Raw genomic sequence first — 57,313 nt, forward strand, 5'->3', positions numbered from 1 at the left:
CCCATCAAACCCCGGGACCAAACACCTAGAAATTTTTATTATGACCAAGGACAAGCATACAATGAATTATGCAGATATTCTCCCGGGGGTCCCCTATATTGACTCGCCGTTTTTTGATGAAATTACTGTCGAAAAAAATTTCGATGCACAAACCAGGGAAATCGCTTCCTCATTAAGAGAAAATGGCTACGCCATCATAGATTTTCCTGACGCGGATTTTGCGCAAAAAGCAAACAGAATTAGGAATGATCTGTCCGAAAGTTTCGATTTCGGATACTGGCGCGACAACCTATGGAAAAAAATCAGGGTCTGAGAATTCAGGATGCCTGGGTTTCGAATGAAGACGTAAAATCCATAGCTGCAAATCAGACGATCCTAGACATTCTCTCGAGAGTTTATGGAAAAAAGGCCTTCCCTTTCCAGAGCCTGAATTTTCCGGTTGGAACCCAGCAGCACATGCATTCCGACCATGCCCATTTCTCTTCTGTTCCCGAACGGTTTATGTGCGGTGTCTGGGTCGCCCTGGAAGATGTTGATGAAGACAACGGAACTCTGGAATACTGGCCCAAGAGCCATAAAATTCCCTCTTATATCAATGAGAATCTCGGAGAATTATCTATCACCAACAATTCTCCAATCGAGCACTACAAGAACTATGAGTCTTTGTGGAAAATACTCATGGACAAGCTCGACATCAAAAGAGAAATTCTGACAATAAAAAAGGACAGGCCCTCATCTGGGCATCCAATTTGATACATGGCGGGACGTTACACAAGGATCCCAACAGGACGAGATGGAGTCAGGTTACACATTATTTTTTTGATGAATGCGTTTATTATACACCTATGCTGTCTGACCCGATTTTTGGATCAATTCATTACAGGGAACCAATGGACATCGGTACAGGCGAAGTAAAAGAAAACAAATATTCAAAACACTTTGTATCAAAAGATATTATGTCCAGAGAAAAGCAGATGGAAAGAATTCTTCCTTCCGATTTCAATGGCAATGATTACCTGAGCAAAAACCCGGACGTGCACAGAGCCGGAATTAATCCGATCAAGCATTACCTGATGCATGGTATCAAAGAGGGACGAGAATGGTGATCTAATTCTCATAACTCACACCAGTTGATCTCTCGCGATAAGTCATCGTTTTTATGTTCTTTCCTCTCGCCCCCATGAGGAAAGAAGAGGCTATGGGTTGATTTTCTGCGCTGGCATGACCGCGTTTTGGAATACCTGCCAGAATGCGTCCAGGATCTGACCGAATATCAACTCATAGCCACGTTGCAGAGGCTACGGAAACAGCCAAGCAACTTCCATAATTCTACATTACAAAAAAGGCGCGGACCGAAGCCCGCGCCTTTCCTTCAGGACAGAAAGTCCCAGCCGCAGATTACGGCAGGATTTCTGTCTCGGCGAAGAAGAAGGAGATCTCGTTCTTCGCGTTCTCAAGGCTGTCCGAACCATGCACGGAGTTGGCTTCGATGCTCTCGGCGAACAGCTTGCGGACGGTGCCTTCAGCAGCGTCGGCCGGGTTCGTCGCACCCATGACTTCGCGGTTCTTCGCAACGGCGTTCTCGCCCTGAAGAACCTGAACGACAACCGGCTCGGCAATCATGGAGGACACGAGGCTGCCGTAGAACGGACGCTCCTTGTGAACCGCATAGAAAGCGCCAGCCTGCTTCTCGGTCAGCTGGATGCGCTTCTGGGCAACGATACGCAGGCCAGCGCCTTCGAACACGGCATTGATCTTGCCGGTCAGGTTACGCTTGGTTGCGTCGGGCTTGATGATGGAAAGCGTGCGCTCGAGAGCCATCTTTCTTCTCCTGGTTAGGACCGGTCCCTTCCGGGACCAGCGGGTAAATACCGCCGTTCCACTAGAGCAAATTCATCGTTCCTGATAGGTCTGTCGCAGTATTTTAACGTCCCCTGTTTCTTTTCTTCCGACTGATCGAGGCGCCCGTGAGCCTGCTCACCATCACCGACCTGACCCTCCGCATCGCGGGCCGCACCCTGCTAGACAATGCGTCCCTCAGCGTGGATCCGGGACGCAAGATCGGTCTGATCGGCAAGAACGGCGCTGGAAAATCTACCCTTCTGGCCGCAATCGCCGGTGATTTCGCCCCCGATGGCGGCACCATCACCCTCGCCGCCCGCGCCACGATGGGCCGCGTCAAACAGGAAACGCCCTCAGGCAGCACCTCCATCCTCGATACGGTCCTCGAAGGCGATCTCGAACGCACGCGCCTGCTTGCGGAAGCCGAAACCGCGACCGATCCGGTCCGCATCGCCGACGTCCACGAACGCCTCATCGCCATCGACGCCTATACGGCCCCCGCTCGCGCGGGTGCCATCCTCTCCGGCCTCGGCTTCGATCAGGACGCCCAGAACCGCGCCGTCTCGGACTTCTCGGGCGGCTGGCGGATGCGCGTGTCGCTTGCCACGGCGCTGTTCCTGAACCCCGATCTGCTGCTGCTCGACGAACCGACCAACCATCTCGACATCGAAGCCACGCTCTGGCTGGAATCCTGGCTCGCGAAGTTCTCCGGTGCCGCGATCATCGTCAGCCATGACCGCTCCCTGCTCGACAACACAGTCGACGCCATTGCCCATCTCGATCACCAAAAAATCAGCGTCACACCCGGCGGTTACGACAATTTCGTCCGCATCCGCACGGAACAGGCCCTCCAGCAGAACCGCGCCGCCGAACGCATCGCCGCCCAGCGCGCCCATATGCAGTCCTTCGTGGACCGCTTCCGCGCCAAGGCCACGAAAGCCAAGCAGGCTCAGGCCCGCCTGAAAGCCCTCGAACGCCTGCCCCAGATCGACAGCGTCGTGGAAGACACTCCCACCCGCTTCTCCTTCCCCGAGCCGCAGCCCCTGCCCCCGCCAATGCTGAGCCTGAACAATGTCAGTCTCGGCTATGACGGGCGCGTCGTGCTCAAGGGCCTGAACCAGCGTCTGGACATGGAAGACCGGATTGCCCTGCTCGGACAGAACGGCCGCGGCAAATCCACCTTCGCCAAGCTGCTGGCCGGTCGGCTGGAGCCCATGTCGGGCACCTACATCCATTCTCCCAAGCTGAAGATCGGCTATTTCGCCCAGCACCAGAGCGACGAACTCGTCCTGACCGATACGCCTATCGACCATATGAGCCGCGCCATGCCGGACGCGCTTCCCGCCGCTGTCCGAGCCCAGCTCGCCCGGTTCGGCCTCGATGAAAATCGCGCGGAAACCAAGGTCGGAGAACTTTCAGGCGGCGAAAAGGCCCGTCTGCTTCTCGCCCTGTCCACCCGCGAAGCCCCGCACCTGCTGATCCTCGATGAGCCAACCAACCATCTAGATCTCGATGCACGTGACGCCCTGATCCGCGCCCTGTCAGAGTTCGAGGGCGCGGTCGTCCTCATCAGTCATGACAGCCATCTCGTGGAATCGGTCGCCGACCGCTTCTGGCTGGTCGAAGACGGCACGATCGCTCCCTTCGAGGGTGACATGGCCGAATACCGCGCCTGGCTCCTCGAACGCGCCCGCAAAGCCCGTGCTGAAATGGCCGAACGCAACAAGGCCGCCACGACATCAGAAAACAGCGGCTCCTCGTCGGCCCAGAAGCGGATCGACCGCAAGGAACAGACCCGCGCCCTCGCGCCCCTGCGCCGCAAAATCCGCGACGCGGAGAGCAAAATGGCCCAGCTCACCGGCGAGAAGACGAAAATCGAGGCCAGACTCGCCAATCCGGCCCTCTATCAGTCCGGCGATGCCGCGGAAGTGACGTCCCTGAACGTCCATCTCGCCGCGCTCAACGCCACCCTGGAAACCGTTGAGGAAAGCTGGCTCGAGGCCCAGGCAGAGCTTGAAAATGCCACCGGCTGAGGCCCTGAGATTTCCTTGACAGGAAACTCTTAACAAAAATGATTTGTTATTTGTTAACTACTATGGGAGATATAGGGTCTCCAGGGGGTTAACATCCTGTTTCGGTCCTGACCGGCAACAGCTGCAGGGTGTTCCTGACCTGTCACTACAATCAGGCACTCTTTCCAATCCGACATGCGGGTCTCGGAATGGAAGGAACCTCCAGCTCTAAAAACCTGCCGTTATACAGGAACTCAGCACATGACCCGCGAATATCACGCTCCATCCGACTGCTATTACGGCCGTCCCTTCCATTCTCCCTCCTACGACGCGAACGGCTGCTCCTACAGTCCGCATCACGCCCAGTCTGCTTCCGGCCTGACGGTCAGCGGCTGTGGCCGGGTTCTGTATGTCCTCAATGGCGATTCCATCACGAAGACATCCATTGTGAATGGCGGCACCGTCGTTGTCGGATATGGCGGGTCATCCAGCTACGCCACGATCAGCCGTGACAGCCTTCAGGCCATCATTTCGGGCGGCACGTCCTCCGACACGACGGTCGGAAGCGGCGGCATCGAAGCCGTTTACACCAACGGCAGCACGACGCAGACCGTCCTCAACGGCGGCGATCAGGTCGTGTTCGGCGGCACCGCCACCAACACGACAGTCGGCAAGGGCAGCACGCAGTACGTGCTGACAGGCCAGGCAAACGGCACGACCATCGGCGCCGGCGGCACGCTTGCCGTCTCGAGCTGGGGCACCGTCAGCAACGCCTCGGTTCTGAACGGTGGCACGCTGGTCGTGAATTTCGGCTCCGTCGTCCAGAACACGAAGCTCTACACGGGCAGCACGCTCGACCTGAACTTCCTGCGCTACAACAGCAGCACGACGGCCACGATCAGCAACGACTATCTGGTCATCACCAGCGATCACGGGAAGATTTCCTTCAAGCTGGCTGACAATTACAGCGGCTACGCAGGGCAGACCGTGACCCTGTCGCGCGACAGCGACGGCAGCACGCTCGTCCATCTCCAGGAAGTCTGCTTCCTGCCGGGCACCCTGATCGCCACACCCGATGGCGAGCGCGCCGTCGAGACGTTCGAGATCGGCGACAGCGTCGTCACCCCGGACGGCCAGACCCGCACCCTGACCTGGGTTGGCCGCGCCCATGCCCGCGTCCGCGCCGGTCTCCCCGACGACCAGGCCGGCTATCCAGTCCGCATCCGCGCCAATGCGATCGCCGATGGTGTTCCGCATACCGACCTTCTGGTCACCGGCGAGCACTGCCTGTTCCTCGATGGCGGCTTCATTCCAGCCCGCATGCTGGTCAACGGTGCTTCCATCGTCTGGGATTACGCCATCACGGCCTACGACTACCTGCATGTCGAGACGGACGGCCATTCCGTCATTCTCGCCAACGGCCTGGCAACGGAATCGTATCTCGACACCGGCAACCGTCGCAGCTTCACGCAGACCGGCCGCGTCGTTGCCTTCGGTGGCGCCCCCGCAAGCTGGGAACACGATGCCGCTGCAGAACTGGTGACCGATCGCGCCCGCGTCGAGCCGGTCTGGACGGCCATCGCAGCCCGCAGCAACGTGACCGCCGCTCCCGCAGCGACGACCACGGATGCCGAACTACGCCTGCAGTTGCCCTGCGGAACGCTGCTCGCCCCGAGCCGCATCGCCAATGACCGTGCCGTCTTCAGCCTGCCGGACGGTGTCAGCGATGTCCGCATCCTGTCCCGCACCAGCCGTCCCTGTGACGTGGTCGGACCGTTCCTCGACGACCGCCGCGACCTCGGCGTTCTGATCGGTGACGTGACGCTGTTCGAAAGCGCCTCCACCCGTCAGGTCACCACGCACCTCACGACGGACGCGGATGGATGGCATGGCCGTGAAGCCGCCCCCATGCGCTGGACGGCCGACAACGCCACGCTGAGCCTCGACACCATGACAGCAGCGGTCCTGACCCTGCAGATCGTGGCAGCCGGCCCCTACACCGTCGAAGACACCACCGCTCCGGTCGCCCGGCTCGCCTGAGACCAGACAGGGACCAGCCCGGGTCCCGGACAGTCCGTCCGGGCCCGGCAATGTCGGCGCACAGCCGGCAAAAGAAGGGGGACCATTGACCCCCCTTCCCTCTGCCCATAAGCCAGTCGGCAACGACTGACCAAGGACAGACCTTCCCCATGCCCATCTCCTTTTCCGATCCGGCAGAACGTAGCGAGACGGAACCTCGCGCGCGGGAACTGTCCAGAATCGCCGGTCTGCTGCGCATCGCACTGACCCTCACACTGGGCCTGCTGGCGATCTGGCTGATCGGCGACGTCCTGGCCGTAATCTTCGCCTCAGCCCTCGTGGCGATCGTCCTGCATGGACTTGCGCGCATGCTCCGGCGTCATGTTTCCGTCATCCCGTATCAGGGAGCGGTCGCCCTGGTCACTGTCGTGATCCTCGTGGCCCTGTTCGGTCTGGGCTGGTACAGCGGCCCGGCCATCAGCGACCAGTTCATCCGCCTCAAACAGGCCCTCATCACCCAGTCCGGTGAACTGCGCACCCATCTCTCCGGCTCAACGCTCGGCCAGATGGTCCTCGATCACCTGCCCTCGTCGCTGGGCGGCAATGCTGCGAGCACCGCGAGCCTCGGCTCACTGGGCTCAGGCCTCGCAGGCTCGGTCACGGGACTGCTCAGCTCCGTGTTCGGCATCCTCGGAACCCTTCTGGTGGTCCTGATCGCGGGGCTGTATTTCGCACTGAGCCCGGCCGTCTATATCGATGGCATGCTGCGCCTCGTCCCCACGCAGCACCGTCCTGCCGCCCGGGAACTGATGCTGACCGCCGGCTCCACCCTCCGGGCCTGGACCGCCGGACAGGCGCTGGACATGCTGGTGGTTGGAATGCTGTCGGGGATCGGCCTCTCGCTGATCGGGATCCCGCTGGCCCTGGCGCTCGGCGTCGTGGCGGGCCTGTGCAACTTCATTCCCTATATCGGAGCCATTCTCGGCGCAGTCCCCGCCGTCCTGCTGGGCCTGTCCCTCGGCACCCACGAAGCCCTGTTTGTCGGCATCCTGTACTGCGTGATCCAGTTCTTCGAGGGCAATGTCCTCGCCCCGCTGATCCAGCGCCGCGCGGTTCACATGCCCCCCGCCCTCGCCATCCTCTCGCAGACGGTCTTCGGCTCCATCCTCGGCGCGCCCGGCCTGATCCTGGCGTCCCCCATCACGGCCGCCCTGCTGGCCATGGGCGACAAGGCCACGGCCCCGCTTGAAGACGAAAACCAGACCCGCCGCGCCGTCGGCGAAGTCACGGAACAGGAAGAAAAACAGCAGAAGTAAGTCCTCTCCATAAGGACAAAAAAAGACCGGCACTCCCAAAGGAGGCCGGTCTTTTTCATGCCTGAACCGTTCTCGGCTTCTTACTTCGCAGGCTGCTGCGCACCATCCGGCTGAAGCGCCATGACCTGCGCATCCGGAAAGGCATTCATCCGGTACGGGCCGTTCTTTTCAAGCTGAACACCGATAATGTCGTCCTGCTTCTTGTGCTTCCAGATGGACACGATGACCGGCTGCCCCTGCGCCGTAGTCATTTCCAGAATGACCTGACCCGGTGCAGGCGGACGCTCACCCGACGGTCCCCATGCCGTCTCATGCGACTGCAGCCACAGATTGACCTTCTGAACCTCATCCGCCGTGAGTTCACGACTGACGGGCGCGCTCAGCTGCCCCGCCGTCACTTCCGGAAATTTCCAGGGATGCAGCAGCGGCCAGGTCACGAACCAGATGATGCCCACCGGAATGAGAACAAGGGCCGCAAAAACCAGCAGAAGTTTCTGTTCACGTCTCACGCCTGTTCTCCTGCCCAGCGGTTAAGGGCTGCAATGATGTAGCTGACGTCATCGTCCGTCAGTTCGGGATGAATGGGAAGGGCCAGAACCCGCGCACCGAGCCCTTCGGCCACCGGCAGCGAGGCACCATCATGATGCGGCGCATAGGCCGGCTGACGATGAAGCGGCTTGGGATAATAAATGGCCGTCGGAACACCCGCATCTTTCAGGAACGCCTGAAGCGAATCCCGCTTGCCCGCATCCGACAACAGGATCGTATAAATCGCCCAGGCACTCTCGCTGTTGGCAACGCGCACAGGCGGAACAATGCCTTCCGGCATGGCAGCATCATAGGCCGAAGCAATCGCATCCCGACGCTTCAGCTCGTCCCCGAACACATCGAGCTTCGCCAGAAGCACCGCAGCCTGAAGCGTATCCAGACGCCCGTTGATGCCGATCCGCTCGACTTCATAACGTGTGCGGCCTTCCCCATGCGTGCGCAGGGAATGATACAGCGCCGCCAGGTCGTCATCATCCGTCAGGATCGCACCGCCATCCCCGTAACCGCCCAGCGGCTTCGACGGGAAGAAGGACAGCGTCGTTGCCGTCGCCTCATGCCCCAGACGGCGGCCATGATAGGTCGCACCAAAAGACTGCGCGCAATCGGCCACCAGTGTCAGATCTTGCTGCGCCGTCCAGGCTTTCAGTTCGTCCCAGGGCGCGGGCTGACCAAACAGATCCACCCCGATCACGACCCGCGGCTCCAGCTCCCCGGCCTGACGCACGGCCTCAAGCCGCTCCTTCAGCGACTCAAGACTGATCTGAAAGGTCTGCGGATCTACATCCACAAAAACCGGCGTGCCGCCCAGAAGCAGTACGACTTCCGCCGTTGCCGTATAGGTGAAGGCCGGCAGGAACACTGCGTCTCCCGGACCGATTTCCTCACCCATCAGCACCATCAGCAGCGCATCCGTCCCGGACGACACGCCGATTGCATGTTTCGCACCGCCGAACTCCGCCAGACGCTGCTCCAGTTCCTGCACTTCAGGACCAAGCACGAAACGGCAATGCGCCATGACGGCGTCCACACGTTTCTGGATGCTGCCCTTCAGCCGCGCCTGCTGGGCGGGAAGGTCGAGAAAAGCAATCTGCCTTGTCATGGCGTTATCATCTCCGGATCGGGATGGGACATTGCAACCGGCATTCCGCCGTCGCGGTTATGAAGGAATTCGGGCACCAGCCTGTACAGGATGCTCATGATGGCGCCCAGATCACTCGCGTGACAGGCCGCCTCCAGCTCATCCATCGCAGCACGCGCCACCTTGAAATCGACCGTGCGCGGAGACGCCATCCGCAGGCCCGGCGCATCGGTCGGAACCGGCGCCTCACGGCCGTGAAACAGCTCTTCAAACAGCTTTTCGCCCGGCCGCAGCCCGGTAAAGCGGATCTCGATATCGGTCTCCGGCCGCAAGCCGGCCAGACGGATCATCTGAAACGCCAGATCCATGATCCGCACCGGATCACCCATATCGAGCACGAAAATACCACCCTGCCTGAGCCGCTGGTCCGTCGCATCGTTCTGCGCGCGCTCATGCGTCCCACGCACAGCCGCCTGCAACACCAGCCCCACGGCCTCGGGCACTGTCATGAAATAGCGCGTCATGTCCGGATGCGTGACCGTCAGCGGCCCACCATGCTCAAGCTGCCGCCGGAACAGCGGCACGACCGATCCCGTGGAACCCAGCACGTTGCCAAACCGCACGGTCACGCAGCGCATACCGCCCTGCCCGGCCCGCGCCCGCATATCAAGCGCCTGCCCGTACACTTCGGCACAGCGTTTGCTCGCCCCCATCAGACTGGACGGATTGACCGCCTTGTCCGTGGAAATCATGACCATCGCCTGCGCCCCGGCCCGCTCGGCCTCATCCGCGACGATCCGCGTGCCGATCACATTGGTCAGCACACCCTCAACCGGATTGTCCTCCACGATCGGGACATGCTTGAGCGCGGCTGCATGAAAAACGAGATGCGGCCGGTACAGTCCGAACACTTCAGCAATACGCCGCCGGTCACGCACATCCGCAATGATCTGCTGGCGCTTTACGTCTGCAAAACGCTCGGAAATATCCAGATTGATCTGCCACAGCGCATATTCGCTGCTCTCGATCAGCAGCAGCATGGCCGGCTGGAAAGACGCAATCTGCCGCGCCAGTTCGGAGCCAATGCTCCCCCCGGCCCCCGTCACGGCAATGACGCGCCCACAGATCAGCCGCGCCATCCCCTGCGAATCGAGCGCCACAGGCGGCCGGTTCAGCAGATCCTCGATCGCGATCGGCCGCAGCTCCACCCGGTCCGCCGGCTGCAATGCCGTGAGCGACGGCGTGCGCTGCACATCGATATCATAAGCCCGCGCGGCTTCAAGGATCTGGGCCAGCTCCCGGCCTTTGATTTCCCCCGCCGTAATGACAAGTGCATCCGGCAGTTTCCCGGCTGCGAAAAGCCGCTCCAGAATGGCAGGCGTCTCACTGATCGTCCCCAGGATCGGGCAGTCATGAATTCGCCGTCCGGCCTGCTGCGCGCCCCCGGTCAGCAGCCCCACCACACGACGGTTATTCCCGCTGTCCCGCTCCATCGCCCGGATGAACAGATCGGCTTCATGATCCGCTCCGAGCAGCAGAATGCGCTCGCCATCCAGAGCCAGACTTCTGCGCCGCGCCGCCAGACGCCACATCATGCGGATGGCTCCCAGAAACACGAGCAGGACCAGCGCATGAATGATTGGGAAAGTCGGCGTCGGCAGCGGATAGCCCGCCACATGCAGCAGTTCCGCAAACAGCAGCGCACTCAGAACCGACGCACAGGCGATATTGAACAGGTCCGCCACACCCGAAAACCGCCAGTACTGCTGCGGAATACGGAACGGCAGCCCCCCCACCAGCAGCGTGATCCCGCCCCCGGCAATGAACCACAGCGGATGAAGCCACCCCCCTGCCGGATCAGCCAGCCAGCGCGCCACCGGCGCCGCAGCCGCGGACACGACTCCATCCAGCACCACATTGAGAGCGATGCGCCGCGCCGGCATCGAAGAGCGCGGGGCCGGACCTGAAGGGGGCATTGAGGCCTGGGATGTGGGCCCTGTAGGATGAACGGATGTCACGCGCCCCTTATAGCGCCAAAAGCCTCCCTCCCATAAAGTCGTCCCATGCCCTTTTCTTTCCAGAACCTGACCAGCGGCGTCACGCTCGCCTGCATCGCCGCCGTTGTCCTGTGCAATCTCCTGATCCTGCTCATGATCCGCGCGGGCGTTCTGGACCATCCCGTCGCCCGCAGTTCCCATACGCGCCCGACGCCCAAAGGCGGCGGGATCGGCATCGTCGGCGCCTTCATCCTGTGCCTGTCCCCCGCCCTGTACGAGGCCCACGCGTCAATGCGCATCGTCCCTGCCATCACGGGGCTGCTGGTCGGCATGATCCTGCTCGGCACGGTCTCATGGCTCGATGACGTCCGCCCTTTCCCCGCGCGCTACAAACTCGCGGCCCAGTTCGTGGCGGCAATCGCCGCGGCCATCGGAACAGGCGCAACCCTGCCCGAACTGATCCCCTTCGTGCTGGCTGCCGTCTTCATCACGAACGCCCTCAATTTCATCGATGGCATCAACGGACTGGCTTCGGGCGTCATGGCCATTTCCGCCCTGGTTCTCGCCAGCACGGGCCTCATGCCCGTCGCCTTCGTCCTGCTCGCCGTCTGCCTGCTGAGCTTCCTGCCCTATAATTTCCCGAAAGCGCGGATTTTCATGGGTGATGTCGGCAGCCAGCCAATTGGCCTCGCCATCGCCTGGGGCGGCATGACCGGCTTTGGCACAGGCAGCGACGTGCTCGTCATCGCCCTGCTCTCGGGCGTGCTGTGGGATGTGACCTTCACGCTCGTACGCCGGGCACGCGCCGGTGACAGGCTCGCCCAGGCCCATCGCGGCCATCTCTATCAACTGGCCGTCCGCTCAGGACTGCCCGTCCCGCTCGTCACATGTCTCTATTGGGGATTTGCCCTCTGGGGCGCTGCGGCTTTCGCCACAGGTCAGATCATCACGATGGTTCTGATGATCGTCCTGCCACAGCTTGCGTGGACAGGATATGTCTGCACGCGGGCCAGAACCCGCGTGCAGGACCGCTGGTAACCCAGCGGCTTAAATCAGCCAGCGCGACGGCTGCTCAGACGCTCGACAGAAGCCGAAGCGCGTTCCGTGCGCGTGGAGCGCGTGCCGGAAGCTTCCGCCATGACGGCGCGCATTTCACGCAGGAAGGTGGAGCCCTTCAGCGTGCGCTGCACCAGCACCGAACGGCGATCCAGCGGATCGACCTTGCGGCGTGCCAGATCCAGCTCGCCCAGACGGTCGAGCGCGCGGGTGATGGCCGGCTTGGACACCTTGAGTTCCAGCGCCAGGCCACGAACCGTGTGAGCCCCGTCCCGCAGGTAGCAGGTCAGGAAGACGGCAAGCTGGCGGGCCGAAAGGTCGGGTCCGTCACGGCGGACCATGGAAACGATGGTGTCGCACAGAAGGTTGAGCATCTGATCATTGGTAGCCTGGGGCATGATCTCTCTCCTAAGCAGTCCCTCCCTCATCTGTTGTCCGATCCCATAACAGGAGCCGACGGGATGAGGGTCGACGTGAAATTGTCTCTGCCTCTCCATGTCCGGAGAGACCGTAGTGGCATTCAAGTGGTGATTCGAAACGCATACGCAAGCATACGGGTTCCAAAACAATCCAGTGGACGATGACTCTGCATCGAAACGATAAAAGGGCGTATGCCTGATTGAAGCGCGTTTGACACCCTAATCTTTCAACACTCCGTCGCTCGGCCACACTGTTCGCCGAGTGAAACGCTTTATGGAAGCTCAGGAATTATTATGAATTCGTGACAAACTCTCCAGAATTGCCCGAAGACCAAGCACTTCTCCGCCCTCGGGACGGCCCGGCCGGGCACCGTCATTCCACGCATAAGTGTCGATATGCGCCCATTTCTGGCCGTCCGGAACGAATTTCTGAAGATAGAGCGCGGCCGTAATCGCCCCCGCCATCGGCTTTGAGGTCACATTTCCGAAATCAGCCACTTTACTATCCAGCCATGCATCATAGCCATGCCAGAGCGGCATTCTCCACATTACATCGGCGGTCGTTTTTCCCGATTCGAGAATGAGTGATGCCAGTTCATCGTCATTGCTGAACAGTGCCGGCACATCCGGACCGAGTGCAACGCGCGCGGCACCCGTCAAAGTTGCAGCATCCAGAATGGCATCCGGACGGCTCTCAGACGCTTCCGTTATCAGATCACACAACACCAGACGCCCTTCCGCATCCGTATTGCCGATTTCGACCGTCTTGCCACTCCGCGTCCGCAGCACATCCCCCGGCCGCATGGCATGACCCGAAACACTGTTCTCGACGCAGCCCAGACGCAGTTCCAGATCCACATCCAGCCCCAGATCGATCGCAGCACACATGACGGCCAGCATCAGCGCCGCGCCACCCATGTCCTTCTTCATGCGCAACATGCCCGCAGCGCTCTTAAGATCGTACCCGCCCGTATCGAAACACACGCCCTTGCCGATCAGCGAAATCCGCGGTGCACCCTCACGGGCCTTCCACCGCGCCACGACCACAACCGGCTTGCGCTCCGACCCCTCGCCCACTTCCGCCAGACACGGATACGCACTCCGCAGATCATCACCTTCGACAATGCTGACAGTAGCCCCGCGATGCACCAGCGCCGCCCCGGCCATATCTGCCAGTTCACGCGGCCCCAGCAGATTGGCGGGCATGTTGATAAGGTCACGCCCGAACCAGACCGCCTTCGACAGCGCCACCAGCCGCTTCGCATCATCCGGCACGACCATCCGCGTCTTCAGAGGCTTGGTCTCACCAAGGCTGAACCGGTACGTTCCCATGCAGAACCCGAGCAGCGCACTCTCCAGCGCCGCTTCCCCGAGCCCGTGCAAGACAACCGTCCAGTCCCCGTCCGGCAGAGCGGCTCCGAGCGTTCCAAAAGCGGCCGGATCATTCACCCGCGCGGATGCCACACACAGAATCGCAGCGCCAACGCCGTCCTCACCCGGCAGCAGCGTGAAGGCGCCGTCTTTCGCGGAAAAACCCTGCCCTTCAAGAAAAGCCGCATGATCGCCCAGCAGCCCGGCAATCGCAGCACTGTCCTCACAGGCCACGAGATGCACCAGACGGGCCGACGGCGCTTCGGCAGAGGTCACGAACGGAAGCTGGGGATGCGGATTCATATGACTTTCTTCCTCAAATACCGGCCCGACCCGATAAAGATCACCCGGATGGGCTTCAGATGCTTGCTTTTGCCCCGCAGGCACCCGACCATTCAGACATGAAGGGTGCATTCCACGGAACCTCGTCCAGCTATCATACCATGCCAGCCAGCATCCGTGCTGCCCTCGGCCCCACCAATACCGGCAAGACCCATTATGCCTTAACGCGCATGATGGCCCATGCGTCCGGCATCATCGGCTTCCCCCTGCGCCTGCTGGCCCGGGAGAACTACGAGCGCCTGGTGAAGATCAAGGGCGAGCGCAGCGTCGCCCTTATCACGGGCGAGGAAAAGATCGTCCCGCCCGGAGCCCGCTGGTTCTCCTGCACCGTCGAAGCCATGCCGCTGGACCGCAAGGCCGAGTTCGTCGCCATCGACGAAATCCAGCTCGCCTCGGATCCGGATCGTGGGCACATCTTCACGGACCGCCTGCTTCACGCGAGAGGCACGGTCGAAACGCTTTTCCTCGGCGCCGAAACCATCCGCCCCCTGCTCCAGAAACTCGTCCCGGGCATCGAGATCGACATTCGCACCCGCCTCTCCAGCCTCGCCAGCACAGGACACACCAAGCTCTCCCGCCTGCCGCCCCGTTCGGCCATCGTCGCCTTCTCCATGAGCGAGGTTTACGCACTGGCCGAAGTCATCCGCAGACGTCGCGGCGGCTGTGCGGTCATCATGGGTCAGCTCAGCCCCCGCACCCGCAATGCCCAGGTCGAGCTCTACCAGAACCGCGAAGTCGATTATCTCGTCGCCACCGACGCCATCGGCATGGGCCTGAACATGGACGTCGATCACGTCGCCCTGGCCCAGCTCAGCAAGTTCGACGGCACGGTCCCCCGCCCCCTGTTCCCGCAGGAAATCGCCCAGATCGCCGGACGCGCCGGACGCGGCATGAAAGACGGCACCTTCGGCACCACAGCCGACTGCCCGCCCATGTCCAGCGCCCTCGTCGAAGCCGTTGAGCAGCACCGCTTCGACCCGATCCAGCGCCTTTACTGGCGCAACCACGAACTGGACTTCACCAACCCCGCAAACCTGCTCAAAAGCCTGACCCGGCCGCCCCCGCTGCGTGGCCTGACCGCAGGCCGCGTGGCCTCGGACGTCACCACACTCGAATCCCTGATGCTCGATCCGGACATCCGCGAGAGCGCCCGCGGAAAACGCGCCACCGCTTTGCTCTGGGACGTCTGCCAGATCCCCGATTTCCGAAAACTCGGCGACGACAGCCACACCCGCCTCTGCGCGCGTCTTTACATGCATCTGCTCAAGGAAGGCGCTGTCCCCGCCAACTGGATGGAAGGCCATATCCGTGGCCTGGCCAAAACCGAAGGCGATATCGACACGCTGATGCACCGCCTCACCGGCGTGCGCGTCTGCTCCTACGTCGCCGCTCGCACCGAATGGAGCCGCCACTCCACGATGTGGCAGGAACGGGCCCGCGAAGTCGAAGACCTGCTCTCCGACGCCCTGCACGAACGCCTCACCGCCCGCTTCGTGGACCGCCGCGCCACAACGCTCCTTCGCCGCCTCGACAGTGACAGCGACCGCAGCCTGCTTTCCGCCGTCAAACCGGACGGAGAAGTCCTCGTCGAAGGCCACAGTATCGGCCGCATCCGTGGCTTTACACTGGAAACGGATGTCGCCGCAGGCCCCGACCGCCAGATCATCCTGCGCGCCGGCCGCAAGGCCCTGCTGCACGAAATCCCGCGTCGTATCCGCCTGCTGCAGGACGCACCCGACACATCCCTCAGACTGGACGCCACGAACGGCGAACTCTTCTGGGAAGACACGCGCCTCGGCCGCCTCGCTGCAGGCCCCTCCCTGCTCCGCCCCGCCATCCAGCTTTTCCCGGCCGAGTTCACCGACACCGTCCAGAAAACCCATGTCGAAACGCGCCTGCTGGACTTTGTGGCACAGCTCATCCAGCGGGATCTCAAGCCTCTCTACCGCAGTCAGGCCCTCGCCGAACGCGAACCCCAGCTCCGCGCGATCCTGCACCGCCTCATGGAAGACGGTGGCATCACCGAAACCCTCCCCGAAGACCACGCACTTTCCTCGGCCCTGAAAAGCAGACTGCGCAAGGGAGGCGTCGAGGTCGGACGTTTCTCGATCTACTGTCCCGCCCTCTTCCGGACCCGTCCGCTCGCGCTTCTGGGCCTTCTCCATGCCCTGCACAACAAGACCCCGATCCGCCCGACCGCTCCCGGCCGCGTTTCGCTGCCCTGGAGCGAGATCCACGGTCAATTCGGCTGGATCCGCGCAGGCGACACCGGCCTGCGCCTCGATATCGCGGAACGCTGTATCGCGGAAATGCACCAGCTCGCCGTCCGCCACGACCACGCCGCCCCAGTCAGCCTGGCCTCCAGACTGGGCGTGAAAGCCGACATGCTCCCCTCCATTCTCAAAGGCCTCGGCATCGCACACCAGCCGGCCGAAGCCCCCTCATCCGCCCATGCAGGGCCGCCCCGTCCGCTCATGATCCTGAACGACCGCAAGACCCGGGCATCACGTCGGCGCAGATCCGCACCGCACCACGCGCCGCCCAGACGTCCGGCCCCTCCCCGAACCGACAGCCCCTTCGCAGCCCTCGCAGCTCTCAGGGAAAAAATCCGTCCATGAGCGAAGACTACCAGCGGCTGGACCAGTGGCTGTATTACGCCCGCGTCGCCAAGACGCGCCCCCTCTGCGCCGCCATCGTCAGCAAAGGCCGCATCCGCATCAACCGCCAGCCGACCAGCAAGCCCCATGCCAAACTTCACGTTGGCGACATATTGACTTTTCCGGCCGTTTCTGGCGGAGAAGTGCGCGTGTGGCGCGTCTTGGATCTTGGTGAACGCCGCGGTCCGGCAAAAGAAGCCGCACTTCTTTATGAAGCCATCACAGAAGACGGCTGACGATGCTTGCGTCTGAGGCCAAACCTTCGCATATCATCCCGCTCGGATGAAACCGGCCGGATGCCGGACCAGCAAGACGATCGGAGACGTCAATGACCTATGTGGTCACCGAAAACTGCATTCGCTGCAAGTTCACGGATTGCGTGGAAGTCTGCCCCGTAGACTGCTTCTACGCCGGTGAGAATTTCCTCGTCATCAATCCTGACGAATGCATCGACTGCGGCGTGTGTGAGCCGGAATGCCCGGCAGAGGCCATCTTCCCGGACAGCGACAACCGCGCCGCTCCGTGGATCGAGATCAACGCGAAATATTCGACTCAGTGGCCGAACATGACCCGCAAGATCGACGCCATGCCGGACGCCGAAGAATGGAAAGACAAGCCGGGCAAGGCCGCCATGCTGTCCGAGGCGCCCCACAAGGACTGACCCCGCTTTTCTTTGGCGGCATCTTTCACCCGGTCTCCCAGGAGACCGGGTTTTTTTTATGCCCGATCGCCAGCTCAGCGCCCTTAGCGGACTGAAGCACAAAGGAAAGCGGGCACAAAAAAAGGGCTGGCAGGATTTCTCCCGCCAGCCCTTCCCTCAGGTTTCGAAAGAAACCTTAGCGGGACATCATGTTGATGGCCGTGTCGTGCATGATGAAGATCGTACCGCCGATGATGACGATCACCGATGCCGCAGCAAAGATGAAGCACATCAGGTTCCAGCTCTGCTCGGTGCTGGTGTTCATGTGGAGGAAGAACACCAGGTGGACGACGATCTGCACGACGGCGAGAACCGTCAGTGCTGCCATCGTCATCCCCGGGGAGAGGGCGTGGGTCATGACAGCGGCAAAGGATGCCACCGTCAGGATCACGGCCAGAACGAAGCCGATCAGATAGGACGGATAAGAGCCGTGGCTGTCACCCGTCATCGTGGTGGTAGGAGCCTGGGTCATTACATCACACCTGCGAGATAGACGAACGAGAAGACACAGATCCAGACGATGTCAAGAAAGTGCCAGAACAGGCTGAGGCAAGCCAGCTTGTTCATCATACGCTCGGACAGATCCTGCGGACCCATCATCTGCACCATCAGAACGACCATCCAGATCAGGCCGCAGGTGACGTGCAGACCGTGCGTTCCAACCAGCGTGAAGAACGCGGAGAGGAATGCGGAGCGGTCAGGACCATTGCCTTCTGCGATCATGGAGCTGAACTCGTTCAGCTCCAGACCGACGAAGGAAACGCCCAGCACGAACGTAACGGCCAGCCAGAGCAGGACCATCTTCTTGTTCTTCGCCAGCGCGTTCAGCGAGGCGAAGCCGTACGTGATGGACGAGAACAGCAGGATAGCCGTCTCGATCCCCACGTTCGTCAGGTCGAACAGTTCCTTGCCCGACGGGCCACCGGCAAACTGGTTCCGGAGGACCGCGAAGGCAGCGAAGATCGACCCGAACAGGACGCAGTCCGTCATCAGGTAGAGCCAGAAGCCGAACACGTTGGGGGACTCGTGGTGTTCCCCGTGGTGGTCGTCAGCGTGTGCCAGAGGCGACATTGTTGCTTCGTGAGCCATAAGTCTTATGCGCCCCTCTTACTCTGCTGCCTGCGCAGCAGCGATACGACGAGAATAGACTTCCTCGTTGTGCTCGATTTCGCTCACCGGGACATAGTAGTCGACGTCGCGGTTGGCGCTGCGCAGGATCATGGTTGCAACGATACCGATCAGGCCGATGGCAGCGAGCCACCAGATGTACCAGATCGAAGCGAAACCGAGGATGAAGCTGAACAGACCGATGAAGACACCAGCAGATGTGTTCTTCGGCATGTGGATCGGAGCCAGCGGCTTGCCGTGAGCCTTCAGACCCAGCTGCTTCTCGGTGTGGAACGTGTCGAGACCATGAATGTCAGGAATGACCGCGAAGTTATAAGCCGGCGGCGGAGAGGAAATGGACCACTCCAGCGTACGGCCGTTCCACGGATCACCCGTCAGATCAAGGTTCTCGGGCAGGTTACGGTCACGGATGGAAACGTAGAGCTGCGTGAGCTGGCAGACGATACCGAGAGCGATAACGATTGCACCAACTTCAGCAACGAGCATCCACGGATACCAGTCGGGGTTGTCATAGTGGTTCATACGACGCGTCATGCCTTCGAGGCCGAGGACATAAAGCGGAATGAAGGCCAGGTAGAAACCGACGAACCAGCACCAGAAAGCGCGCTTGCCCCAGGCTTCGTTCAGCTTGAAGCCGAAAGCCTTCGGGAACCAGAAACCCATGCCTGCGATGTAGCCGAAGTACACACCGCCGATGATGACGTTGTGGAAGTGGGCAATCAGGAACAGGGAGTTATGCAGGATCCAGTCAGCGGCCGGCATGGCCAGCATGACACCGGTCATACCGCCGATGGAGAAGGTGATCATGAAGCCGAGCGTCCAGTGCATCGGAGCCGTGAATTCCACGCGGCCCTTATACATCGTGAACAGCCAGTTGAAGATCTTCACACCCGTCGGAACGGCGATGATCATCGTCATGATACCGAAGAAGGTATTGACGTTGGCACCGGCACCCATGGTGAAGAAGTGATGCACCCACACGACGAAGGAGAGCACCATGATGGAGCACGTGGCGTACACCATCGTCTTGTAGCCGAAGAGCGGCTTCTGGGAGAACGTTGCAGTGACCTCGGAGAAAACACCGAACGCCGGGATGACGAGGATGTAAACTTCCGGATGGCCCCAGGTCCAGATCATGCTGAGGTAAAGCATGACGTTGCCGCCGGCATCGTTCGTGAAGAAGTGCATGCCGAGGTAACGGTCAAGGCTGAGCAGAGCCAGCGTCACCGTCAGAACCGGGAAGGACACCATGATCAGAACGGTCGTGCAGAACGCGGTCCAGGTGAAGACCGGCATCTGCATCCAGCCCATGCCAGGCGCACGCATCTTGACGATGGTCGTGAAGAAGTTCACGCCCGTCAGCAGCGTACCGACACCGGAGATCTGAACGGCCCAGATATAGTAGTCAACGCCGACACCCGGGCTGAACTGCATTTCGGACAGAGGCGGGTAAACCAGCCAGCCGCACTGAGCGAACTCACCGATGAACAGCGAGATGTTGATCAGCAGGGCACCGACCAGCGTCATATAGAAGCTGAGCGAGTTCAGGAACGGGAACGCAACGTCGCGGGCACCGATCTGAAGGGGAACAACCAGGTTCATCAGGCCCGTCATGAACGCCATCGCCATGAAGAAGATCATGATGGTGCCGTGAGCGGAGAAGATCTGGTCGTAGTGATGAGGCGGCAGGTAACCGGGATTACCCTTGTAAGCCAGCGCGAGCTGGGTACGCATCATGATGGCGTCCGCAAAACCGCGGAACAGCATGACGATCGCCAGGATGATGTACATTACGGCAAGACGCTTGTGGTCGACAGTCGTCAGCCAGTCACGCCAGAGATAGCCCCATTTGCCATAATAGGTGACAGCACCCAGTACGGCGAGACCGATGACAGCAACACCAATGAACGTACCGACAAGAATCGGCACATCCAATGGTATGGCTGATAAGGAGAGTTTTCCGAGCATCTGTCGGTTATTCCTTCATGCCAGTGTCGGACGGTGCAGCGTTGGAAGCAGACTGCATGTGCATGACCTTGCCCGTCTTCTTGTCCACCATCATGCCGTTGTTGTACTTGGCAACGATGCCGTCGAAGAGATCCGGCTGGACATGCGCGAAATACTGTACCGGTGCAGCTTCCTGCGGTGCAGCATATTTCGGGTATGTGGTGTCGTCGAGATTTTCGCTTCCGCTCTTCACCTTCTCAACCCAGTCGTTGAACTGAGCCGGATCCATGGCGAGGGTACGGAACTTCATATCCGAGAAACCACGGCCGCTGAACTGTGAAGCCTCACCCAGGTAATCCCCGGATTCACTTGCAAGCAGATGCAGCTGGGTCTGTTCACCCGGCATGGCGTAGATCATCGAACCCAGACGGGGAATGAAGAACGACGTCATGACGGAATCAGACGTGATCTGGAAGTTCAGCGGCGTGTTCGTCGGAACATCCAGCTGGTTGATCGTTGCGATCCCCAGGTCCGGATAGATGAACATCCACTTCCAGTCGAGAGAGACCACCTGGACATTCAGGGGCTTGACGTTGTCAGCCGTCTGAAGCGGGCGGTACGGGTCATAAGCATGCGTGCTCCACCAGCTGATGGCACCCAGAAGGGCGATCAGGATGGCGGGAACGCCCCAGATGACATATTCGATTGCGGTCGAATGATCCCAGGTCGGGAGGTATTCGACCTCTTTGTTGGAAGCACGATACTTCCACGCAAAATAAAGCGTCGCGGCGCAGGTGGGAACCACGACCAGCATCATGATGACGAATTCCGCCACCATGACATCGCGGTTCATTTCTGCGACCGGGCCGCGCGGCTGAAGCAGATCAACCGTACAACCCGATAGCATCAGCGCCGGCAACGCTGGGAGATATCGCCAGAGTTTTTTCATCGGTCCTGCTTTCATCATCCGTTCCGGCTTGCAGTAGTCGCCGGGAAACGGTTTGACACGATAAGGTCCGCATCAGTGCCGCCGAACGCTGCCATAGTCTGCTACCTTTCTCGTTCGTATCCTGACGTCAGGAACCGGATCAAAGATCCGACCCTGAAATTCATTCAGCATGGGACACGGCTGTCCCGGTTCCTCAGGTTTTTTCCGCCTGAATCGCCTCAAAGACAAGGCTTATCACGGATTTCGTGAGCACTCCCCCAAAATGGACGTCAGAGTGAAATGGCTGTTTTTCGCCACATTTGATCTAATTACGACTTTCATTAAGCCTGGACATTACCGATTTTTAATGTAAACTCGTTTAGAATTCGCGGAAATAATTCAAGACTTTTTTGGTCCAAAAAGCAGAAAGGGGCGGCATCAACTGCCGCCCCTTTCAGGATCTCCAATATCGCGCAGATAGTAATCTCAGTCCTTGTTATCTGAGCGAACCCCCATGAACTGGATCAGGAACTGAAACAGGTTCACGAAATTGAGATACATCGTCAGCGCATCATAGACACTCAGCTTCGCAACCTCTTCTGGACCAGCATAAGCCATGTACTGCTGGTACGTGATCTTGATGCGCTGCGTGTCATACGCTGCCAGTAGGGTGAAAAGCCCCACACCTATTATGGAAACCAGCATGGCAAGCGGCGAACTGTGGAGGAAAATGTTCACCACGGACGCCAGAATGATCCCGATCAGCCCCATGAACAGGAAGGAACCGAGTCGAGCGAGATTGGCGCCGGTCGTGTATCCCCACAGCGACATTCCGGCGAATGTAATGGCCGTCACGAAGAAGGTGCGGGCCACGGAAACGCCGGTATAGCTCAGCAGAAGGCTGGCCATGCTCGCCCCCATCGCCGCACTGAACAGCAGGAAAATCCCCTGCACGGCCGGCCGGGACAGACGGTTGACCCCGAAGGACAGGACCATCACGAACACAAGCGGCGCAAAGATGCTGATCCCACCCAGCAGGGTCGGACGCAGGACGATGGCACCGTTCGGCATCTCTGCCAGATGGAAGAAGAGAGCGCGCAGGGATGTCTGCGCCACGCCATAGGCGACCAGTCCCGTGATCACCAGACCAAGCGCCATCCAGTTGAAGACCCGGCACATATAAGCACGAAGCCCGGCATCGAGACTGCCGGCTCCGGCCTGCACACCGGTTCTGCTGAAGTTGGTATTGAAAGCCATGACACCTTTTCCAATGAGATGCCCTTCTGAAAAGGGCGCTTGACGAACCCGGGAGGGCCGTCCGTACACTCGGACTGAATGTGGGGTTTTTGCCGGAAGGGTCAAGAATACTCCGCCGCCCCTTACTTCTTTTTCATGGGAAACGCGCCTCTTGAGACTTTTTGTCGCACTCGACCTTCCTGCCGATGTCCGGGAAACGCTTGCGCTGATGCGCGGTTCCATGCCCGGCGTGCAATGGGTTCCGGCCGAAAACCATCACATCACCCTCCGCTTTATCGGAGAGATCACGGACCGGCACCGGCTGGAGGAAATCGACCTCGCCCTCTCCCGCCTCGCCTGGCAGCCTTTCGAACTTTCCCTTGCTCAGGCCGACATCCGTGAAGGTCTCACGGCGGACAGTCTCCTGATCGGGGTCGAGCGTACCCGCCAGTTGGATGCGCTGCAGTCACAGGTCGAAAGCGCTCTTCGCCGCGCCGGTTGCCCACCAGCAAAGCGCCGCTTCCAACCCGCCATCACCCTGGGGCATTTTTTCCCGAACCAGCGGGCTGACGCCATCAAATGGGTCCAGCGGCACAATCTCTTCCGCAGCAAACCCATGTCCGTAGAGCACGTTACAGTCTTCGAGAGCATGCGGAGCCTAGGCGAACACGTCTATGTTCCCCGCGAAGAATATGCCTGGCAGCCGGAAATGCCGCTGATCCCCGAGGAAGAATGACCCTGTCCGTTCCGTCACCCGAGGAGCGCCTCGAGGCGCTCCTCACGGAAGTCCGGGCCTGCCGTGTCTGCGAGGCCCATCTCCCGCTCGGCGCCCGACCTCTGATCCACGCTTCCGCCACATCAAGGATCCTGATCGCCAGCCAGGCCCCTGGCACAAAGGCCCATATCGCCGGAAAATCCTTCTACGATCCCTCCGGAAACCGCCTGCGCGACTGGCTCGGCATTTCAGAAGACATATTTTACGACACGCGCCAGATCGCCATTTTCCCGATGGGCCTGTGTTATCCCGGACGCCTGCCCAAAGGCGGTGACAACCCGCCCCGCCCGGAATGCGCCCCTCTCTGGCGCCGTCGCGTCCTTTCCCTCATGCCGGATATCCGCCTGACGCTGCTCGTCGGAAGCTATTCCCAGAACCATGTTCTGGGACGCGGCTCAGTCACGGAACGCGTCCGGAATTTCCGGGACTATCTGCCCGACTACTTTCCCCTGCCCCACCCCTCATGGCGTACGGGCGTGTGGGAAAGAAAAGCGCCATGGTTTCAGGAAGAGGTCATTCCCGCCCTGCGCGAGCGCGTTCACACGATACTGGCAGAGCGCTGATCAGGCGGCCTTGGCCTGCTTCAACGCCTCGACAAGGAACCCTTCCACGCCCGACGCCAGGATCTGCACCCCGATCGCCAGCAGGATCAGCGCCGCAAGCCGGCTGACAATCCGCGTTCCCGTCACACCCAGCATCGCAACAACCCGCTCCGCATAGGCGTAAACAACCGCCACCACGATCGCCATGGTCGTCGCGGCAGCCGATACGCCGACATAATAGTCCGCGGTCGGCATGTTCGGCGGCGTGGATGAACTGAGCGCGATGGCTACGGAAATGCTGCCCGGCCCCACCGTAAACGGCATGGCCAGCGGAAAGAACGCCGTCTCCCGCAGGTCCGGCGTCGTCACCGTCCGGCCACCCTGCAGCGCCTGCTTTTCCTTACGCGCCTCGGACGTCTCGGGCTGCAACAGCATCAGCCAGGCACGCGACGCCACAACCAGTCCCCCCGTAATCCGCAGCGCATTGATCGAAATTCCAAAGAACCCGAGGATCCAGCTCCCGAACCAGATGGACACCAGCATGATGCCCAGCGAATTCAGCGCAACCTGACGCGCCAGTTCGACAACCTCGCGGCGATCGCGCCCTTCCGTCGCCTGAGCGAAGATCAGTGACGCTCCAAGCGGATTGATGATCGAGAAGAGCGCCGGAAAGGCAATCAACCAGCTGCTGAGCGTATTCCCCAGCCCGGGTGCCAGGCTCATGAACCGGTCAGACCTGACGCAGCCTGTGGCTGGCGCTTGCGTGCCAGCCGTTCCTCACCCTTCAGAAAAGCCCGCAGCATCCGATAATCCTCGGAAAAACAGCACACCGTCCCAGCCGTCCTGTCCGGACAGACCGTCAGTCCCAGATCGTTATAGACGGCCATCAGCGACTGGCCAACCTGTATGAAGGCGAGCTTGCACCCTTCCTGCAACGCCAGATCCCGCAAGCGCCAGATCGCCGCAACGCAGTTCCGTTCAGACCCGGCCGGATCGCCCAGCCCGATAATGAACTGCCCCGTCCGCAGGAACGGAATGGCCGCACGCCCGGCCTCATCCAGCAACAGCCCGGTCGGACGACGCGCACCCAACTGCGGCAGTGCATGGGCCAGACTGTGATAGCGATGGGCATTCTCGGCAGTCCAGGCCTCGAACCGGATCCGCGTCCTCCGCATCCCGCGCCACAGGACATAGAACCCGCACAGTGCCGAAAATCCCAGAAACCAGCGCCCGACGGCCGTATGGGCGTCATAGATCATCGACCGCCACCAGATCGGCCCGAGATGCCGTTGCACGGCAACCCAGCCCACCCCCATAAGCCCAAGCCCCCAGAGCGAGAGCGGCGCCAGCATCGACGGTGTCAGCGGTGCGGCCAGAAGATGCGCCCGGCGATAATAGCAGTTCCGGAACGGCAGCAGCAGCAGCATCACGAGGATGATGACCACCGGCCCTTCCCACGGCGCATGACGCAGCATCAGCAGCAGAGCCGCCGAACCCAGCATCCCGAGGGAAAACTTCCAAGCCAGCGCCACACGCTGCGACAGCCCCCAGGACAGCGCCACCAACCCGACACCTGCCACCGTCAGCAGCAGATCCGCGATCTGTGACACAGCCGCCCCAAGGGAGGTCTGAAGCGGCGGCAGATCCGCCACAAGAGCGTAAAGCACAAGCAGAATGCCCACGACGGCCTGAACACTCGTCGCCACGGCCACGGAAAAATCCGCTTCCGACTCACGGATGACCTGACTGGGCCGCACCCGTCGCGGCGTCTGTCCCGCCGAAACCAGAGCCTGCTCGCCGCGCAGGAACAGTTCATGCCCCGCGAACATCAACCCGGCGAGAAGCAGCGGAATGATGTAATAGAAAAGTCTGAAAACAAGGATGGCGCCCATGATCTGCGACGCCGGCAGATAAGCCTGCAACGCCAGCAGCATGGCCCCGTCAAAAACGCCCAGGCCACCCGGCACACTGGCCATGAGCCCGGCCGTATAGGACGCCAGATAGATCGCAAGGAACGTCCCGAACCCGAAATGCGCCTCGGGCGGAAGCGGAGGCAGCACGCAATATGCAATCAGCGCCGTCGCCGCCATATCCGCCGCACTGACCGCGATCTGCGCAATCGCAATACCCGGCCCCGGAAGCTCGATCTCGTATTTCCAGATCCGCACATGCCGCCGCACACGCGCCACCAGCACATAGGCCAACAGCACACCCCACAGCGCCAGCCCCGCCAGACGGAGCATAAACTCCGGCAGATGGGACAGAACCGGCACGGCATGCGGCTCAAGGATCAGGATGCCGCCAATCAGCGCCATCGTCCCCAGCAGATAGGTCGCCGAGCAGAACGCAATAATCTGCGCAATCGCCCCCGGCGCCACGCCCCAGCTCCGATAGAGCCGAAAACGTACCGCCGCCCCGGAAATCGCCGCACATCCCAGATTATGGGACAACACGTAGGAGCAGAACGCCGCAAACGCCGAGCGCTGGTAGGACACCTTCGCCCGGACATGCAGACAGGCCAGCCGGTCATAGAAAGACAGGATGAAATACGACAGGACCGTCGCCGCACCACCCGCCAGCAGTGCGGAATCCGGAATGGCGCTCAGGCTCGTGGTGATGTCATGCAGCGACAGATGCCGCAGTTCCCGCCAGATGACGACGACCGCCGCCACCAGCAGGACCAGCCCCACGAGAGCAGGCGCACGGGACATGAACACCTGCCACCGCCGCTTCCGCTGCCCGGTCTCCGCACATGCCCCGTCAGCCGCCCCTACATCCACAGACAGGCTCTGCTCTTCCATCACGGAAGACACCTGAACATCCTGCGGCCTGTTATCCCCGGGCATGCCCACGGCTCAGTCCTGCACAGGCTCTTCGACAGGCCGCGCGAGGGCATCCCGGATCAGGCCGACCGTCTCCGGCAGTCCAAACAGGGAAGCGAAAATCCCGAAACGCGGCCCTTCGGTCTGTCCGAGCAGCACTTCATACAGGCTCCCGAACCAGGACCGCAGTTCCGGCTTGGCGAAATAGCGCTTGCCAACCTCGAACACGACATCCTGCACATCGCCCGGTGCCGTATCCGGCGCGAGCTTCGCCAGTTCGTCCGCCAGATCCTCAAGCCCCTTGCGCTCGGTCTCCGTCGGCGCACGATAGGTCTTGTTGGGGTACACCTGCTCCTTGAAATAGGTCAGCGCACAGTGCACGAGCCGGTCCACATACGGATGCGTCTCGGGCGACAGCGTCGGATCATAGCGCCGCAGGAACTTCCACAGCGTCTCCGGCTTGTCGGCATTGGCCACGTTCGCAAGGTTCAGCAGCGCCGTATAAGACACCGGGCTGGTGTCTTCCGGACGGATCGTTCCGCCATGAATGAACCACACCGGATTGGCCATCAGCTCCGGCCCTTCCTGCGTCTCGGCCTTCTGCACGAGTGTCAGGTAATCATCCGTCGCACGCGGAATCACGTCAAAGAACAGACGCTTCGCCCGCGTCGGCTGCTGGAACATGTACTGCGCCAGGCTCTCCGGCGTGCCGTAACGCAGCCATTCCTCAACCGACAGGCCATTGCCCTTGGATTTGCTGATCTTCTGCCCCTGCGCATCGAGGAACAGCTCATAGGTCAGACCCGCAGGCGGCTCCTTGCCCAGAATACGGCAGATCTTCGAGGACAGCTTCACACTGTCGATCAGATCCTTGCCGGACATTTCATAATCCACGCCCAGTGCATACCAGCGCATGGCCCAGTCGGCCTTCCACTGCATCTTGGCATGACCGCCCAGAACAGACGTCTCGAACGTCTTGCCGGCCTCGTCCTTCCAGACCACCGTCCCAGCATCCGGATCGACCTTGATGATCGGCACCTGCATGACCTGCCCGGTCTCGGGATGGATCGGCAGAACCGGCGAATAGGTCGCCCGGCGCTCCGGACCAAGCGTCGGAATAATGGTCGCCACGACTTCGTCATGGACTTCAAGCATACGGCGCAGAGCCGCATCGAACGTGCCGTTGGTGTAATACTGCGTGGCGGAGGCGAATTCGTAGTCGAAACCGAAACTGTCGAGGAACTGGCGAAGGCGCGCATTATTATGCGCGGCAAAGCTGTCATATTCGCCAAACGGATCAGGCACCCGCGTCAGCGGCAGCCCCAGATGCTTCGCGAGCATCTCCTGCTCCGGCACATTGGTCGGCACCTTGCGCAGCGCATCCATGTCATCGGAGAACGCAAGCAGACGCGTCGGACGGCCCGTCAGCGCCTCATAGGCCTGACGCACCCAGGTCGTCCGCGCCACTTCGCCGAACGTGCCGATATGCGGCAGACCCGACGGACCATAGCCTGTTTCCAGAAGGGCCGGAGCCTGCTCCGAAGCATCAGATGCGCGCGCGTCCATGCGCGCGGTGATTTTTCGTGCCTCTTCGAACGGCCATGCTTTCGGAAGCGGCGCGTCAGGAGAGAGGGACGGGGCGATAGGTGTCTTGGTTTTCTGCATGATTACCGGAAAAGGTAGGGAGACACCTCTCCCCGGTCAAGCAATACGACACATTGCGGTTTCAACCAGACACATCCATGTGGTTACGAAATATTTCAGGGACTTTTCCGCACTTCCCAAGCCCTTGCAGACAGCCAGCTTTCACGTTCCGTTCGCAAAACCCGCAAAACATCCTCGCCGGATTTTCCCCTACCCGCTACACTGGCGACAATGCCCCGCGCCCCCACCTTTCTCTCGCCATTCGACGCTCCGGCCCTCGTCGCCCGTCGCGGCCTGTCCTCGCTTCTCACCCCGGATGGCGAACTGCTGGACCTGACGGCAGAGGAAACCCGCGAGCGCCTCACCCAACTCCCCCCGCCGCTTCTGGTGCACGGTCCCGCCGCCCTGCGCGCGCTGGATCTCTCTCCGCTGTCCCAGCCTGTCCCATGGTTCGACCTGCTGGACCTCTTCCTGTTGGTCCGCCCCGCCACGACCGTCGCCCCCACCCCACGCGGACTGGCCCTCGCCCTCGGCATCGAACCGCCCGAAACCATCGGCGCGGACCTCCTGCCCGTCCTGTGCGAAACCCTGCTCGACGAACTGCGCCACAAGGCCGAAACACCCGAAGGCACCCGCCTGCGCGCCCTGATGGTTCCCCTGACCCGCGCCGGCTGGGCCTGGAGCGGCGAAGTCACGGACGTTCTCGGCACCCCACGAGACACCACGGGCGCCCATCCCTACGAAGCCATCCGTATCTGGAAACGCCTGCCCCGCTGGGAAGAAACTGCCCCACGTCCCGCCCCCGGAAGCCAACCCGTCTCCCCGAACGCCGCCCGCCAGCGCCTGCGCGATATCCTCGGAGAAAACGCCGAAATCCGCCCCGGTCAGGCCGATTTCGCCTCCGTCGCCACGGCCGCTTTCGAGCCACGCGAAAGCATCGGCTCCCCCAATGTCGTCCTCGCCGAAGCCGGAACCGGCACAGGCAAGACACTCGGCTACATCGCCCCCGCCAGCCTCTGGGCCGAACAGAATGACGGCGCCGTCTGGGTCAGCACCTACACCCGCCACCTCCAGCGCCAGATCGAGCAGGAACTCCGCCGCCTCTACCCGGACGAAACGACCCTGCGGGAGAAGGTCGTCGTCCGCAAAGGCCGCGAGAACTATCTGTGCCTGCTGAACATGGAAGACCTGCTCAACGTCGCCACCTCCCGCGGCCCTGACGGTTACGCTGCCCTGCTCCCGATGGCCCTGCTCGCCCGCTGGGCCGAAGCCAGCCGCGACGGCGATCTCATGGGCGGTGACCTCCCGGGCTGGTTCGGCGAACTCTTCGGCCACGGCACATTGTTCGGCGTCGCCGACCGGCGCGGCGAGTGCATCCACGCCGCCTGCCCGCATTACCAGACCTGCTTCGTCGAACACGGCATCCGCCGTGCCCGTCAGGCCGATCTGGTCGTCGCCAATCACGCCCTCGTCCTCTCGCAGGCCGCCTGGGCCGCCCTCGCCCCACCCGGCCTGCCCGACGAAGACACCACCCCCACGCGCTACGTTTTCGACGAAGGCCATCACATCCCCGACGCCGCAGACAGCGCCTTCGCCACAGCCCTGTCCGGCCTCGAAGCAGCCGAACTCCGCCGCTGGCTGCTCGGCGCCGAAGGCAGCCGATCCCGCGCCCGGGGCCTGCAACGCCGGCTGGACGATCTGGTCGAACGCCTGCCGATGATCGACACGCCGCTTCAGGCTGCACTTCAGGCCGCCCGCGCCCTGCCCGCCCCCGGCTGGAGCACGCGTCTGCGCCCGCAGGCCGAGCCCGAACAGGACCCGGACCTTCCCCCGCTGCCTGGCGAAACATCCTTGCTGATCCCCGAAGAACCCGCGCCGGAAAACCCGTCCGAGGCCTTCCTGCGCGCCCTGGACCACCAGCTCCGCGCTCGGCAGACCAAGGACAGCCGCGACGGCTATATTTCGGCGGAATGTGACCTGCATCCCGTCAATGAAGACGTCGCCAGCGCCGCCGAAACTCTCAGCCGTGCCCTGACCCGCCTGCGCGATCCCATCAGAATGCTGGCCGACCGCCTCGCCGCACAGGTCGAGGATGATGCGGAAATGGACGCCCCGACCCGCCAGCGCATTGAGGCCATGATCCGCACCCTGCACCGCCGCGCCATCAGCCGCCTGTCCGGTTGGATCGGCATGCTGGACGCGCTTCAGACGCCCCCCGAACCGGACGTCACCCCCACCTTCGTGGACTTCATCCGCACCGAACGACTGCCCCGCACCCGCGCGACACAGGGCGACCACGACATCGGCCTGTACCGGCACTGGCTGGACCCGACCATTCCCTTCGTCTCAACGATCCAGACACCGGCCCACGGCCTGCTCATGACGTCCGCCACCCTGCGCGACCAGACCGGCCACGGAGATGCCCAGAACGAGGCCAGCTGGCACGCGGCCGAACTGCGTCTGGGCGCCACGCATTTCCTCAAGCCGCCAATCCGCGCTTCGGTCATGAGCCCGTTCGACTACGCCACGCAGACGCGCGCCTATGTCATCACGGACGTCTCGGGCGAAATCCCGTCCCTCGCCCACGCCTTCCGTGCCCTGTTCGAAACCGCAGGCGGCGGCGCGCTCGGCCTGTTCACGGCTATCCGCCGCCTGCGAGAAGTCCACCGCCGCATCCACGAACCACTGGAAACACAGGGCTTCCCGCTCTACGCACAGCATGTCGATGCCATGGACAACGCAACCCTGGTGGACGTTTTCCGTACCGAAACCCATAGCTGCCTGCTGGGCACGGACGCCATGCGCGATGGCGTGGACGTCCCCGGCGAAGCCCTGCGCATGGTCGTGTTTGAAAAAACGCCCTGGCCCCGCCCCGACATCCTGCACCGCGAACGCCGCCGCCTGCTCTCCGAAGGCCGCCCCGGCGATTACGACGATCGCATCACCAGAATGCGCCTCAGACAGGCTTTCGGGCGTCTTATCCGCCGAGGAGACGACAGAGGCGTTTTCGTCATGCTGGACCGCCGCATGCCCTCACGCCTGCTCTCGGCTTTTCCCGACGGGGTCGAGGTCCGGCGCCTCAGCCTCGCTGAGACATTGAAGGATATTGAGGAGTTTCTGAGCTCCCTGTCCCAGAAACTCCCTGAGGTCTGAAGAAACTTTGCTTTTCGCGTCTGGCACATCAATGGACGCCGCATTGTAAATACAAAAAGAGCCCGCAACTCCCTAAGGTGCTGCGGGCTCTTTTTTCATTGCGTCAGAAAGCGGGACTTAGAAGTCTTTGCTGATCTGCAACCAGAAGTTACGCCCAACAACGAACGACGAATAAGTCGACGCATCAGTATTCGTTGCACCATCCGGGAAGAACGGCGGAGCCTTGTCCGTAATGTTGTTGATACCCCCCGTGAAGTTCCAAGAATTGTAGCGGTAACCGAGGGCAATATCCTGCTGTACCATTGCAGGCGCCTTTACGCGGCCATATCCATCAGACAGCTGCATGAACGACGAGCCGTCATTATAATGCAGGCCGCCGGTGTAGTTTGCCATATAGGTAAACGAGAACCGGCCGTGCTGCCACGTCGCAGTAGCATAATCACGCCAGCGCGGATTGGACGTGCCATTCGGGTAATAGATGGCGTTTGTGTAGTGATAATACTGTCCGCCTGGAGTCTGCTGCTGAGAAAAATTGACCAGGTTCTGCAAATTGTTGCTGATCGTAATGGAATCCATGCTTGTCAGACGGATACGATAGTCAAAATCCCAGTCAATACCACTTGTATTCATGGTGCCAAGGTTTTGGTTTATGGCCATGACCTGAGAAACCTGTCCGTTAGCTGAACGAGTTACCAAGTCGCAGAGCGCCGTATTAGAGCCGTCGTAGCAATTATTCAGAATATAATTCGTTGAAAGCGAACCAACTGTCGAACTGACATTATAGTGCCAGAACGTCACCGAGGTAGACAGGCCCGGGATCCAGCGCGGCGTTACAACTGCACCGAATGTATAGGTCCGACCTGCTTCGGGGCGCAGTTTGGTGTTTCCGCCCATAATCGTCGCTACCTGACCAGCACCCTGCTGGGCGAACGTGGCGGGGTTTGCAACTCCCGCTTTCATGCAGCTTGCGACAACAACCGGATTGGATGCCCCAGCGCAAGGATCAAGTGCAGTTTCGTAGCTCAGGGACTGCGCACCATAAAGCTCATTAACATTTGGCTGACGGAACGATGTTCCAATTGTACCGCGGAAACGGACGTCACGCGTCGGAGCCCAGTCGATAGAAGCTTTCCAGTTCTTGACGCTTCCGAACGTGTTGTAGGACGAATAGCGACCCTGCGCGTCGATGGTCAGATCTTTGGCGAGGAAGGCATTCTTGAGAAGCTGGGCCTTTCCTTCGAGGTAACCTTCCGTCACGTTGAAACCGCCTGACGTCACGCCTTGCGGGTTCGTCAGCGCCGTCCCTGCCTGGATTGCCGGGTCCGGCGTGTAGGTCAGTTGCTCTCCACGATGCTCCATACCCAATGCGATACCGATATCGCCACCATTAGCCCACGGCATTTTGACGACATGATCATTATGGATACGCAGGTTCAGGTCACGAAGCTGGTAATGACCATGCGATATGGTGTTGAGATTGGAGTACTGTGCAGCAGCAGGGGAAAGTGTTGAAAACGGGCTTCCCGCCACACAATTTGGCGTCGACGCGCACAGACCGGGATTATATGCCATGCTAGAATCCGGGTCGCCGAAGTTTGTCGGCTCCAGACCATAGCTATTCAGCAGGGCCGGGTAGCTGCCCATGTTGCTCTGCTGGTAGGTATACATATTTGAACCATACGTATACGAAATGTCGTATTTCCAGCCTTTGTAGATCACGCCCTGCGCGCCAACCTTGGCCGTTAGCGTGTCACTGGCCGTCTGCGTCTCACGAGGACCCCACTCATTATAGCGGCGAATCATCTGCAGATCCTCGCCTGTCGTGTTCCCCGGATAGTTCGCCGGGATAGTGATGCCCGTCGGGTAAGGCCCGGTCGCAGACAATCCACCCTGCACAGACTCGGCCGCCATGTTGGTCATGGAGTTCGAATGTGAATACATTACATTCGAATAGATCGAGAGATGTTCGTTGACGTCGTAATGCGCGTCACCATTCAGGCTTGCATCCTGAAGCTGGTTTGTCAGGGACGTGTCTTGCGCGAAATTATAGCGCTTCGTTCCTGGAACCAGATTACCGTTCAGATCGCTCCGATAGGAATTTTCAGCCCCAAAGAACGAGCCATATGGCGAGTAGCTTGACCCGAAAATGTTCTGGGCCGGGTTAGCATAATCTCCAATCTGGATATTATTCCGTGACCAGGAGCGGTTGCCCTGGCGCACCCCACCCTGCGTCATGTACTGGCCGAACAGACTAACGTTGCCCTTGCCGTGATCGAAATTGAAACCCTTGAACGCAGAGAGGATACCCTGCGGGGCATCACCATGTCCGGTAATGCCACCGCGAATAGTAATGTTGCCGGTATCCAGATCGTGACGCAGCTTAATGTTAATGACACCTGAAACAGCATCTGCGCCATACAGCTCAGAGCCACCATCCTTCAGGATTTCAACGCTTGCCACCTGCTGGATGGGAACGGCGTTCATGTCAAAGCAGGAGCTGCCACTGTTCAGCGCAGCACGCTTTCCGTCGACCAGCACAAGAACGCGGTTCGTGCCAAGGTTACGGATATCCGTGCAGTTCACACCACCACCACCGTTGGTGTCAGTGTTCTGCTGGCTGCTTGACCCTACCGACGGCAGACGCTGGAAAAAGTCAGAAAGCGTAGTTGCTCCGGTCTGCTGGATCTGCTTCGCGGTAACAATCTGAACAGGGTTCGCATTGGTGTTGTTAGACGTTCCCAGTGCGGAACCCGTGACAACGATGCTTTCCTGCGTTCCGGAATCTATGGAACGAACTGCGCGAGACTTGTTGACCGCTACAGGTGCGGAAAACTGCGGAGCTGCTACCGGACGAGCCGCCGAGACCGGAGTTGTTTTTGCAGGCGTCGCAGCAGAACGCACCGGACCATGAGTCACAGTCTTGTGGCGCACATGTGAGGACGTGTGAGTGCTTTCGGTTGCAGCATGAGCAACGCTAGAAAGCGCTCCCATCCCCAGCACTGATGCGCAAAGTAACGTATTGCGACGCGATACGATCATATTGGAACGAAATCCTACTAAAGGCGGTGGAGTCCTTTAGGCAGATCCTTACGGTCATGTCACCCCAAGCTACCATGGTTACGGTCGTTATATGATAGTTGCGTGACAGGCGTTGCATAAGGGTCACATATGCACCTTGCACATATCAAAAAAAGGCCGCTCCACCTGCGCGGAACGGCCTTTTTTGCAATCTTTCGACGCAATTTCCGGCTTTGAAACGAGCCGGAAATCAGATTCGACCGGATCAGAAATCCATGTCACCCATGCCGCCCATGCCGCCCGGAGCAGCGGCCGGAGCCTTCTTCTCGGGACGCTCGGCAACCATGGCTTCCGTCGTGATCAGCAGACCACCAACCGAAGCGGCATCCTGCAGGGCCGTACGGACAACCTTGGTCGGATCGATGATACCGGCCGCAACCAGGTCCTTGTACTCACCCTTCTGGGCGTCGAAGCCGAAGACATAGCCTTCGTTCTCAAGCACCTTGCCTGCGATGACCGCACCGTCTTCACCGGCGTTGAACGCGATCTGGCGCAGCGGAGCCTGCAGGGCCTTGCGGACGATCTCGCCACCGACGCGCTGGTCGTCGTTGTCGAAGGTCAGACCCTTCAGAGCGGAAGATGCGCGGGCCAGAGCCGTGCCACCACCCGGAACGATGCCTTCTTCAACGGCAGCTCGGGTTGCATGCAGGGCATCGTCAACGCGATCCTTGCGCTCCTTCACCTCGACCTCGGTGCTGCCACCGACGCGGATGACGGCCACGCCACCAGCCAGCTTTGCCAGACGCTCCTGGAGCTTCTCGCGGTCGTAGTCGGACGTCGTTTCCTCGATCTGCGCACGGATCTGGTTGCAACGGCCCTTGATGTCGTCGCTGTTGCCAGCGCCTTCGACGATCGTGGTATTTTCCTTCTCGATGTGGATCTTCTTGGCGCGACCCAGCATTTCGAGCGTGACGGATTCCAGCTTGATCCCGATGTCTTCGGAAATCACCTGGCCGCCCGTCAGGATGGCGATGTCTTCCAGCATGGCCTTGCGACGGTCACCGAAGCCCGGAGCCTTGACGGCAGCGATCTTCAGACCGCCACGCAGCTTGTTCACGACCAGCGTGGCCAGTGCTTCACCATCGACGTCTTCGGCAATGATCACCAGCGGACGACCGGACTGCACAACGCTCTCGAGAAGCGGCAGCATCGGCTGAAGCGAGGAGAGCTTCTTTTCGTGGATCAGGATGTACGGGCTGTCGAGATCAGCCGTCATCTTCTCCGGGTTCGTCACGAAGTACGGGGAGATGTAGCCACGGTCGAACTGCATACCCTCGACAACGTCGAGTTCCGTGTGCAGGCCCTTGGCCTCTTCCACCGTGATGACACCCTCGGAACCGACCTTCTGCATGGCAGAAGCGATCATCTCGCCGATTTCGGTCTCGCCGTTGGCGGAAATCGTACCGACCTGGGCGATCTCTTCCGGAGACGTGATCTTCTTCGTGTTGCTCTTCAGCTGGTCAACGACAACGCCGACAGCCTTGTCGATGCCGCGCTTGAGATCCATCGGGTTCATGCCGGCGGCAACAGCCTTGGCGCCCTCACGGATGATGGCCTGGGCCAGCACGGTTGCGGTCGTGGTGCCGTCGCCTGCGATGTCGTTCGTCTTGGACGCGACTTCGCGGACCATCTGGGCGCCCATGTTCTCGAACTTGTCAGCCAGTTCGATTTCCTTGGCAACCGACACACCGTCCTTGGTGATGCGCGGTGCGCCAAAGCTCTTGTCGAGAACAACGTTACGACCCTTCGGGCCGAGCGTTACCTTGACGGCATTTGCGAGGATATCAACGCCACGCAGCATACGCTCGCGGGCATCAGCGCCGAACTTTACGTCCTTGGCAGCCATAATTCTTACTCCTGAATGAGGGTCTTACGAGAGGAAACGGGGACGGCTGATCAGCCGATCACACCCATGATGTCGCTCTCTTTCATGATCAGCAGCTCTTCGCCGTCGATCTTGACCTCGGTGCCGGACCACTTGCCGAACAGCACCTTGTCACCAGCCTTGACGTCCAGAGCCACAACCTGGCCCTGCTCGTTGCGGGCACCCGGGCCGACAGAAACGACTTCGCCTTCGGTCGGCTTGTCCTTGGCGGTGTCAGGAATGATGATGCCGCCGGCGGTCTTCTCTTCGCCCGTCAGGCGACGGACCACCACGCGGTCATGAAGGGGACGAAACTTCGTCATGGATCGCTCCATTTATGGCCACACCCTTGTACAAAGCAGCGTGACCGGGTTGCTGCACTCAATAACTGCAGTGCATTTTGGCACTCTCACATGGAGAGTGCCAAAGACATAGTCGCCCCCACCTTCTGCGTCAAGGATTCTCGCTTTCGTCCGAAGGTGCTCCGGAAGAAAGTCTGCGCCCGTCCAGAAGCGCCTGCATCCGCTGTTTCTCAAGCGTTTCAGCCAGTTTCTGCCCTTTGGTCCGGCCGTGCAGAAGGCGGTTCGCATCGGCGACCTTCGCATCCTCTACGCTCTTGCGGCGTTTGCGTTCCCGACGGAGATTGATGACGTCGCTCATGGCTCATGGCCTTCCGGGCATTACAAGACTGGACACACAGACATGAAACACAGCCCCTCGGACAACAAAACCCCTGCTTCCAGCGCGGACGGTCGCATGATCAGCCTGACCGCATCCGATGGCCACAGCTTCAAGGCCTGGGAAGCCGGCTCCGCGGAGTCGCCCCTCGCCGTCATCGTCGTGCAGGAAATTTTCGGCCTCACCACCCATATCCGCAATGTCTGCAACGACTTCGCGGCCGACGGCTTCCACGTCCTCGCCCCGGCCGTCTTCGACCGCGTCAAACCCGACGTCATTCTGGAATACACACAGGCCGGCGTGACCGAAGGCCTCGAACTCCGCAGCAAGATCCCGTCCGAAAAGACCCTCGCTGACATCGCCGCCTGCGCAAAAGCCCTGCGCGAGGCTGGCCACAAGAAAGTCGGCATCATCGGCTTCTGCTGGGGCGGTCTCCTCGCCTGGCTCACCGCCACCCGCACGCATGACGTGGACGCAGCCGTGAGCTGGTATGGCGGCAGCATCGGCAACCATGTCGAAACTGCGCCGCACTGCCCGGTCGAACTGCATTTCGGCGGCGAGGATTCCTCCATCCCCCATACCGAAATCCAGAAGATCCGCGACGCCCGCCCCGAGGTCGAGGAATACGTCTATGACGACGCAGGCCACGGCTTCGGCTGCCCCGAGCGCCCGAGCTTCAACCGCGATGCCCGTGACCTCGCCTGGTCCCGCAGCGTCGATTTCCTGAAGTCTCATCTCGAACAGAAGTGAGCCCCACCATGACCACGGACAACATCGCCGGAAAGGTCGTCCTCATCACAGGCGGCAGCTCCGGACTCGGCGAAGCCACAGCCCGTTACCTCGCAGCCCAGGGCGCAAAGATAGCCATCGCCGCCCGCCGCCGTGACCGGCTGGACGAAATCGTCTCCGAACTCACGGCACAGGGCCAGACCGCCCGCGCCTACACACTCGACGTCACGAAACGCTCCGAGGTCGAAGAGACCGTCGCCGCCGTCACCCGCGATTTCGGCCGTCTGGACGTTCTGGTGAACAATGCTGGCCTCATGGCCATCGCCCCCATCCGGAAGCTGATGGTCGATGAATGGGACCGGATGATCGACATCAACATCAAGGGCGTGCTCTACGGCGTCGCCGCCGCCCTGCCGGTGTTCGAAAAACAGAAATCCGGACACGTCATCAACCTGTCCTCCGTCGCTGGCCTGAAGGTCTTTGCTCCGGGTGGCACGGTCTATTCCGGCACGAAATTCGCCGTCCGCGCCATCAGCGAAGGCCTGCGGCAGGAAGCCGGCAACACCTTCCGCGTCACCTCCATCGAGCCCGGCGCGGTCCAGAGCGAACTCAAGTCCGGAAGCGGTGACACAGACAGTCGCAAAACCGTGGAAGAGTTCTATAAGATGGCGATCCCGGCGGACTCAGTGGCCCGTGCCATCGCCTTCGCCATTTCACAGCCTGACGACGTGGACATCAACGAGATCGTCCTGCGCCCGACCAGACAGGAGTTTTAAGATGAGCAGCAATCCGCTCAAAGACGACCCCAAGCGCGACGCCGCAATCCGCCACGAAGCGCGCCTCCTGTGGGAAGCCGACGGCAAGCCGGCCTGCGGTCCTGAAGGCTATATCGAAAAGGCCACAGACCTGATTGCCATCAAGGGTGTCCCGCAGGGCACCCCGGTCAAGGACCTGCCGCCGCCGGAACTCGACGGCGTGGAAATCGACGATGCCCGTGCAGGCATCAATGTCGACGCAGACCCGAACCACAATTTCGACTGATCCCGTCAGCCGATCACGGTTCCAGCCGCGCCCGCATCACGCAGGCGCGGCATCCGCAGGGCCTCAGCCCTGCTTCAGAACACGCCCTGCAACGGCATCGAGCTTGGCCACCAGCTTCGGATCACGAGCGGCAGGGGCCGTAATGATCGCATGATCCAGTGCCCGCTCGGCGCTCGCATCCACCGGACGCTTCTTCCCCAGCACCGGAATAACCGCCTTCACCAGGCGACGCGCATTATCCGCATTCCCCTTCATGACCTTCACGACAGCCTCGACCGTCACGCTGTCATGGTCGGAGTGCCAGCAGTCAAAATCCGTGACCATCGCCACGGTCGCATAGTTCATCTCTGCTTCACGTGCGAGCTTGGCTTCCGGCATGTTCGTCATGCCCACGACCGAACAGCCCCAGGACCGGTACAACTCGCTCTCCGCACGCGTTGAGAACTGCGGGCCTTCCATCACCAGATACGTCCCGCCCCGCGTGAATGGAATTCCGAGCGAAGCCGCCTCGCCCTGCACCACATCGAGCACACGTGCCGAAACCGGGTCCGCCATGCCGACATGCGCCACACAGCCCGTGTCGAAGAAGCTCTTCTCACGCGCAAAGCTGCGATCAATGAACTGGTCCACCAGCACGAAATGCCCCGGCGGCAGCTCTTCCTTGAGCGAGCCCACAGCCGAAAGCGACAGGATATCCGTCACACCGGCCCGCTTGAGCGCATCGATATTGGCGCGGAAGTTCAGACGCGACGGCGGAATGGGATGCCCTCTCCCGTGACGCGGCAGGAACACGCACTGCACGCCTTCAAACGTGCCGAACAGCAGTTCGTCCGAAGGCTCGCCCCAGGGCGTTTCCACCCGACGCCATTCCTTGTTCTCGAGTCCGTCAATGTCATACAGCCCCGAGCCACCGATCACACCGATGACGGGCTGGATTTCCTGTTCCGAAGACATGTCTGTTCCTGATTTCTGGTTGATCCGCTCGCCCGTTCTGGACCACGAGACGGCCCGACACGCAAGCCTTGCGGCCCGCAGGCAGCGCGTTGCAGCGGTCAGAGAAACTTTTTCACAAAACGCTGCCGTTTTTACGAAATGAAAACGTCTTTGCGCCATCGTCCCGCCACGGATGCCCGCGACGAATGAACGTCAGACATGCATCAGCCAACTGTTCGGCGACGGCGCGATTTGCTAGGACACTGCGCGTAACGAAGTTTTGTCCTGTATAGACGGGGGAAGAAAACATGGACCAGATCAGCCCCGGTTTCGCCGAAACCGTTCGTCCAGACGTGCCTCACGACGCCCTCAAGCAGGACGCCAAAGCCTGGTTCGAAACCCTCCGCGACCGCATCTGCGCGTCCTACGAAAAACTCGAAGACGAAGCAGCCGAAGGCGGTTCGCAGGTCCTGCGTGACCGCACGGCCCCGGGCCGTTTCGAACGCACCGCCTGGAGCCGCCCCGAAGGCGGTTCCGGCGTCATGTCCGTCATGCGCGGCCGCGTCTTCGAGAAGGTCGGCGTCAACGTCTCGACCGTCTGGGGCGAGTTCTCCCCCGAATTCCGCAAGAACATCCCCGGCGCTGACGAAGACCCGCGCTTTTTCGCAACCGGCGTCTCCCTCGTCGCCCATCCGTGCAACCCGCATGTGAGCGCTGCGCATTTCAACACGCGCATGATCATCACGACGAAGGGCTGGTTCGGCGGCGGCGGCGACATCACCCCGATGTTCCCCGAAAGCGCGGAAGCCCAGTCGGACGCTGCCTATTTCCACAAATCCTTCGAAGACGCCTGCAACCGCCATGACCCGGAGCATTATCCCCGCTTCAAGGAATGGTGTGACCGCTACTTCCACCTGCACCACCGCAACGAACCGCGCGGTCTCGGCGGCATCTTCTATGACCAGTTCTATACCGGTGACGTCGATCTGGACTTCGCTTTCACCAAAGACGTGGGAATGGCCTTCCACGACGCCTACCCGGCCGTCGTCCGCCGCCGCATGTTCACCCCCTGGACCGAAGCCGACCGCGACGCCCAGCTCATCCGCCGCGGCCGCTACGTCGAGTTCAACCTGCTGCACGACCGTGGAACGCTGTTCGGCCTGAAGACGGGCGGCAACACCGAAGCCATCCTCATGAGCATGCCGCCGGAAGTCCGCTGGCCGTGAGACTGACCCGACGTGCAGCCCTGAAGGGGCTGGCGGCTCTGACCGGAGCCGCTCCCTTCCTGAATATCCCGGCCCGGGCCGGCACCCTGACGGATGTCCAGCTCCTTCTGGGCGGCACGCTCGCCTCCACCCCGGGCCAGTTCGCAGAACTCGCGACGGGCCCCCTGTCCCACGCCCTGGGGCTGGAGACACCTCTCGAACTGACCCCCGACATCGGACAGGACGGCGTCCGCGCCGCCAACCTGTTCGACGCCAACAGCGCGCCTGACGGCAACACCGCCCTGGCCCTGCCCGGCGCCACGCTGCTGGCATCACTGACCGGCGATTCCCGCGTCCATTACGATTTCGGTCGCTGGATTCCCGTCCTCGTGGCTTCAACAACAACCGTCGTCATCGCGCGCGCGGAGCTGCATAAGACCCTGCGCAGCCGCCTGACAGGTTTCTTCCATGACCACCCCGTCCGCCTCGCGGTCTCGCATATCGGCGGCCCGGAACTGAACGCCCTGATGGGTCTGTCACTTCTCGGCCTGCGCCCCATTCCCGTGCCCGGCTATGTCGACTCATCAAACGCCCTGACCGCCCTGCATGAGGGCACGGTCGATGCGGTCCAGATTTCCCCCTACACGCTCGACCGCCCGCTCGATGACGTCCTCGCCAACCTGCCGGAAGGTACGGGCGCGATCTATTACGCCGGCGATCTGACCGACACGCATGCGACGACCATTCCCATTTTCATGGAAGCCTATCAGCAGGCCCGACACCGCCCGCCCGAGGGCCCGTTCTATCATGCCTGGCAGGCCGTTTCCGCCGCCGCCGATACAGCCATGGCCGTCGCCCTGCCCATGCTGACCCCACCCGAAATCGTCACACAGTGGAGCCACGCCTGCTCTGCGGTCGGGGCGGATTCCGGTATCCGGCGCTGGGCCGACCTGCATCATTTCAAACTGGCAACCGGCGAAAATGCCGCCCCGTTCCTGTCACGGACGGTCCCGGATCTCGGTGCCACGCTGGCCCTGCGCCGCTGGCTCGCCGTCAACATTCCGCGCTGGCGCGAGGGGCAGGAAACCCGCCACCTCTGACAGGATCAGCGGCGGCGCGTCTTCAGCAGAATGCGGACCGATCCGTGATTGGCGGCATGGGGATGCACCACGGCCAGAACCATGGACCGCAGATCCCCCCGCTGAAGCCACATCGGCAGCTCGCGCCGGATCAGCCCGCTGGTCTGCCCGCTCCCCAGCCCCGTCACAACCTCGACACAGCGCCAGTTCCGTACCCGTGCCCGCTGCATAAAGTCATAAAGCCGCTCAAACGCTTCCTGCACGACATAGCCATGCAGATCGAGCCGCGCATCGATCTTCATCTGCCCGCGTGACAGACGCTTCCAGCTCGTATCATCCAGCCCCGGTGCGCGAACGCCAACGGCAAGCTCTGCCGGACGTGACACAGGCTTTTTCGGCTGGACCGGAACAAAGGAACGCCGGGAGACCACGGGGGCCGAGCGCGCAACCTCCGGCATAAGCGCAGGCGGCTCGGCCTTCGCCACAGGCATCATACGACGCGGCGCACGCGGAGAGCGCAACGGCTTGATGTCACGGACAACCATCCGCCACAACGTCGCCTCGTCCTCCCTCAGATCCCGCTTCGCCACACCATCCTCGCTTGCTGTCCCACCCGCATTGCCCGGTCGGGAATTCAGGTCCCGAGCATGTAACGGGTTCCAGCGCCATTGAACAATGTTCTTTCGGGATTTCGGCACTTACACCGCACTGATACGTTTACTTTCAGGTTCCATTTCCGAGAGAGCAGACCCATGAGCCATCTCACCCAGGAAGAACGCGACAGCCTCCCCGACAGCGCCTTCGGCCTCCCCGAAAAACGCGCCTACCCGATCGACACCCGCGCCCGCGCCAGCAACGCCAAGGCCCGCGCCACGCAGGAATACGAGCGAGGCCTCCTTACGGCCGAAGAGCGTGACCGGATCGACAAGGCGGCCGACCGCCGCCTCGCCCAGGACGACTAAAACTCCCCGCAATCGCAAATTCACTTGACGTTAAGGGACATGCCGTCAGTCTCGCTTGCACGTGGTGTTACATGCGCTGGCTTTCGAAGCGAGACTGACAAAGGATTTTTCATGCCCCTGCCTTTCCTGCGCAAGATCCTGCCCCTTCTTGCGAGCACGGCCCTCTGCGTCTCTGGCGTCGCCAACGCTCCCGCAGCACATGCCGCAGCCCCGGCCGCTGTCCAGAAGCCAGGAACCATCACCGCTTCGGCCCCTCTTGCTGACGTCCTCAGCCTTCCGGACGCCGGACGCGCCCTGCGCATCACCTATCTTTCGACCAATGGCATCACCGGCAAGGGCCTCGTTCCCGTCACCGCCGAGATCATCCTGCCCGCAGGCCCTGCTCCCCAGGGCGGCTGGCCAATCGTCGCCTGGGCCCACGGCACCGTCGGCGTGGATGACAGCTGCGCCCCGTCCCTCAACCCTGTCAGCGACCGCAACCGCACCTATCTGTCCGCCTGGATGAAGCGCGGTTTCGCGATCGTCGCCACCGACTATCAGGGCCTCGGCACACCCGGCACCCATCCCTATCTGGACACCCGCGTCGAAGCCTACAGCGTCCTCGACAGCGTCCGTGCTGCCCTCGCCAATGTCCCGGACCTGAAAAACCGGATCATGATCGTCGGTCAGTCGCAGGGAGGCGGCGCAGCCGTCGCCACCGCGTCCTACGCACCAATCTACGCACCCGAACTGGACATCCGCGGCACCGTCGCCACCGGCGCGCCTTATGTGACGCCCGAACTGCTCGGCGGCCTGCTCAAAGCAGCTTCACAGCCCGGCATCGGTTACAGTCCGCTGATCAATTACGTCTTCTACCTCGCCGCCGGACTGGAAGGACACGATCCGCACTTCCGTCCCGAACAGGCCTTCACCCCCAAAGCGCTGCCCATCTATCGCAATGCCGCCCATGAATACCTGACCTCCCTGTCCCATCAGACGCAGGAAGCCGGCCTAAACCTGCAGAACAGCCTCCAGCCGACTTTCCTCAAGGCCATGAGCCCGGCCCTGAAAGCCATGGCGTTCCCAACGCTCAAGCTGGCCCAGCCCCTCTTCACCGGCACCGGAACAGAAGACCGCGACGTGCCCCCCGCCCTTCAGCTTGGTCTGGTCAAAGCCGCCTGCGCAGCAGACTCCACGGTCCAGGCCCATCTCTACAAGGGACTGGACCACAGCCAGGTCGTAAACGGCTCCCTTCCGGACTCCGCCGCCTTCACAACAACCGTCATGACCGGCCAGCCCATCACCCCGCAGTGCAATCCCGTGCCGGAATAAGCGGAAGGGAGATAAAGCTTCTCCCTAATCTCCAGCAGGCAGCACGATTGTCAGCAGAGAAAACTCTACTGACAATCGGAGCCTTCAAACCGCTGGAGCGCATTCTCAAGACAGGGCGCAATCGCCAGACACCCGGAGAAATCCGGATAGTCCACAGGCTTTAGTCGGAACAGCTCCCAGTCATTGACATGCTCCGCATCACAATGAAGATTCTTCTTAAATTCAGGGGGAAGTGCTTTCAGCCATTTACCATTTACCGGATTGCGGAATCCGATACCATTTTCTTCATCGAATTTCAGATATGAGATGACTCTTGTCTCGATCAATTCTTTTTCTATGAAAAAGGGTGGCAAAGAGGAATGATTTGCAAAAATAAATGACTTGTTACCCACTGTGGCTACAAGAACGTCATAATCCCCAGCTTCCTTCGCGTCTCTCGAAAGAAGAATATTTTCATGACCTACAAAGAAAATATTCCCTCTGTTTTTCCGCTCCAGGAATCCCAGTCCCAATTTTTCTATTATTGTTTTCCAATACGCACTTGACCCGGCAGCATTCACCAGAACTTCCGCAAGCGTGGAAGGATCTACCTTATCCTCGCTGTATACATAGCGTATCTCGGCATCATGCGCCGCATCCATCAATTCGTATGAACGCGCAATAGGCCGCTCTTCCGGACAGATGGCTATGCCTTTCGGCGCCTCCGCAAAAATCGACGTATGAAAAGCCGAGCCAATAGGCCCTATGACAATATTCTCGTTAAATATCTTGATCTGATCGGCAACAGACAGGTCTTCAGGCCGAACGACCTTTACTCCACGTCCCGAAAGTTCGGCACAGAGATCCTCTTCGTTACAGGGTAGCCGACTATTGTAGAGAGGGCTGACTCTCGAGAGATATACCATCCCTTTGAAATCAAAGCTGCTTTCCTGAACCGCCTTCAGTGACAGCGCTTTCAGATATTCTGCATAGCCCGTGTAAACAAAACCATCTTCAGAAAAAGCCTGCCCGGGTACGGTAATGGAATCAAATCTTAATGGCACACGGGGAATAATAATCTGTTCTTTTCGGACCCCTGCATAACGAAGCAGATCGACCATCCAGGGTCTGGAAAAAATCTCTTCAACGGTCATGTCACTATGGAAAAGCACCAGCGTTTCCGGTGAACATTCCTTTGAAAAATACCAGAGTGTGTTCAGACATTCCGTGATGAAATGGCCGTAATGGTCGCCAATACACCCCCCATACACGACAGGCCGCCCTTGGTAAGAGGCTGTCTCCCCATTTTTCTGTGTCGTCAGAGCCTGTGTTTTCAATACAGGCGGGTAACTTGAAAAAAGAGCATTTCCGAAGATCTGTCGTCCTGTTTCATCAAATAATCCAAAGTCCTTATCCAGGCCGCCCTCTCGTCGTGGAACGTAGAGAACATTACGCCGTTCAAAAACTTCCGGAAAACCCTCTATAACAGAACCAGAAATATCATATTTGATGCAATCCTTGATATAATCACTCATATCACATCCTGTTCTGAAATAGTTCTATTTCAAATCGATAGCGAAGCTGTTCTCCGCTGTCCATATCACTTACTAAAACTCATCAAGCCGTAAACACACGATTTCACTCGCAAGAAGAACCGCTTGATAGAAGGCAATCCATATTAACGGTTCTGCATATATAAAAAAACCGGAGAGGTTTCCCTTCTCCGGTTTTTTACTGGAAAATACTCAAACGTCAGTTCGAGGAACCAGAACCCGACACAGGAGCCTGCAGCGGCTGGTCAGCCGGCACATCCTTCAGCGGAATGCCCTCATACTTGCCCGTCAGCGTCTTGAGGAACGCCACGATGTCCGTGACATCCTGATCGGCAATGTCATGATCCGGCGTCTCATAACGTGCCATCTCCCGCACGACCTGCTCCAGCGTGGTGGCCGAGCCATCATGCAGCCACGGCCCCGTCAGCTCGACATTACGCAGGTTCGGAACCTTGAACCGCTCACGATCACCTTCCTTATGCGTAACAGCCATGCGGCCTTCATCGGCATCCGTCAGCTTCGTGTGACGGTTCTCGAAATACGGCCCTTCCAGACCAAGGATTTCATAAGCGTCTCCTCCCACGGCAAGACCGCTATGGCACCCCGAGCAGCCGATCTCCTTGAAGCGCTCGTAACCGCGCTTTTCCGGCGCCGTGATCGCCTTCGCATCGCCTTTCAGATACAGGTCAAAGCGGCTGTCCGGAGTGATCAGCGTCTTTTCATATTCCGCAATCGCCGCCGTGATCGTGTCCTTGTCGATCTGCTCAGAACCGAACGCCGCCGTAAACTGCTCGGCATAACCCGGCGTGCTGCGGACATGATCGGCTACGGTGTTCCAGTCATGCGAACCCATTTCCAGCGGGTTCATGACCGGACCTGCCGCCTGCTCCGCCAGATCCTTCGCACGGCCATTCCAGAACTGCGCCATGCTGAACACGGCGTTATAGACGGTCGGTACATTGATCGGCCCCTTCTGGCCGCCGATCCCCGTCGCCGTCGTCAGGTTGTCCACGCCACCCTTGTTCAGACCGTGGCAGCTTGCACAGTTGAGCGTGCCATCACCAGACAGTCCCTTGTCGAAGAACAGCGCCCGGCCCAGCTCGGCCTTCTTCCAGTTCACATCCACGCTTTCGGGGATCGGCTGGATCGGCTCACCACGGAACTGCGCTGCCACACCCGGCGTCGCATAGTAACGCTCACGCTGCTCACGCACCCATTTCAGAATGTCCGCGCGCTGCTTTTCATCCAGATGCGCATGCGGATGCATCAGCAGATAGGCTGACGGCGGCATCCGGTTCTGCGTGATGACTTCCTCGATGCGCGAAAGCTGCTCGACGGAAGGCGGCTTGCCGTCCTGCAGGGCCGTCAGAACCGGCGCATATTCGAAATGACGCTGCCCCTGCACCAGATCACGCTTCATGATCTGATTGGCCAGCGGCAGCTTGAAATAGAACGGCAGTTCGACATTCTGCGTATGGCAGTAATCGCAGCGCACTTCCCGAAGGGCCGCAAACGCCGCCATCGCCGTCGGATCCTGACGCGTCGGGCTGCTGGCAGGCAACTGCGGTGCTCCAGCATGATCAAAATGCTCAAGATAAGTGACGGTCCCGCCCCAGGCGACAACGCCCAGCGCCACCAGACCGGCAATTCCCTTTGTAATCGTGCTGGAACGCACCACTTTTCTCCTCATACTCATGGTGTCGTGATAATGCGGAAAAGTGACACACAAAGTCAAAGTGATTGAACCTGTCAGAAAAACAGGTACTGTCGATTAATCCTCGTCCTCATGATCGATCGCCGCCCGCACCCGCTTACGCGCCACGTTCACATAGGACGTATCGGTATCAATCCCGATCCCCACACACCCCATCCGCTCTGCCGCCACCAGTGTCGTACCCGACCCCATGAACGGATCCAGCAGCACGCCTCCCGGTCGCAGCCCGTGCAACCGGATGCAAGCCTCGGGAAGTGCCACCGGGAACGTCCCCGGATGGCTGAACTTCTCCTTGCGGCTGCGCACGGTCTCGTAGGGAATAAACCATGTATCGCCCCGGCAGCGACGGTCCGTGATGTGCTGCCGCCGCACGATATTGCTCTTGTCCGTAAACGGCACACCCGCATCCAGCCGCTGCACCGGCACGTTCCCCGTCTTGGTCAGATGGAACACATGCTCATGATTGCGATTGACGAAACGCGCCGAGTTCAGCGGCTTGAAATGCCCGTAAGTGATCTCACCCACCGAAATCGACTTGATCCAGGTGATGTGGTTCTGCAGCACGAACAGCTTGCGCAGTCGCGTCATCAGTTCAAACGGCATCCAAGGCTGTGAGGATGACCCGGCGATATTCAGAAAAAACGACCCGTCATCCTTCATCACCCGGCACAGACTGGTGCAGACATCCTCCAGCCAGTCCAGATACGCGTCCTCGGGCAGGCGGTCCTGATACGTCCGGTACGGCACCCCCAGATTATACGGCGGAGACGTCACCACAACGTCCACACTCTGCGACGGCATCCGTCTGAGAACCGTCGTGCAGTCCCCCCGGATCAGCGTATGGACACCGAGCTTCTCCCGGCGACTGCGGATCATTGCGCCGCAGAATCCGCAGGAGGCCGCGGCAGGAACAGCACCATCCGGCCATGCGCATGCAAATTCCCCGCCACGGACTGCGCGGTCGCCCCCCAGCCCGTGAACAGATCGGCCCGGCCGGCGCCCTTGATGTCCGTCCCGATATCCTGAGCAAACACCAGATGATCCCAGGTCACAGGCTGACCCGCCCCATAAGGCAGCTTCGTCTCGACCCACAACGGCATCGCAAACGGCACCACGGACCGATCGACCGCCACGGAGCGCCCGGCCGTCAGCGGCATCCCGAACGCCCCTTTCGGCCCCTGCGCCAGATTGCCGTCATCGCGACGGAAGAAGACGTAATTCGGATTACGCTCCATGACGGACATCATCCGGTCCGGATGCGCCTCAAGCCAGTTGCGGATGCTGTCCATGCTGACACCATCCGCCGGCAGTTCGCCGTCCTGCACCAGAAGCCGCCCGAGCGGCACATAAGCCTGCCCGTTGCGCCCGTCATAGCTGACACGCACCTGTCCACCATCCGGCAGGATCAGCCGCCCGGAACCCTGGATCTGAAGGAAAAACAGATCCACCGGGCTTTTCAGCCAGGCAATCTCAAGCCCCTGCCCGGCCAGCGCCCCGCCATCAATCGCGGCACGGTCATAATACGGCGCGAACTGCCCGTTGACCCAGCGCCCGCTGACCATCTGGCCATTGGTCGCCTTCGCCCGCACCAGATCGCGCGGCCGACCGTAGACCGGCGTCTGATACGCCCCGCCCCGCGTCAGGGACGCCGGGATCTGCGGCTCGAAATAGCCGGTATAGAACGCCTCCGTCCCCGCCTCGTAAGGCTGGAACCACGTCTCCAGATAGGTTCGCGCATCCGAAGCCGTCGCCAGCGCCGCACAGGCATTGCTCCAGTCGGCAGCATGACGCCCATAGGTAATGGCCTCGCTCCCGCCGAGCACCGTCTCGGGCGGCAACTGCGACAGACGATGACACTCATCCCGCAGCAACGGCATCAAGGACGTGAAATCCTCCTGCTCCCACCCGGCAAGCGAGTCATATCCGACAGGAGAGAGCGAAAGCGACGAGGGCGCATTCTGGGGCATGCATCCGCACAGCGCGCCAAGCGTCAGCAGGGTCAGCAGTTTCTTCATCGGAGAACGCGATCAGGCCGGACGCGATGCCGCCAGACGCCACCGCGCGTCGGACTGCCCCGCCACACGCTCGAAGAGCCACAGATCGTGGAACTCGGTCACAGCCTCGGTTCCGACCACCGGCTCACCCTCACGATCCGTGAGGATATTCACCTGACGCGACACGATCTTCACTTCGATTCGGCCGACCCGCGTCCCGTCTTCCGCAGACACAAGCATCGCATCCAGAATGGACAGGCTCTCGATCCCGCGCAAATCACTCCGCTGCGTCTCCCCCGCCTGCACCCGGGCATCAATCGCCGCGGAAAAAGAGTCCATGGAGGCCGGCGTCAGCAGCTTTTCCAGCGCCGTACGGTCGCCGACCGCAAAAGCCGGAACCACCTGACGGAACGTCCCTTCGGCTTCCTTCAGGAAACCATCGGGCGAAAATCCCGGGAAAACAGACCCGATCTCACCCAGAACCGTCCCGACCCGCGTGGCCGGAGCAGGAATTTCATACGCCACATCCGGCACCGCCTGATCGAACACCCCGGGAGCAGCCCCCGGTTTCCCCGCAACCTGCCCTGGCAGCGGCGGCGGAATGCTCGGACGTGCGGCATCCGGAGCCGCCCCCTTCTGCGCGCCCGGACCAAACCCGGCCCCCGGACGCTCCTGCCGCACCCCCTGCATCCCGACACGCCGGCCAAGAACACGGTACAGCCTCACCCCCAGCGCCACGGCGAGCACGAACAGGACCACGAGGTCCCAGGGAAAATAATGACCCGCGTGAGCCATGAGGCCAGCGGGGAGATGGATGTCGTCAGAAGACATGAAGGCCTGTGTTTCGCAGTGTTCGATTAAAGATCCGTTGACCTACAGATAGGGTGCAATCCGTCCGATCTCAACCATCTGTCCGCCAGAACCGTGTCTTGGCGGACAGCGGACATCATGCTACCGCCGAGGGATCGCAATCGTTCCAATCGATGTCCGCCAAGGGCCCAGCCCCTGCGGAACCGGAGACTGTATGTCAGAGAACACCACCGACAACGCTGCCCTGGGCCAGGAAAACGTGCCGGCCATGCCGCTGGCCATCAACCTGCAGTACACGAAGGACCTCTCCTTCGAAGTACCAGCCGGCGCTTCCATTTTCGCAACACTGCGCTCTGCTCCGCAGATTTCCGTCAACATCGACGTCCAGGCCAACCGTCTGGAAGAAGACCAGGCTGTCTACGAAGTCGCCCTGGCCGTCCGCGCCGAGGCCGCCGAGCCGCCGGCACAGGAAGGTGGCCAGGCCGGTCGTACGGTGTTCATCGCCGAGCTGACCTACGCCGCCGTCGTGACGCTGAACAACCCGCCGCAGGAACTCATCGAGCCGATCCTGCTGGTTGAAGTTCCGCGCCTGATCTTCCCGTATGTCCGCTCCATCGTCAGCGACGTCACGCGTGACGGTGGCTTCCCGCCCGTCGTGCTGCAGCCGATCGACTTCGTTGCCCTGTGGCAGGCCAAGCGCGCCCAGCAGTTCCCGGAACCCGCCGGCGAAGCCTGATCAGACGACTGGCCCGAGCTGCTCCAGCGGATCGGGCCACATCACCGCGCGCCATTCCTGCGGGTCCAGGCGCGCGGCAATGGCCTCTGACAGACAGAGCGCCCGCACGGCAGACAGCGCCGTGACCTCTTCGGCCCCCAGCGCTTCCCTGAATGCTTCCGCCGTTTTCCCCGAATACAGCAGCACGGAATCGACTCGCCCGCCCCGCAGGGCCTCAGCCGCATCACCCGGCAGGGCTTCCCGCTTGCAGGCCGCATAAACCTCGACCCGCTGCACGCCCAGATCCCGCGCCAGATCCACGCCGTAGCCGTCGCCACTGGCCAGCAGCACATCCGAGCCCAGAATGCCCCGCGCCCGGCAGAACGCCGCCAGAGCCCGCGCATCCCCGTCCGCCGCCTCGACATTCACGAACCCGGCCTTGCGCGCCCGAGCCGCCGTCCGCGCACCGACTGCCACAACAAGCCGGTCCCGAGGCCAGTCCCGCAACGCAGGCAGCGCATTCGCACTCGTCACCAGCACGGCCCGGAAGGCGCCCGGCGCAACAGACTCAAATGTCGTGATGTCCAGCATCGGACATGCCACAGCCTCCCAGCCAAGCGCCCGGACCTCCGCCATCGTAGCGGACAGTCCGGGCTCCGGCCGGGTCACCAGAACAGCACGTCCCGGTTCAGGACGGGTAAGCGTCAGGGACGCCTCATTTCATCAAAAATATGGGCCGGCGTGTCACGGCGAAGCTCATCCGCAAGCTCGGTGCCCAGACGGGCCGCCTCAAGCGGCGCGCCCTCGATTTCACGACGGAGCAGGAAGGTCCCGTCCTCGCTCGCAATCATGCCGCTCAGCTTGAGAACACCGTTCTCGATCCGGGCATAACCGCCAATCGGTGTCCGGCACGAGCCGTCCAGTTCCGCCAGAAGCGCGCGCTCGGCCGTCGAAACCGCCCGTGCCTCCGGATCCTCGATCGCAGAGAGCAGTTCGCGCAGTTCCAGATCGCTCTCACGAACCGTCACGCCCACAATGCCCTGCCCCGAAGCCGGCAGCATCTGATCCGGCTCCAGCACGACATCCACACGGTCTTCCATGCCCAGACGCCGCAGCCCAGCCAGCGCCAGAAGCGTCGCCTCGCAGGCTCCAGCCCGCAGCTTGTCCAGTCGCGTCTGCACATTGCCGCGCAGCAGGCAGAACCGCAGATCCGGCCGCACATGCAGCATCTGCGCCTGACGACGCACCGACGCACAGCCGATCAGCGCCCCTTCCGGCAGACAGTCATAAGGACGCTGCGGATCAACCTTTACATCCCGGTCCCGCAGGATCAGCGCATCGCGCGCATCCTCGCGCTTGAGCGTACAGGCCAGCACCAGACCCGGCGGCAGATTGGTTTCCAGATCCTTGAGGCTGTGGACCGCGAAATCGATCCGCCCGGCAGCCAGCGCCTCATGGATTTCCTTGGCAAAGAGACCCTTACCGCCGATTTCCGCCAGACGCTGCACCAGATTGCGGTCGCCCTCGGTGCTGATCTGGTATTCCTGAAACGCTCCCATATCCCGCAGAACGGGGCAGAACCGCGTCAGGCGCGTGAGAAAGTTCCGCGTCTGGACCAGCGCCAGCGGAGACGCCCGCGACCCGACACGAAGAGGGAGCTTGCGGCCGGTAGGCGGCTCAGCGGCATGGGAGCGGCGGACGGCTTCCGCGGCGACTCTCTGGAGCGCCTCGGAAGGCAGGACGGGAGCATTCATGAACGGCAGCTTTAGCCCATTCACACGGGACTGTCATGATATGACAGACTCGGCCATAATAAGCCCCATGTCAGCCCCCGCCACTTCTCCATCCGCACCCACGCGCCCCCTTCTGGCCATCGAAACCTCCTGCGACGACACGGCCTGCGCCATCCTCGCCTGGGACGGCACGATCCTGGCCGAAGGCGTCCTGTCCCAGACCGACCACGCCATTCTCGGCGGCGTCGTCCCGGAAATCGCGGCCCGCGCCCATCTGGACGCCCTGCCCGCACTGGTGGCGGAAGTCCTGAAAAAAGCCTCCCTGACGCTGGCCGACATCGACACTTTTGCCGGCACAACCGGCCCCGGCCTGATCGGCGGCCTGATCGTCGGCAGTTCCTACGCCAAGGGACTGGCCATGGCGCTGCACCGTCCCTTCGTGGCCGTAAACCACATCGAAGCCCACATTCTCACCCCGCGCCTTCCCAGCCTGGGTGCTGACCTGCACTTCCCCTACCTGACGATGCTGGTCTCGGGCGGCCACTGCCAGTGCGTCTCGGTCGAGGAAACCGGCCGTTATGTCCGCCTCGGCGGCACGATCGACGACGCTGCTGGCGAGGCCTTCGACAAGGTCGCCAAAATGCTCGGCCTCAGCTGGCCCGGCGGCCCCGCTCTGGAAAAACTCGCCACCGAAGGCCGCGACGACGCCTATCCGCTGCCCCGCCCCCTCAAGGGCCGCGAAGGCTGCGATTTCTCATTCTCTGGCCTCAAAACTGCCGTCAGCCGCCTGATCGACACACAGGACCCGACCGGCAGCCGCGACGCCCTGCCGCGCCAGTTCGCCGCAGACGTCGCAGCCTCCTTCCAGCGCGCCGTTGCGGATGTGATGGCCGACCGCGCCGAACACGCCCTGGCCCTCAGCCCGAACGCCACGGCCCTGGTCGTCGCAGGCGGGGTGGCCGCCAACAAAACCCTGCGCCACGCCCTCGAACAGGTCGCCGCCAACCACGGCATCCCCTTCTTCGCCCCGCCCCTGCGCCTGTGCACGGACAACGCGGTCATGGTCGCCTGGGCCGCGCTCGAACGCCTCCACGCGGGCGAAACCCCCAACGAAATCGACACCGCTGCCCGCCCCCGCTGGCCCCTGTCTGAACGCACTCCCGCCACCCCGGAACACGTCTCTTGAACTACCGTCACATCTACCACGCCGGAAACTTCGCCGACTGCATGAAGCACGCTTTGCTTCTCGCACTCATCAAGGCACTGAAGCGCAAACCCGCAGGCTTCGTCGTCCTCGACACCCATGCCGGATGCGGCCGCTACGACCTGACCTCCGAGGAAGCCGAAAAGACCGGCGAATGGCGCACTGGCATCGGCCAGCTCCTTAACCACCCGGCCGCCGCCCCGCTTGCGGACTATCTCGACGCCGTCCGCCCCAACGTGCAGGACCGGCACCGCTACCCCGGCTCTCCCGCCTTCGCCCGCGCCGAACTCCGCCCGCAGGATCAGCTCATCGCCTGCGAACTGCACCCCGAAGACGTCCGCCCCCTGCGCCGCCTCTTCCACGCCGACCCGCAGGCTGCCGTCCATCACCGTGACGGTTACGAAGCCCTGCGCGCGCTGCTTCCGCCCAAGGATCTCAAGCGCGGCCTCGTCCTCATCGACCCGCCCTTCGAAAAACCGGACGATTTCGCCCGCTGCGCCGACGCCATCGCCCTGATCCGCACCCGCTTCCGCGCCGGGATCGTCGCGGTCTGGTATCCGATCAAACACCGCACACCCGTCCGCGCCTTCTACACGGCGCTTCAGGACGCCGGCATCCGGGACATGCTGGCCTGCGAATTCCTGCTCCGCCCGCCTGTCGATCCTTCCCGTCTGAATGGCTGCGGCCTGCTGGTCGTCAACGCCCCCTTCGGCTTTGAAGACGAGGCCCGCAATATTCTCGAAGCCCTCGCCACCGGCCTGCGTTCTCCCGAGGCCGAAGACATCCAGATCAACATCGAACGACTGGCAGAAGAATAACCATGACCACACGTCCGCACATCGCCGTCATCGGCGCCGGAGCCTGGGGCACGGCGCTGGCCTGCGCCACAGCAGCGACAGGCGCGGACGTGACACTCTGGATGCGCAACCCGGTCCCACCCCGAACCCGTACCCTCCCGCGTCTGCCGGACATAACCCTGCCTGAAAACGTCACCATCACCGGTGATTTCCCCCGCACCGCAAACGTCGTCCTGCTCGTCACCCCGGTCCAGACCGCCCGTGACGTCTCCACGCGCCTTCAGACCGTCCTCGATCCCGCAGTTCCCGTCGTGACCTGCTGCAAGGGGCTGGAACAGGCCACATCCCTCCTGCCGCTCGATGTTCTGGCGGAAACCATGCCCGGCCGCCCGACCGGCGTCCTCTCCGGCCCCAACTTCGCCATCGAAGTCGCAAAAGGCCTCCCCGCCGCCGCAACGCTGGCCTGCGCAGACCTCGCTCTCGCGCAGAAACTTACGGCGCTTCTCAACACGTCCAGCTTCCGCCTCTATGCCAGCGATGACGCTGCCGGTGTCCAGCTTGCAGGCGCTGCCAAGAACGTCATCGCCATCGGCGCAGGCATCACCATCGGCGCGGGCCTGGGCGAAAATGCCCGCGCCGCCCTCATCACCCGCGCCGTCGCCGAAATCGGCCGTCTCGCCGAAGCCACGGGCGGCCGCGCCAGCACGCTCGCAGGCCTCGCAGGCATGGGCGACCTCATCCTGACCTGCACGGGACGCGGCTCGCGCAATTACAGCGTCGGTCTGGAACTCGGCGAAGGCCGCCCGCTCGCAGACATCCTCGCCTCACGCACCACAGTCGCAGAAGGCGTGCTGACGGCACCGGCCATGCTCGCCCTGGCCCGGAAGCACAACGTACGGGTGCCGATCATCGAAACCGTCACCCGCCTCCTCAATGACGGCGTCTCGATCGAGGAAGCGCGCCACCTTCTGCTGGACCGCCCCCCGACCCGGGAATAAAAGCGTGACTCAGTGCAGAACGGCGCAGGCCACCCGGTCTCCCGAACCGCCAATGGGCTGGGTCTGATAATCATCCGGCTTTGCATGAATGACCACGGACGCCCCGTCCGCATCCATCAGCGCCGGCAGCCCATTGCCGCCCTTCAGCGAAACGAGCGTCGAATAAAGCTCCACCGTCGCCGTCCCGTCCGCCGCGACATACAGGTTCGGCAGATCCCCGGCGTCATTCGCATCCGCCCTCAGCAGACCATGCGCAACCGGCGTCACCGCATGCACATGCGCACCCGCACTGGTGAATTTCGGAGCCGCGCAACTTCCCTTTTCATGGAAGTGAATTCCATGCCAACCCGGCGTCAGCCCCTGAACCTGAAGGCGCAGCAGAACCCCCTTGGGCGCTCCCGTCACGTCCACGATCCCGTGCGTGGCCCCATCCGTCCCCTTCAGCTCCCCGCTCACATGCTCCGCCGCAGACGCCAGAGCAGGAACAGCCATCACAGAGGCCAGAAGAAGGGTCAGGAATCCGGAACGGCGCATGGAGAAACTCACAGTCTGATCAGAGGAAGATGATAACTGTTCGCATCCTACCCGGATCCAGCCATCCCATGGATCAGAGATTCGTGAACGCCCCTGCGGCTCACACGAATAGCCCCGCAATCACCGCACTCATCGCATTGGACAGCGTCCCCGCCGCCACGGCCCGCACCGCCAGCGACGCCACATCCGTCCGCCGGCGCGGCTCCGCACTCCCGAATGCCCCGATCAGAATCCCGATCGTCGAGATGTTCGCAAACCCGCACAGCGCAAAGGACAGGATCGTAATCGTCCGCTGCGACAGCGCATGCGCATGGATCAGCGGCGACAGGTTCACATAAGCCACGAACTCGTTGAACGCGATCTTCTGCCCAAGCAGTCCGCCCGCCACGATACATTCGCTCCACGGCACCCCGAGCAGCCAGGCAAACGGCGCAAACACCGTCCCCAGGATGCGCGCCAGAGACAGCCCGACCGCCCCCAGAATCCCGTTCGCCAGCGCAATCAGCCCCACGAACGCAATCAACACAGACCCCACAGCCACCGCGATTTTCGCGCCATTCATAGCGCCATCCGCAATCGCCTCGAACATGCTGTGATGCCCGTGATCCGCCCCGGCAATCTGCGCATCGGACCGGCGCGGCCCCGGAAACAGAATGCGCGAGAACAGCAGCCCCCCCGGGATCGCCATGAAAGACGCCGCCAGCAGGTTCTCCATCGGCACACCGAGCGACGCATATCCCGCCAGCACGGACCCCGCGATGGAAGACGTCCCGCTGCACAGAACCGTCGCCAACTCCCCTTCCGACATCTCCGCCAGACAGGTCTGAAGCGCGATCGGCATCTCGCTCTGTCCCAGAAAAATCGTCAGC

General features: G+C 61.4%; 53 protein-coding genes (1 of these 53 cut by a window edge). 24 read left to right on the top strand and 29 right to left on the bottom strand.

The window, feature by feature from the left end; translation table 11 throughout:
- From GOX01_RS12995 to GOX01_RS13005, 3 genes are all read left to right on the top strand, one after another.
- The coding region (locus GOX01_RS12995; RefSeq protein ID WP_218023013.1) for a hypothetical protein at positions 1-313 on the top strand (313 nt) is incomplete at its 5' end.
- Positions 292-753 carry a phytanoyl-CoA dioxygenase family protein gene (locus tag GOX01_RS13000; RefSeq protein WP_062269050.1) on the top strand — a complete coding sequence of 154 codons (462 nt, stop codon included), beginning with the start codon at positions 292-294 and terminating at the stop codon, positions 751-753. The genes GOX01_RS12995 and GOX01_RS13000, both read left to right, overlap by 22 nt.
- Positions 754-890: 137 nt before the next feature.
- Positions 891-1,106 carry a hypothetical protein gene (locus GOX01_RS13005; RefSeq protein WP_196757227.1) on the top strand — a complete coding sequence of 72 codons (216 nt, stop codon included), beginning with the start codon at positions 891-893 and terminating at the stop codon, positions 1,104-1,106.
- A 292-nt stretch (positions 1,107-1,398) separates the two neighbouring features.
- On the opposite strand, the gene ndk is transcribed toward GOX01_RS13005, so the two are convergent.
- Complete coding sequence (gene ndk / locus GOX01_RS03420) at positions 1,399-1,821, bottom strand: nucleoside-diphosphate kinase (protein WP_011253445.1); 423 nt, start codon at positions 1,819-1,821, stop codon at positions 1,399-1,401.
- A gap of 146 nt (positions 1,822-1,967) precedes the next feature.
- Between ndk and GOX01_RS03425 the strand changes: the two genes are divergently transcribed.
- The 3 genes from GOX01_RS03425 (at position 1,968) to GOX01_RS03435 (ending at position 7,189) form a co-directional block, all read left to right on the top strand.
- Positions 1,968-3,875 carry an ABC-F family ATP-binding cassette domain-containing protein gene (locus tag GOX01_RS03425; protein WP_062269052.1) on the top strand — a complete coding sequence of 636 codons (1,908 nt, stop codon included), beginning with the start codon at positions 1,968-1,970 and terminating at the stop codon, positions 3,873-3,875.
- 240 nt (positions 3,876-4,115) lie between these two features.
- The gene (locus tag GOX01_RS03430) at positions 4,116-5,894 is read left to right on the top strand and encodes a Hint domain-containing protein (protein WP_011253443.1); all 1,779 of its coding nucleotides are present in this window, start codon (positions 4,116-4,118) and stop codon (positions 5,892-5,894) included.
- Between the two features lie 149 nt (positions 5,895-6,043).
- A complete protein-coding gene (locus GOX01_RS03435) occupies positions 6,044-7,189 on the top strand; it encodes an AI-2E family transporter (protein ID WP_062269054.1) in 1,146 nt (381 codons plus the stop codon).
- Between the two features lie 80 nt (positions 7,190-7,269).
- Here the strand turns inward: GOX01_RS03435 and GOX01_RS03440 are convergent, their stop codons facing one another.
- The 3 genes from GOX01_RS03440 to GOX01_RS03450 are packed head-to-tail and all read right to left on the bottom strand — an operon-like array spanning position 7,270 to position 10,792.
- Entirely contained in the window at positions 7,270-7,698 is a 429-nt protein-coding gene (locus GOX01_RS03440) for a hypothetical protein (protein ID WP_011253441.1), read from the bottom strand.
- The gene (locus tag GOX01_RS03445; RefSeq protein ID WP_062269055.1) at positions 7,695-8,837 is read right to left on the bottom strand and encodes a DegT/DnrJ/EryC1/StrS family aminotransferase; all 1,143 of its coding nucleotides are present in this window, start codon (positions 8,835-8,837) and stop codon (positions 7,695-7,697) included. Before GOX01_RS03445 ends, GOX01_RS03440 begins: the two co-directional genes overlap by 4 nt.
- A complete protein-coding gene (locus GOX01_RS03450; RefSeq protein WP_011253439.1) occupies positions 8,834-10,792 on the bottom strand; it encodes a polysaccharide biosynthesis protein in 1,959 nt (652 codons plus the stop codon). The genes GOX01_RS03445 and GOX01_RS03450 overlap by 4 nt, the downstream gene beginning before the upstream one ends.
- Before the next feature lie 87 nt (positions 10,793-10,879).
- Here GOX01_RS03450 and GOX01_RS03455 point away from each other — a divergent pair, with 87 nt between their 5' ends.
- Positions 10,880-11,851: a glycosyltransferase family 4 protein gene (locus GOX01_RS03455; RefSeq protein ID WP_011253438.1), complete on the top strand. Its 972-nt coding sequence runs from the start codon at positions 10,880-10,882 to the stop codon at positions 11,849-11,851.
- Between the two features lie 14 nt (positions 11,852-11,865).
- On the opposite strand, the gene GOX01_RS03460 is transcribed toward GOX01_RS03455, so the two are convergent.
- Positions 11,866-12,267: a MarR family transcriptional regulator gene (locus tag GOX01_RS03460; protein WP_024717011.1), complete on the bottom strand. Its 402-nt coding sequence runs from the start codon at positions 12,265-12,267 to the stop codon at positions 11,866-11,868.
- Positions 12,268-12,570: 303 nt separating this feature from the next.
- The gene (locus GOX01_RS03465) at positions 12,571-13,962 is read right to left on the bottom strand and encodes a M17 family metallopeptidase (RefSeq protein ID WP_062269058.1); all 1,392 of its coding nucleotides are present in this window, start codon (positions 13,960-13,962) and stop codon (positions 12,571-12,573) included.
- A gap of 98 nt (positions 13,963-14,060) precedes the next feature.
- Between GOX01_RS03465 and GOX01_RS03470 the strand changes: the two genes are divergently transcribed.
- The 3 genes from GOX01_RS03470 (at position 14,061) to fdxA (ending at position 17,319) form a co-directional block, all read left to right on the top strand.
- A complete protein-coding gene (locus tag GOX01_RS03470; RefSeq protein ID WP_041242788.1) occupies positions 14,061-16,619 on the top strand; it encodes a helicase-related protein in 2,559 nt (852 codons plus the stop codon).
- Positions 16,616-16,894 (top strand): RNA-binding S4 domain-containing protein, encoded by a 279-nt coding sequence (locus tag GOX01_RS03475; RefSeq protein ID WP_011253434.1) that lies wholly within the window; start codon positions 16,616-16,618, stop codon positions 16,892-16,894. The genes GOX01_RS03470 and GOX01_RS03475 overlap by 4 nt, the downstream gene beginning before the upstream one ends.
- A gap of 92 nt (positions 16,895-16,986) precedes the next feature.
- The gene (fdxA, locus tag GOX01_RS03480) at positions 16,987-17,319 is read left to right on the top strand and encodes a ferredoxin FdxA (RefSeq protein WP_011253433.1); all 333 of its coding nucleotides are present in this window, start codon (positions 16,987-16,989) and stop codon (positions 17,317-17,319) included.
- 175 nt (positions 17,320-17,494) lie between these two features.
- Here the strand turns inward: fdxA and cyoD are convergent, their stop codons facing one another.
- The 5 genes from cyoD to GOX01_RS03505 all read right to left on the bottom strand — a co-directional run bounded on the left by cyoD (position 17,495) and on the right by GOX01_RS03505 (position 22,618).
- Positions 17,495-17,830, bottom strand: a complete 336-nt coding sequence (gene cyoD / locus GOX01_RS03485; protein ID WP_011253432.1) for a cytochrome o ubiquinol oxidase subunit IV — start codon at positions 17,828-17,830, stop codon at positions 17,495-17,497.
- Entirely contained in the window at positions 17,830-18,447 is a 618-nt protein-coding gene (cyoC, locus tag GOX01_RS03490) for a cytochrome o ubiquinol oxidase subunit III (RefSeq protein ID WP_011253431.1), read from the bottom strand. Before cyoC ends, cyoD begins: the two co-directional genes overlap by 1 nt.
- A gap of 18 nt (positions 18,448-18,465) precedes the next feature.
- Positions 18,466-20,454 carry a cytochrome o ubiquinol oxidase subunit I gene (gene cyoB, locus GOX01_RS03495; protein ID WP_011253430.1) on the bottom strand — a complete coding sequence of 663 codons (1,989 nt, stop codon included), beginning with the start codon at positions 20,452-20,454 and terminating at the stop codon, positions 18,466-18,468.
- Between the two features lie 7 nt (positions 20,455-20,461).
- A complete protein-coding gene (cyoA, locus tag GOX01_RS03500; RefSeq protein ID WP_062269457.1) occupies positions 20,462-21,400 on the bottom strand; it encodes a ubiquinol oxidase subunit II in 939 nt (312 codons plus the stop codon).
- A gap of 447 nt (positions 21,401-21,847) precedes the next feature.
- Entirely contained in the window at positions 21,848-22,618 is a 771-nt protein-coding gene (locus GOX01_RS03505; RefSeq protein WP_011253428.1) for a Bax inhibitor-1/YccA family protein, read from the bottom strand.
- A 151-nt stretch (positions 22,619-22,769) separates the two neighbouring features.
- On the opposite strand from GOX01_RS03505, the gene thpR reads away from it, so the two are divergent.
- Positions 22,770-23,333, top strand: a complete 564-nt coding sequence (thpR, locus tag GOX01_RS03510; RefSeq protein WP_011253427.1) for an RNA 2',3'-cyclic phosphodiesterase — start codon at positions 22,770-22,772, stop codon at positions 23,331-23,333.
- Entirely contained in the window at positions 23,330-23,935 is a 606-nt protein-coding gene (locus GOX01_RS03515) for a uracil-DNA glycosylase family protein (protein ID WP_011253426.1), read from the top strand. The genes thpR and GOX01_RS03515 overlap by 4 nt, the downstream gene beginning before the upstream one ends.
- On the opposite strand, the gene GOX01_RS03520 is transcribed toward GOX01_RS03515, so the two are convergent.
- From GOX01_RS03520 to GOX01_RS03530, 3 genes are read right to left on the bottom strand one after another with little or no spacing between them, the layout of a single operon-like run.
- Entirely contained in the window at positions 23,936-24,637 is a 702-nt protein-coding gene (locus GOX01_RS03520) for a MarC family protein (RefSeq protein WP_011253425.1), read from the bottom strand.
- Positions 24,634-26,715, bottom strand: a complete 2,082-nt coding sequence (locus tag GOX01_RS03525) for a lysylphosphatidylglycerol synthase domain-containing protein (protein WP_011253424.1) — start codon at positions 26,713-26,715, stop codon at positions 24,634-24,636. Before GOX01_RS03525 ends, GOX01_RS03520 begins: the two co-directional genes overlap by 4 nt.
- 54 nt (positions 26,716-26,769) lie before the next feature.
- Positions 26,770-28,401, bottom strand: a complete 1,632-nt coding sequence (locus GOX01_RS03530; protein ID WP_062269455.1) for a lysine--tRNA ligase — start codon at positions 28,399-28,401, stop codon at positions 26,770-26,772.
- Between the two features lie 210 nt (positions 28,402-28,611).
- Between GOX01_RS03530 and GOX01_RS03535 the strand changes: the two genes are divergently transcribed.
- Complete coding sequence (locus GOX01_RS03535) at positions 28,612-31,533, top strand: ATP-dependent DNA helicase (RefSeq protein ID WP_062269453.1); 2,922 nt, start codon at positions 28,612-28,614, stop codon at positions 31,531-31,533.
- A 117-nt stretch (positions 31,534-31,650) separates the two neighbouring features.
- Here GOX01_RS03535 and GOX01_RS03540 read toward each other — a convergent pair whose 3' ends face one another.
- The 4 genes from GOX01_RS03540 to GOX01_RS03560 form a co-directional block, all read right to left on the bottom strand.
- A complete protein-coding gene (locus GOX01_RS03540; RefSeq protein WP_011253421.1) occupies positions 31,651-34,572 on the bottom strand; it encodes a TonB-dependent receptor domain-containing protein in 2,922 nt (973 codons plus the stop codon).
- A 244-nt stretch (positions 34,573-34,816) separates the two neighbouring features.
- The gene (gene groL, locus GOX01_RS03550) at positions 34,817-36,457 is read right to left on the bottom strand and encodes a chaperonin GroEL (RefSeq protein WP_062269451.1); all 1,641 of its coding nucleotides are present in this window, start codon (positions 36,455-36,457) and stop codon (positions 34,817-34,819) included.
- 50 nt (positions 36,458-36,507) lie between these two features.
- The gene (gene groES, locus GOX01_RS03555; protein ID WP_024717078.1) at positions 36,508-36,798 is read right to left on the bottom strand and encodes a co-chaperone GroES; all 291 of its coding nucleotides are present in this window, start codon (positions 36,796-36,798) and stop codon (positions 36,508-36,510) included.
- A 130-nt stretch (positions 36,799-36,928) separates the two neighbouring features.
- Complete coding sequence (locus GOX01_RS03560) at positions 36,929-37,135, bottom strand: DUF4169 family protein (RefSeq protein ID WP_024717079.1); 207 nt, start codon at positions 37,133-37,135, stop codon at positions 36,929-36,931.
- Positions 37,136-37,177: 42 nt separating this feature from the next.
- Here GOX01_RS03560 and GOX01_RS03565 point away from each other — a divergent pair, with 42 nt between their 5' ends.
- The 3 genes from GOX01_RS03565 to GOX01_RS03575 are packed head-to-tail and all read left to right on the top strand — an operon-like array spanning position 37,178 to position 38,923.
- On the top strand, positions 37,178-37,903 hold the full coding sequence (locus GOX01_RS03565) for a dienelactone hydrolase family protein (RefSeq protein WP_228119193.1): 726 nt from the start codon (positions 37,178-37,180) through the stop codon (positions 37,901-37,903).
- Positions 37,904-37,911: 8 nt separating this feature from the next.
- A complete protein-coding gene (locus GOX01_RS03570; RefSeq protein ID WP_011253417.1) occupies positions 37,912-38,658 on the top strand; it encodes an SDR family oxidoreductase in 747 nt (248 codons plus the stop codon).
- Position 38,659: 1 nt separating this feature from the next.
- Entirely contained in the window at positions 38,660-38,923 is a 264-nt protein-coding gene (locus GOX01_RS03575) for a hypothetical protein (RefSeq protein ID WP_011253416.1), read from the top strand.
- A 63-nt stretch (positions 38,924-38,986) separates the two neighbouring features.
- Here GOX01_RS03575 and GOX01_RS03580 read toward each other — a convergent pair whose 3' ends face one another.
- Positions 38,987-39,877, bottom strand: a complete 891-nt coding sequence (locus GOX01_RS03580) for an S-methyl-5'-thioadenosine phosphorylase (RefSeq protein WP_011253415.1) — start codon at positions 39,875-39,877, stop codon at positions 38,987-38,989.
- Positions 39,878-40,164: 287 nt separating this feature from the next.
- Here GOX01_RS03580 and hemF point away from each other — a divergent pair, with 287 nt between their 5' ends.
- Together hemF and GOX01_RS03590 are read left to right on the top strand one after the other, a co-directional pair.
- Positions 40,165-41,082 (top strand): oxygen-dependent coproporphyrinogen oxidase, encoded by a 918-nt coding sequence (gene hemF / locus GOX01_RS03585; protein ID WP_011253414.1) that lies wholly within the window; start codon positions 40,165-40,167, stop codon positions 41,080-41,082.
- The gene (locus tag GOX01_RS03590) at positions 41,079-42,161 is read left to right on the top strand and encodes a type 2 periplasmic-binding domain-containing protein (RefSeq protein WP_011253413.1); all 1,083 of its coding nucleotides are present in this window, start codon (positions 41,079-41,081) and stop codon (positions 42,159-42,161) included. The genes hemF and GOX01_RS03590 overlap by 4 nt, the downstream gene beginning before the upstream one ends.
- Before the next feature lie 5 nt (positions 42,162-42,166).
- On the opposite strand, the gene GOX01_RS03595 is transcribed toward GOX01_RS03590, so the two are convergent.
- Positions 42,167-42,838, bottom strand: coding sequence for a Smr/MutS family protein (locus tag GOX01_RS03595; protein WP_011253412.1), 672 nt, complete (start codon positions 42,836-42,838; stop codon positions 42,167-42,169).
- 54 nt (positions 42,839-42,892) lie between these two features.
- On the opposite strand from GOX01_RS03595, the gene GOX01_RS03600 reads away from it, so the two are divergent.
- Positions 42,893-43,102, top strand: coding sequence for a hypothetical protein (locus GOX01_RS03600; RefSeq protein WP_024717082.1), 210 nt, complete (start codon positions 42,893-42,895; stop codon positions 43,100-43,102).
- A 111-nt stretch (positions 43,103-43,213) separates the two neighbouring features.
- The gene (locus tag GOX01_RS03605; RefSeq protein WP_024717083.1) at positions 43,214-44,413 is read left to right on the top strand and encodes an alpha/beta hydrolase; all 1,200 of its coding nucleotides are present in this window, start codon (positions 43,214-43,216) and stop codon (positions 44,411-44,413) included.
- A gap of 65 nt (positions 44,414-44,478) precedes the next feature.
- Here GOX01_RS03605 and GOX01_RS03610 read toward each other — a convergent pair whose 3' ends face one another.
- The 5 genes from GOX01_RS03610 to GOX01_RS03630 form a co-directional block, all read right to left on the bottom strand.
- The gene (locus GOX01_RS03610; RefSeq protein WP_081107057.1) at positions 44,479-45,927 is read right to left on the bottom strand and encodes a glycosyltransferase family 61 protein; all 1,449 of its coding nucleotides are present in this window, start codon (positions 45,925-45,927) and stop codon (positions 44,479-44,481) included.
- 217 nt (positions 45,928-46,144) lie between these two features.
- Complete coding sequence (locus tag GOX01_RS03615) at positions 46,145-47,635, bottom strand: cytochrome-c peroxidase (RefSeq protein WP_172952928.1); 1,491 nt, start codon at positions 47,633-47,635, stop codon at positions 46,145-46,147.
- An 81-nt stretch (positions 47,636-47,716) separates the two neighbouring features.
- Positions 47,717-48,535, bottom strand: coding sequence for a DNA-methyltransferase (locus GOX01_RS03620; RefSeq protein WP_011253407.1), 819 nt, complete (start codon positions 48,533-48,535; stop codon positions 47,717-47,719).
- The gene (mltA, locus tag GOX01_RS03625) at positions 48,532-49,674 is read right to left on the bottom strand and encodes a murein transglycosylase A (RefSeq protein WP_062269446.1); all 1,143 of its coding nucleotides are present in this window, start codon (positions 49,672-49,674) and stop codon (positions 48,532-48,534) included. Before mltA ends, GOX01_RS03620 begins: the two co-directional genes overlap by 4 nt.
- 12 nt (positions 49,675-49,686) lie before the next feature.
- Positions 49,687-50,484, bottom strand: a complete 798-nt coding sequence (locus tag GOX01_RS03630) for a Tim44/TimA family putative adaptor protein (RefSeq protein ID WP_011253405.1) — start codon at positions 50,482-50,484, stop codon at positions 49,687-49,689.
- Positions 50,485-50,677: 193 nt separating this feature from the next.
- Here GOX01_RS03630 and secB point away from each other — a divergent pair, with 193 nt between their 5' ends.
- On the top strand, positions 50,678-51,199 hold the full coding sequence (gene secB / locus GOX01_RS03635; RefSeq protein WP_011253404.1) for a protein-export chaperone SecB: 522 nt from the start codon (positions 50,678-50,680) through the stop codon (positions 51,197-51,199).
- Here secB and GOX01_RS03640 read toward each other — a convergent pair whose 3' ends face one another.
- Positions 51,200-51,847 (bottom strand): uroporphyrinogen-III synthase, encoded by a 648-nt coding sequence (locus GOX01_RS03640; protein WP_231139125.1) that lies wholly within the window; start codon positions 51,845-51,847, stop codon positions 51,200-51,202.
- Between the two features lie 35 nt (positions 51,848-51,882).
- A complete protein-coding gene (gene hemC / locus GOX01_RS03645) occupies positions 51,883-52,932 on the bottom strand; it encodes a hydroxymethylbilane synthase (RefSeq protein ID WP_024717087.1) in 1,050 nt (349 codons plus the stop codon).
- Positions 52,933-52,999: 67 nt separating this feature from the next.
- Between hemC and tsaD the strand changes: the two genes are divergently transcribed.
- The 3 genes from tsaD to GOX01_RS03660 are packed head-to-tail and all read left to right on the top strand — an operon-like array spanning position 53,000 to position 55,910.
- The gene (gene tsaD, locus GOX01_RS03650; RefSeq protein WP_024717088.1) at positions 53,000-54,097 is read left to right on the top strand and encodes a tRNA (adenosine(37)-N6)-threonylcarbamoyltransferase complex transferase subunit TsaD; all 1,098 of its coding nucleotides are present in this window, start codon (positions 53,000-53,002) and stop codon (positions 54,095-54,097) included.
- On the top strand, positions 54,094-54,933 hold the full coding sequence (locus tag GOX01_RS03655) for a 23S rRNA (adenine(2030)-N(6))-methyltransferase RlmJ (RefSeq protein WP_011253400.1): 840 nt from the start codon (positions 54,094-54,096) through the stop codon (positions 54,931-54,933). The genes tsaD and GOX01_RS03655 overlap by 4 nt, the downstream gene beginning before the upstream one ends.
- 2 nt (positions 54,934-54,935) lie before the next feature.
- Positions 54,936-55,910 carry an NAD(P)H-dependent glycerol-3-phosphate dehydrogenase gene (locus GOX01_RS03660; protein ID WP_011253399.1) on the top strand — a complete coding sequence of 325 codons (975 nt, stop codon included), beginning with the start codon at positions 54,936-54,938 and terminating at the stop codon, positions 55,908-55,910.
- Between the two features lie 9 nt (positions 55,911-55,919).
- Here the strand turns inward: GOX01_RS03660 and sodC are convergent, their stop codons facing one another.
- Together sodC and GOX01_RS03670 are read right to left on the bottom strand one after the other, a co-directional pair.
- On the bottom strand, positions 55,920-56,444 hold the full coding sequence (gene sodC / locus GOX01_RS03665) for a superoxide dismutase[Cu-Zn] (RefSeq protein WP_011253398.1): 525 nt from the start codon (positions 56,442-56,444) through the stop codon (positions 55,920-55,922).
- 100 nt (positions 56,445-56,544) lie between these two features.
- A protein-coding gene (locus tag GOX01_RS03670) for a NupC/NupG family nucleoside CNT transporter (RefSeq protein ID WP_011253397.1) crosses the window boundary here: on the bottom strand, positions 56,545-57,313 show its 3' portion. It continues 437 nt past the right edge of the window; the window shows 769 of its 1,206 coding nt (coding positions 438-1,206); its start codon lies off the right edge, out of view; it ends in the stop codon at positions 56,545-56,547.

The sequence above is a fragment of the Gluconobacter oxydans genome, from assembly GCF_006539685.1.
Taxonomy (GTDB): domain Bacteria; phylum Pseudomonadota; class Alphaproteobacteria; order Acetobacterales; family Acetobacteraceae; genus Gluconobacter; species Gluconobacter oxydans.

Bases quoted from the DNA above. Each gene is read 5' to 3' on its own strand.
- GOX01_RS13000 (WP_062269050.1), top strand. From the start codon at position 292: ATGGAAAAAAATCAGGGTCTGAGAATTCAGGATGCCTGGGTTTCGAAT.
- GOX01_RS13005 (WP_196757227.1), top strand. From the start codon at position 891: ATGGACATCGGTACAGGCGAAGTAAAAGAAAACAAATATTCAAAACAC.
- ndk (WP_011253445.1), bottom strand. From the start codon at position 1,821: ATGGCTCTCGAGCGCACGCTTTCCATCATCAAGCCCGACGCAACCAAG.
- GOX01_RS03430 (WP_011253443.1), top strand. From the start codon at position 4,116: ATGACCCGCGAATATCACGCTCCATCCGACTGCTATTACGGCCGTCCC.
- GOX01_RS03435 (WP_062269054.1), top strand. From the start codon at position 6,044: ATGCCCATCTCCTTTTCCGATCCGGCAGAACGTAGCGAGACGGAACCT.
- GOX01_RS03445 (WP_062269055.1), bottom strand. From the start codon at position 8,837: ATGACAAGGCAGATTGCTTTTCTCGACCTTCCCGCCCAGCAGGCGCGG.
- GOX01_RS03450 (WP_011253439.1), bottom strand. From the start codon at position 10,792: ATGCCCCCTTCAGGTCCGGCCCCGCGCTCTTCGATGCCGGCGCGGCGC.
- GOX01_RS03455 (WP_011253438.1), top strand. From the start codon at position 10,880: ATGCCCTTTTCTTTCCAGAACCTGACCAGCGGCGTCACGCTCGCCTGC.
- GOX01_RS03460 (WP_024717011.1), bottom strand. From the start codon at position 12,267: ATGCCCCAGGCTACCAATGATCAGATGCTCAACCTTCTGTGCGACACC.
- GOX01_RS03465 (WP_062269058.1), bottom strand. From the start codon at position 13,962: ATGAATCCGCATCCCCAGCTTCCGTTCGTGACCTCTGCCGAAGCGCCG.
- GOX01_RS03470 (WP_041242788.1), top strand. From the start codon at position 14,061: ATGAAGGGTGCATTCCACGGAACCTCGTCCAGCTATCATACCATGCCA.
- GOX01_RS03475 (WP_011253434.1), top strand. From the start codon at position 16,616: ATGAGCGAAGACTACCAGCGGCTGGACCAGTGGCTGTATTACGCCCGC.
- fdxA (WP_011253433.1), top strand. From the start codon at position 16,987: ATGACCTATGTGGTCACCGAAAACTGCATTCGCTGCAAGTTCACGGAT.
- cyoD (WP_011253432.1), bottom strand. From the start codon at position 17,830: ATGACCCAGGCTCCTACCACCACGATGACGGGTGACAGCCACGGCTCT.
- cyoC (WP_011253431.1), bottom strand. From the start codon at position 18,447: ATGGCTCACGAAGCAACAATGTCGCCTCTGGCACACGCTGACGACCAC.
- cyoB (WP_011253430.1), bottom strand. From the start codon at position 20,454: ATGCTCGGAAAACTCTCCTTATCAGCCATACCATTGGATGTGCCGATT.
- cyoA (WP_062269457.1), bottom strand. From the start codon at position 21,400: ATGATGAAAGCAGGACCGATGAAAAAACTCTGGCGATATCTCCCAGCG.
- GOX01_RS03505 (WP_011253428.1), bottom strand. From the start codon at position 22,618: ATGGCTTTCAATACCAACTTCAGCAGAACCGGTGTGCAGGCCGGAGCC.
- GOX01_RS03515 (WP_011253426.1), top strand. From the start codon at position 23,330: ATGACCCTGTCCGTTCCGTCACCCGAGGAGCGCCTCGAGGCGCTCCTC.
- GOX01_RS03520 (WP_011253425.1), bottom strand. From the start codon at position 24,637: ATGAGCCTGGCACCCGGGCTGGGGAATACGCTCAGCAGCTGGTTGATT.
- GOX01_RS03525 (WP_011253424.1), bottom strand. From the start codon at position 26,715: ATGGAAGAGCAGAGCCTGTCTGTGGATGTAGGGGCGGCTGACGGGGCA.
- GOX01_RS03530 (WP_062269455.1), bottom strand. From the start codon at position 28,401: ATGCAGAAAACCAAGACACCTATCGCCCCGTCCCTCTCTCCTGACGCG.
- GOX01_RS03535 (WP_062269453.1), top strand. From the start codon at position 28,612: ATGCCCCGCGCCCCCACCTTTCTCTCGCCATTCGACGCTCCGGCCCTC.
- GOX01_RS03540 (WP_011253421.1), bottom strand. From the start codon at position 34,572: ATGATCGTATCGCGTCGCAATACGTTACTTTGCGCATCAGTGCTGGGG.
- groL (WP_062269451.1), bottom strand. From the start codon at position 36,457: ATGGCTGCCAAGGACGTAAAGTTCGGCGCTGATGCCCGCGAGCGTATG.
- groES (WP_024717078.1), bottom strand. From the start codon at position 36,798: ATGACGAAGTTTCGTCCCCTTCATGACCGCGTGGTGGTCCGTCGCCTG.
- GOX01_RS03560 (WP_024717079.1), bottom strand. From the start codon at position 37,135: ATGAGCGACGTCATCAATCTCCGTCGGGAACGCAAACGCCGCAAGAGC.
- GOX01_RS03565 (WP_228119193.1), top strand. From the start codon at position 37,178: ATGAAACACAGCCCCTCGGACAACAAAACCCCTGCTTCCAGCGCGGAC.
- GOX01_RS03570 (WP_011253417.1), top strand. From the start codon at position 37,912: ATGACCACGGACAACATCGCCGGAAAGGTCGTCCTCATCACAGGCGGC.
- GOX01_RS03575 (WP_011253416.1), top strand. From the start codon at position 38,660: ATGAGCAGCAATCCGCTCAAAGACGACCCCAAGCGCGACGCCGCAATC.
- GOX01_RS03580 (WP_011253415.1), bottom strand. From the start codon at position 39,877: ATGTCTTCGGAACAGGAAATCCAGCCCGTCATCGGTGTGATCGGTGGC.
- hemF (WP_011253414.1), top strand. From the start codon at position 40,165: ATGGACCAGATCAGCCCCGGTTTCGCCGAAACCGTTCGTCCAGACGTG.
- GOX01_RS03600 (WP_024717082.1), top strand. From the start codon at position 42,893: ATGAGCCATCTCACCCAGGAAGAACGCGACAGCCTCCCCGACAGCGCC.
- GOX01_RS03605 (WP_024717083.1), top strand. From the start codon at position 43,214: ATGCCCCTGCCTTTCCTGCGCAAGATCCTGCCCCTTCTTGCGAGCACG.
- GOX01_RS03610 (WP_081107057.1), bottom strand. From the start codon at position 45,927: ATGAGTGATTATATCAAGGATTGCATCAAATATGATATTTCTGGTTCT.
- GOX01_RS03615 (WP_172952928.1), bottom strand. From the start codon at position 47,635: ATGAGGAGAAAAGTGGTGCGTTCCAGCACGATTACAAAGGGAATTGCC.
- GOX01_RS03620 (WP_011253407.1), bottom strand. From the start codon at position 48,535: ATGATCCGCAGTCGCCGGGAGAAGCTCGGTGTCCATACGCTGATCCGG.
- mltA (WP_062269446.1), bottom strand. From the start codon at position 49,674: ATGAAGAAACTGCTGACCCTGCTGACGCTTGGCGCGCTGTGCGGATGC.
- GOX01_RS03630 (WP_011253405.1), bottom strand. From the start codon at position 50,484: ATGTCTTCTGACGACATCCATCTCCCCGCTGGCCTCATGGCTCACGCG.
- secB (WP_011253404.1), top strand. From the start codon at position 50,678: ATGTCAGAGAACACCACCGACAACGCTGCCCTGGGCCAGGAAAACGTG.
- hemC (WP_024717087.1), bottom strand. From the start codon at position 52,932: ATGAATGCTCCCGTCCTGCCTTCCGAGGCGCTCCAGAGAGTCGCCGCG.
- tsaD (WP_024717088.1), top strand. From the start codon at position 53,000: ATGTCAGCCCCCGCCACTTCTCCATCCGCACCCACGCGCCCCCTTCTG.
- GOX01_RS03660 (WP_011253399.1), top strand. From the start codon at position 54,936: ATGACCACACGTCCGCACATCGCCGTCATCGGCGCCGGAGCCTGGGGC.
- sodC (WP_011253398.1), bottom strand. From the start codon at position 56,444: ATGCGCCGTTCCGGATTCCTGACCCTTCTTCTGGCCTCTGTGATGGCT.